Below are 41552 nucleotides of genomic sequence, written 5' to 3'. Positions count from 1 at the left end.
TGTGAAAGTAGGTCATCGTCAGGCTCTTACAGCCCCAAAAAGCCCAACCAGTCATGGTTGGGCTTTTTGCTTTTTTGAACTGCGAAGTGGCGCGCCGGTGCGCAAGCCGCGCTTGTGGAATTGTGGCATTCCGATGCGCAGTATTTGTCGGTGCTGCACTCGCGCTCAACAGGGCCGGCAAGCCGGCCAAGATGTTTCAAGCGGTCGCGTTGGGGCGCAATTGCCGCCGCAAGATCTTTCCGACGTTTGTCTTCGGCAGGCTGTCTCTGAACTCGATGTGCTTGGGCCGCTTGTAACCGGTCAACTGATCATTGCAGTAACGCATTACCGCATCCTCCGTCAGCGTGGGATCCCTGCGCACTACAAAGACCTTGATCGCCTCGCCCTGCTTCTCGTCCGGCACCCCGATTGCCGCGCATTCGACCACGCCTGGGCACAAGGAGATGACGTTCTCGAGTTCGTTCGGGAACACGTTGAAACCGCTCACCAAGATCATGTCCTTCTTGCGGTCGACGATCCGGCTGTACCCATCCTCCTGCATGACCGCGATGTCGCCGGTGCGCATGAAGCCATCGGCGGTGAACGCTGCTGCGGTCTCCGCTGGTTGGTTGTAATAGCCGACCATCACATTCGGCCCCTTGATGCAGAGCTCGCCCGCCTCGCCGGGTGGCAAGGAGCGCCCTTCGTCGTCCTTGATTGCGATCTCGATGCTCGGTAGGGGCAAGCCGATGGTGCCGGTGAAGGTGGTGTTGGAAACCGGATTGTTCGTGCCGATCGCGCAGGTCTCGCTCATGCCCCATCCCTCGATCATCGGGCAGCCCGTGGCCTCGAACCATTTGCGTGCGGTCCCTTCTGATGCTGCCATGCCGCCCGCCTGGGACACGAAAAGCGTGGAGAAGTCGACGGTCTTGAATTCCGGATGCACCAACAGCGCGTTGAACAGGGTGTTGACCGCCGGCAGCATGTGAAAGGGCCGCTTCTTGAGCACGGCAATGAACTTGTCGAAGTCGCGCGGATTGGGAATCAGCGTGAGATGTGAACCCTGTCGAATTGCGAGCAGGCACAGCGTTAGCGCGAAAATGTGATAGAGCGGGAGCGCCGCGATGCTGTTGACCTTCGACAGGTCGCCCGCCCGCTCCAGCGCCGGCGTGAACCATGCCTCGGCCTGCAGCGTTGCCGCGACGATGTTGCGGTGCGTCAGCACGGCCCCCTTCGAGAGTCCGGTGGTGCCGCCGGTGTACTGCAGGAAGGCGATCGAATCCAGCGTGCTGGTGTCGGGCCCGAGAGTGCGCCCCTTGCCTTCATCGATCGCCTTGGTAAAGGGCGTCACGGTCCGGCCCTTGTCGAGCGGCAGCTTGTAGGCCGGCACCATCTTCGCCAGGTGCCGCACCGCCAAGGTGATCCAGGTACCGTAGAGTCCGCCCAGCAGGTCGCCCATCGACGCGACCACCACATGCTTGATCGGCGTCTGCTCGATGACCTGTTGGAGCGTGGCTGCGAAGTTCTCGAGGATGATGATGGCGGTGGCGCCGGAATCCTTCAACTGGTGCTCGAGCTCGCGCGCCGTGTACAGCGGATTGACATTGACACACGTGTACCCCGCGCGCAGTACCCCTGCCATGGTGACGGCGAACTGCGGCACGTTGGGCAGCATGATGGCCACACGCGCGCCGGGCTCCAGGCCTCGCGACTGCAGCCAGGCACCGAGAGCCCCGGAGAGCTCGTCGAGCTCCGCGTAGCTCATCCACCGTTCCATGCAGACCGAGAACGGCCGACTCGCATAGCGCCGGAAGGACTCCTCGAACATGTGGCGCAGCGAACGGTATTGCTCCGGGTGCACCTCGTGCGGCACACCGGGCGGATAGCTCTTCAACACGGCTGATTGCATGCGATCTCCTTGGCGCGGATTGTCGAAGCGAGCTTGGCGATGCCACCAGCGGGCTTGTCCTAGGGTCGCGATCGATCCTGTCGCGCATGCGATAGTCCGCCGCATGGTCGCGCGTCTACAGCAATGCATCGTGCTGGTCTGGCTACTGGCCGCCATCGTGTGGACCAGCGTCTGGTGGCCGCATTCGCCCCTCGTGGCAGCGGGTGGGCTGTTGGTCCTGGGCCTGGGCCATGCGGTCTTTCTGGCGCTGGAGCTCATGGCCAGCTACCACGTCAGCGGCCGGGATCCCTTGAGCCGCGCCACGGTCATGCAGTGCGTCCGGGCCTGGCTCGCCGAAAGCCGCACGGCCCTGCAGGTGTTCTGTTGGCAGCAGCCATTCCGCTCGGGCGCCGTGCCCGATCACCTGCCGGAGAGCAGCCGCCATCGCGGCGCGGTGCTGATTCACGGCTTCCTCTGCAACCGTGGCTTCTGGAACCCGTGGTTACGTGCATTGCGTGCGAGGAATCGTGCCTTCGTGGCCGTCAATCTGGAGCCGGTCCTCGGCCCGATCGAGCACTATGTGCAGACCATCGACGAAGCGATCTCGCGTGTGACCGCGGCCACGGGGCAGGCCCCCTTGCTGATCTGCCACAGCATGGGCGGCCTGGCGGCTCGCGCCTGGCTGCGCGGTGCCGATGCGAAGCGCGTGCATCGTATCGTGACCATCGGCACGCCGCACCGGGGAACGTGGCTGGCTCGCTTCGGCCGTACGGCCAGCGGGCGCCAGATGCGAATCGACGGCGAATGGATGCGGCAGATGGAGAGCGAATGCGTCAGCACGCGCCAAGTTCCGTTCACTTGCTGGTACTCGAACTGCGACAACGTCGTGTTCCCCACCTCGACGGCCACGCTTCCCAATGCCGACAACCGGCTCGTGCCGGGTCGTGGGCATGTGGAGCTGGCCTTCGTCCCAGGCCTGCGAGAGCAGACCCTCGCCTTGCTCGAAGACTGAGGAAGCGCAGCTCAGAGAGAGGATTCGCCCGGCAGCAACACGCCGGGCTCGATGTCCGGCTTCGCGGCGAGCGCCTCGTAGAGCGGCGTGAAGTCCGGTGCAGTCATCTCGAACAATTGAGCAAAGCTGTCGATCACGAAGTAATTGGCTTGGTAGGTGTCGATCTTGTAGCGCGTGCGCATGGCGCGCAGCAGATCGAGCGGCAAGCGCAGTGGCTCCTCGCTGCGCACCGCGTGTCGCAGCTCGCCGACCGAACTCAGGATGCCTGCGCCGTATGCGCGCACGCCCTCGGCCTGACGGATGAGCCCGAACTCGACCGTGTACCAGTAAAGCCGCGCGAGCTTTTCACCAGCGCCGAGGTCATGCGCCTTGATGCCACCCTGGCCGTAGCGCTGCACGTAGTCGGCAAAGGTCGGGTCGAACAGCATGGGCACATGGCCGAAGAGATCGTGGAACACGTCGGGCTCGACGATGTAGTCGAACTCCTCGGGCTTGCGGATCCAGTCCGTGACCGGGAACTTGCGGTTTGCCAGAAGCGTGAAGAAGGGCAGCTCCGGGATCAGCCCGGGCACGGCGACGATCTCCCAGCGTGTCGCCTTGTAAAGCCGCTCGTTGATCTCGTCGAAGCGCGGAATGCGGTCCTTGATGCCGAGCAAAGGCAGCGATGCGATGAAAGCATCGCAGGCCAGCCCGGTCAACTGCGCGGCCTGCCGCTCGTAGAGGCGCCGATAAGTGTCATGGTCGGCCGGCGTGTAGCTGCCCCAGTCCTGCGGGCAGGTGTAGTCGGCCAAGACCGCGCCGCCCCGCGAATAGTCGCCGCGCGGCGGCCGGTCCGACTGGCCGTAGACGGCGGGCATGACCGCACCTGATGGCGTCTCCATGGAAAGCTCCGAATAGTTTGTTTACTTGAGCCAGCGGTCCATCACGCGCTGGAACTCGCCACCGGCCTGCGCCAGGTGCAGCCACTGGTCGACATAGGCCTTGAAGGCGATGTCGTCGCGCGGCAGCATCCAGGCCATCTCGCCATACTGAAGCGGCTCGTCGGGGTTGACGGCGCACAGGCCCGGCTTGAGCTTCTGCTGCGTGATCGCCTCGGCCGCCTCGGTCACGAAAACATCGGCGCGATTCGCGAGAATTTCGTCGAAGATCGTCACGTTCTCGCCGTGCATCGTGAGCTTGGCGCGCTTGAAGTTGGCGCGCGCGAAGCGTTCGTTGCTGCCGCCGGGGTTGAAGATCACCCGGACCTCCGGTTTGTCGATGGCGGTCACGCTCTGATACTTGCCGACATCGGCGCAGCGCGCGATCGGCGTCTTGCCGTTGACCATGTAAGGCGCGCTGAAGAAGGCGCGCTTCTGCCGCTCGGTGGTTACCGAGACGCCGCCCACCGCGAGGTCGCACTTGCCCGCGGCGAGGTCGGTCAGCAGGTTGGCCCACGTCGTCCTTATCCACTCCGGCTTCGCATTGAGGCTGCCGCTGAAGCTCGTCATCAAGTCGACGTCGATGCCTTCGTAGCTCGCATCGGCCTTCTGGAAACTGAAGGGCTTGTAGTCGCCGGGCGTGCAGATGCGCAGCACGCCCGCCTTCTGCACTGCATCGAGATGCGATGCAGCCATGCTTTGCGGCCGCTGCTGCGCATTCATCGCGCAGCCGACCAGAGCGAGGACCGCAGCCGCGATCGATGACGAGCGAATCCAAGAACCGAGACGACGCATTCCTTACTCCTGTATGTGATGGAGCAACTATTGTGCGGCGCTCAAGACCCCGCGGCGAATCTGGTCGAGCTCGATGCTTTCGAACAGCGCCTTGAAGTTGCCGTTGCCGAAGCCGTCGTCGCCCTTGCGCTGGATGAACTCGAAGAAGATCGGGCCCAACTGGTTTTCGCTGAAGATCTGCAGCAGCAGCGCGCCCTTCTTGCCGTCGATCAGGATCTTGCGCTTTTGCAGTTCGGTGATGCTTTCGCCGTGGCCAGGGATGCGCTTGTCCACCAGCTCGTAGTAGGTGTCGATGGTGTCGAGCAGCTTCACGCCGCTGGCGCGCAGTGCATCGACCGTCTTGTAGAGGTTGTCCGAGCCCATCGCGATGTGCTGGATGCCTTCTCCGCGATAGAGGTCCAGGTACTCCTGGATCTGGCCGGCCTGTTCCTTGCCTTCCTCGTTGATCGGGATGCGGATCTTTCCGCAGGGGCTGGTCATCGCCTTGCTCTTCACGCCGGTCACCTGGCCTTCGATGTCGAAGTACTTGATCTCGCGGAAGTTGAAGAGGCGCTCGTAGAAGTCCGCCCATTCGTTCATGCGGCCGCGGTGCACGTTGTGCGTCAAATGGTCGATGTAGGTGAGGCCATTGCCTTCCGGCGCCAGCGCTTGCTGCGCAGTCAAGCCGGGCAGCGCCTCGAAGTCCACGTCGTAGAAGCCGATGTTGCCGATGTCGCCGGGCTGCGCTCCGTTCTTGCCGCGCCAGCGGTCGACCAGGTAGATCAGGCTGTCGCCGATGCCCTTGATGGCGGGGATGTTCAGTTCACCGGGCCCGGCCTTGTCGGCAAAGCCCCAGGCACCGAGGGAGGTGGCGCGCTCGTAGGCGGCCTTGGCGTCCTGCACTCGGAAGGCGATGGCGCAGACGCTGGGGCCGTGCTGGCGCGCGAAACGCTGCGCGAAGGAATCCGGCTCGGCATTGACGATGAAGTTGATGGTGCCCTGACGGTACAGCAGCACGTTCTTGTGGCGGTGCTTGGCCACCGCCTTGAAGCCCATGCGCTCGAAGACCTTGCCCATGGCGGCCGGATCGGGCGCGGCGTATTCGATGAATTCGAAGCCGTCGGTGCCCATGGGGTTGTCCCAAGGGGTGAAGGCGGGGGCGTCGGCGGTGCTCATGGGTGTCTCCAAGGGGATGGGCGGGGATGTTCAGTGTGGCGCTCGGGTTGTGCCTGGCACGTGTGGAACTGTAAGAGCGGAGCTCCTCATGATTTCAGCGTTATCAGGCCTAGATGAGCAAGGAAACGCATGAAAGCTGTAAAAATGGAGGAATGAACGCACTCGACAAGCTGGATAGATTGATTTTGCGCACGCTGCAAAGCGACGGTCGCGCCACCTATGATCAACTCGCCGAAGAGGTCAGCCTTTCGCCCAGCGCGGTGCTGCGGCGCGTCCGGCGGCTGGAGGAAAGCGGGGTCATCGACCGCTACGTCGCCTTGGTCAAGCCCGAGGCGGTCGGCTTGGGCCTCACGGCCTATCTCAACGTCCGACTCGAAAAGCACACCGAGACCCATAAGCGCAACCCCATGGACCTGTTCCGCGCCAGTGTTCAGACCTGGCCGGAGGTTGTGGAATGTGCCGCGCTCACTGGAGAAATGGACTACCTGTTGCGCGTCGTTGTGGCCGATATGGCGCACTACAGCCGCTTCATCATGGACACGCTGCTCAAGCATCCCAGCGTGGAAGACTGCAAGACCAGCTTCGTGCTGGACCGAGTCAAAGCGACCACGGCCGTGCCGATATAGCCGGTAGCGACTATTATTTGGGCCATGCAACGGGTAAAACGTGTTCTTATGGATTACTTCTTAGACCTTGCCCTACATGTTGATTAAGGGAAAACCCTTAATATAGGAGCCATGCACACCGCCAAGGCCCTCCTCCAAGCCTCGTTCGGCATAGGCTCCTTCCTGAAAGCACCCATGGTCAAGGCCCAGCCACGCGCGCCCGCTCCCGCCCCGGTGATGGTGCCGATCCGCTCCATCGGCCCCCGCGAGCGGGAGCGCATCGCCCAGCACCTGCTCGCCCTCGAGCCCCGCGACCGCTATCTGCGTTTCGGCTATGCCGCCTCCGACGAGCAGATCCGGCGCTACGTGGACGGCCTCGATTTCGGCCGCGACGAACTCTTCGGCATCTACAACCGCCGTCTCGATCTGATCGCCATGGCCCATCTGGCCTTTGCCCCTGACGACCAGCTCAAGGACTGCGCCGAATTCGGCGTCTCGGTGGCCGAGCACGCCCGCGGGCGTGGCTATGGCGCCCGCCTGTTCGAGCGCGCGGCGGTGATCGCGCGCAACGAGGGCGTGGGGATGCTCTTCATCCATGCGCTGAGCGAGAACACGGCCATGCTCAAGATCGCGCGCAATGCCGGCGCCACCGTGGTGCGCAGCGGCTCCGAATCCGAAGCCCACCTGCAGCTGCCCGATGCCACCCTCGACAGCCGCATGAGCGAGATCGCGCTGGAGCACTACGCCGAGGTCGATTTCCAGCTCAAGACGCGCGCCAAGCAGTTCTGGGCCTTCCTGGCCACCGTGCAGGAGATCCGCAGCGGCGTGCGCGCCGCCCGCGAGCAGTCCTCGCCCTGAGCTCCCGCGGAGGCGACCGGCGGGCGCACGCGCCGCCGGCGGGTTCCGGTATCCTTGTGATCCCCCAACTCCGCCCTCCCGCAGTGGCTGACCCTCACCCCGAACGCGTGCCCGCTGAACGCGAAGACAAGCGCAGTTTTCTGCAGAAGCTCGCCGAGTTCATCCATCCCGGACCGGACTCGCGCGACGAGCTGATCGAAACCCTCGCCGATGCCGAGGACAACGACGTGATCGGCGCCGAGTCCCGCGTCATGCTCGAAGGCGTGCTGCGCATGGCCGACATGAGCGCCGGCGACGTGATGGTGGCCGCGCCGCGCATGGACCTGATCAACATCGACGCGCCCTTCGAGTCCCTGTTGAACCTGGTGATCGACACCGCGCACTCGCGCTTTCCGGTCTACGAGGGCGAGAAGGAAAACATCATCGGCATCCTGATGGCGAAGGACCTGCTCAAGCTGCAGCGGGCCCCGGGGCTGAACATCCGCGCGCTGCTGCGTCCCGCCGCCTTCGTGCCCGAGAGCAAGGGCCTGAACGACCTGCTGCGCGAGTTCCGCGGCAACCGCAACCACCTCGCGATCGTGATCGACGAGTTCGGCCGCGTGGCCGGGCTCATCACCATCGAGGACGTGCTGGAGCAGATCGTCGGCGAGATCGAGGACGAATTCGACATCGCCGAGGACGAGGGCGACATCTTCGGCCTGGCCGACCGCACCTACCGCGTCTCCGGCGACACGCCGATCGAGCGCGTCGCGGAGGCCTTCGGCATCGTCTTCGACGAGGAGATGCTGAGCGAGGACTTCGACACCATCGGCGGCCTGATCGCGCACGAAATGGGCCACGTGCCCAAACGCGGCGAGCACTATGCGCTGGGTGCCTTCGACTTCGTCGTGCTCCATACGAAGGGCGGCGCGGTGCGCTGGTTCAAGGTCTCGCCGGCGCGCGGCGACGACGCGGCCGATTGAAAACCCTGGCGCGCTCGCTGGGCTTCGGACTCGCGGGGCTTGCGCAGGCCGCTTCGATCGCGGCCCCCTGGAACGGCCGGCCGCTGTGGTGGCTGCAGCTGATCTCGCTGGCGCTGCTGGCCTGGCAACTCGATGCGCTGCGGGGTCGTGCGCAAGCGCGGCCCGCGTGGCGAAGCGCGGCGCTCTACGGCTGGCTGTTTTCGACCGCCTGGCTGTGCGGCACCTTCTGGTGGCTCTTCGTCTCCATGCACACCTACGGCGGGCTCGCCGCCCCGCTTGCCGCGGTCGCGGTGCTGGCACTGGCGGCCGCCCTGGCGCTGTACTACGCCGCTGCCGCAGCCTTCTATGTGGCCTTCGCGCCCGTGCGTCGGGCCGGCGCGGTCCTCCTGTTCGCCGCTGCCTGGACGCTGGCCGAGCTGCTGCGAAACAGCCTGTTCACCGGCTTTCCCTGGGGCGCGGGCGGCTATGCCCACGTGGATGGCCCGCTCTCGTTCTATGCGCCGTGGGTCGGCGTGTACGGCGTGGGCGCGGTCGCGGCAGCCATCGCGGCGCTCGTTGCAGCTGTGGTCCACGACCAAGGGCGCGGGAAGCGCGTGATGGCGCTTGCGCTGGCGCTGGTCCTCCTCGGTGCGCCCGCGCTCGTGGCCGCCGTCCGCAGCGCACCCGACGAGGCGACGCTTTCGCGGGGTCGGCTGGAGCTTGCGTTGCTGCAGGGCAATATCCCGCAAGACGAAAAGTTCATCCCCGGCGGGGGCGTCGCCACCGCGCTGCAGTGGTACGGGGAGCAGCTGCTGCGCGCCACCGCACCGCTGGTGATCACGCCCGAGACCGCGCTGCCCCTGCTGGGCTCGCAGCTGCCGCCTGGTTACCTCGACGCCATCGCGGCGCGCTATGCGAACAGTGCGCAGACCGCCATCGTGGGTCTGCCGCTGGGCGATGGCCGCGTCTACACGAACACCGTGCTGGGCTTCGGGCCCGGGCGCAGCACGCCCTACCGCTACGACAAGCACCACCTCGTGCCCTTCGGCGAATTCGTGCCGGGCTTGTTCCGCTGGTTCACGGACATGATGAACATCCCCCTGGGCGACTTTCAAAGCGGTGGCCTCGCGCAGCGGCCGCTGGCTTGGCAGGGCCAGCGCATCGCGCCCAACATCTGCTACGAGGATCTGTTCGGCGACGAAATCGGCGCCAACTTCCGCGACCAGTCGCAGGCGCCCACCGTGCTTCTCAACGTGAGCAACATCGCCTGGTTCGGCGACACGATCGCCATCGACCAGCACCTGGCCATCTCGCGCATGCGCGCGCTGGAGTTCCAGCGGCCGATGGTGCGCGCCACCAACACCGGCGCCACGGCGGTGATCGACCATCGGGGCCGCGTCACGCACGCCCTGCCGCGCCTCACACGCGGCGTGCTGGTGGCGAGCGTCGAGGGGCGCGCCGGGCTCACGCCCTATGCGTTCTGGGTCTCGCGCTTCGGATTGTGGCCGCTGTGGGGCCTGGCCCTGGCGATCATGGCGGCCGTGCCACTTTTCTTGCGGCGGGCCAGCCGGACTGCCGGCTGACGCCGGATCGAAGCGCGTCGGCGGAACGCGGGCGTGCGGCCGCCGGCATCGCGGCATGCGCAGGAAGCATTTCAGGCCTGTGACGGCGGCCAGGGCTTCCGGTATCGTCCCTGCGCTTCGTGAAATTCCTCACGCCAACAGGAGCCTCCATGTTCTTTGCCCCCCGCTTCCGTGCCTTCGCGGCCGTCGCGGCGCTGACTGCCGCCGCAGCCATCGCCCATGCCCAGCAGGCCTTGCCCAACGTCGTGATCCTGGCCACCGGCGGCACCATCGCCGGCGCCGGCGCCTCGGCCGCCAACAGCGCCACCTACGCCGCCGCCAAGGTGCCGGTCGACAAGCTCATCGCCGGCCTGCCCGAGATCTCCAAGGTGGCCAACGTGCGCGGCGAGCAGGTGTTCCAGATCGCCTCCGAGAGCTTCACCAACGACAACCTCATGGTGCTGGCCAAGCGCGTGTCGGCCCTGTCCAAGCAGGCCGACGTGGACGGCATCGTCGTCACCCACGGCACCGACACGCTGGAAGAGACCGCCTATTTCCTGAACCTGGTGGTGCGCACCTCCAAGCCGATCGTCGTGGTCGGCTCGATGCGCCCGGGCACCGCCCTGTCGGCCGACGGTGCGCTCAATCTGTACGACGCCGTGAACGTCGCCGCCAGCAAGGACGCGTCCGGCAAGGGCGTGCTGGTGACCATGAACGACGAGATCCAGAGCGGCCGCGACGTCAGCAAGGTGGTCAACATCAAGACCGAAGCCTTCAAGAGCCAGTGGGGCCCGCTGGGCATGATCGTGGAGGGCAAGAACTACTGGTTCCGCGCCCCGGTCAAGCGCCACACCACGCAGTCCGAGTTCAACATCGACGAGATCGCGGCACTGCCGGCGGTCGACATCGCGTACGGCTACGGAAGCGTGCCCGCCACCGCGATCGACGCCTTCGGCAAGAGCGGCGTGAAGGCGCTGGTCTATGCCGGCACCGGCAATGGTTCGGTGGCCGACCGCATCGTGCCGCTGCTGCAGAAGCTGCGCGGCGATGGCGTGCAGATCATCCGCAGCTCGCGCGTGTCCGACGGCTTCGTGATCCGCAACGCCGAGCAGCCCGACGACAAGTACGATTGGGTGGCGGCGCATGACCTCAAGCCGCAGAAGGCGCGGATTCTGGCGATGGTCGCTCTCACGAAGACCAACGACCCGAAGCAATTGCAGCGGATCTTCTGGGAATACTGAGCCCCCGAGGCTTCCCGCTTCCTTCCACGGCCGCAGCGGCGCAAGCCCTGCGGCCGTTGTCATGTCCGCGCGCTCTTAAAATGCCCGGTTCGCCGCGTCGAGGCTCGGCCGGCCACCAATCCCACCCATGCTCACCTTCCAACAAATCATTCTCAAGCTGCAGTCCTACTGGGACGCCCAGGGCTGCGCGCTGCTGCAACCCTACGACATGGAGGTGGGGGCGGGCACCTCGCATACCGCGACCTTCCTGCGTGCGCTCGGCCCCGAGCCCTGGAAGGCCGCCTACGTGCAGCCCAGCCGCCGACCCAAGGACGGCCGCTATGGCGAGAACCCGAACCGCCTGCAGCACTACTACCAATACCAGGTCGTGCTAAAGCCGGCGCCCGCCAACATCCTCGAGCTCTATCTGGGCTCGCTCGAGGCGCTGGGCTTCGATCTCAAGAAGAACGACATCCGCTTCGTCGAGGACGATTGGGAAAACCCCACGCTCGGCGCCTGGGGACTGGGCTGGGAAGTCTGGCTCAACGGCATGGAGGTGACGCAGTTCACCTACTTCCAGCAGGTGGGCGGCATCGACTGCCGGCCCATCACGGGCGAGATCACCTACGGCCTGGAGCGGCTGGCGATGTACATCCAGGGCAAGGAAAGCATCTTCGACCTGGAATGGGCGCCCGGCATCAGTTATGGCGACGTGTACCACCAGAACGAGGTCGAGCAGTCGACCTACAACTTCGAGCACAGCGACGCCGATTTCCTCTTTACCGCCTTTGCCGCGCACGAGAAGCAGGCCAGGCACCTCATGGAGCAGAAGCTCGCGCTGCCCGCCTACGAGCAGGTGCTCAAGGCGGCCCACAGCTTCAACCTGCTGGATGCGCGCGGCGCGATCAGCGTGACCGAGCGCGCCGCCTACATCGGACGCATCCGCAACCTCGCGCGCAGCGTCGCGCAGAGCTACTACGAAAGCCGGGAGCGCCTGGGCTTCCCGATGGCGCCACGCGAATGGGTGGCCGAGATGACGAAGAAGGCGGCCTGAGCGATGAGTACCCATACCAACCTTCTGGTCGAGCTCTTCGTCGAGGAACTGCCCCCCAAGGCGCTCAAGAAGCTCGGCGATGCTTTTGCCGGCGTGCTGCGCGACCAGCTGGTGGCCCACGGCCTGGCCGATGCGGGCTCCGTGCTGACCGCTTATGCGTCGCCGCGCCGCCTGGCGGCGCACCTCACCCGTGTCGGCACGCAGGCCGCCGACCGCGCAGTCTCGCAGAAGCTGATGCCGGTGTCCGTCGGGCTCGATGCGGCCGGCCAGGCGACGCCGGCGCTGCTCAAGAAGCTGGCTTCGCTGGGCGCCGACGCCGCCGCCGTGCCCGGCTTGCGCCGTGCGATGGACGGCAAGGCGGAGGCCTTGTTCTTCGACAGCAGCGCCAAGGGCGCGACGCTGGCCGAGGGCCTGCAGAAAGCGCTGGCCGAAGCCATCGCGAAGCTGCCCATTCCCAAGGTCATGAGCTACCAGCTCGAATCCGGCTGCGCGCTGCCCGGCTGGACCAGCGTGAGCTTCGTGCGCCCGGCGCACGGGCTGGTCGCGCTGCATGGCGATGTCGTGGTGCCGGTCGAAGCCCTGGGCCTGCAGGCCGGGCGCGAAACCCACGGCCACCGCTTCGAAGCCCAGCGCGATCCGATCGTGCTGCGCGATGCCAACAGCTATGCGGTGCAACTGGAAGAAGAGGGCGCGGTGATCGCCGGCTTCGAGGCGCGACGCTTCGAGATTGCCCGCCAGCTGGCCGAGGCGGCGCTGTCCGTCGGTGCCGGCGCGCAGCCGATCGACGACGACGCACTGCTCGACGAAGTCACCGCGCTGGTCGAGCGCCCGAACGTGCTGGTTTGCGAGTTCGAACGCGAGTTTCTCGGCGTGCCGCAGGAGTGCCTCATCCTCACGATGAAGGCCAATCAGAAGTACTTTCCGTTGCTCGACGCCGCCGGCCGGCTCACGAACAAGTTCTTGGTGGTCAGCAACATCCGCCCCGGCGATGCCAGCGCGGTGATCGGCGGCAACGAGCGCGTGGTGCGCCCGCGCCTGGCCGATGCCAAGTTCTTCTTCGACCAGGACCGCAAGAAGTCGCTGGCCTCGCGCGTCGAGGCGCTGGGCAAGGTGGTCTATCACAACAAGCTCGGCACGCAGGGCGAACGCGTGGAGCGCGTGATGCGCATTGCGCACGCCATCGGCGAGCAGCTGGGCTCGGCGTCGGGCGATGCCACGCTGGCTCCGCATGCCGTGCAGGCGGCGCAGCTCGCCAAGGCCGACCTGGTGACCGACATGGTCGGCGAGTTCCCCGAGCTGCAGGGCATCATGGGCCGCTACTACGCGCTGCACGACGGCCTCGACCACGCGGTGGCCGACGCCATCGAGGACCATTACAAGCCCCGCTTCGCCGGCGACGCGCTGCCGCGCGGCCCGGTGGGCATCGTGGTCGCCCTGGCCGACAAGCTGGAAACCCTGGTGGGCATGTTCGGCATCGGCAATCTGCCGACCGGCGACCGCGATCCATTCGCGCTGCGCCGCCATGCCCTGGGCGTGATCCGCATGCTGACCGAGCGCCACCTGCCGCTGGATCTGCGCGCCCTGATCGGACAAGCCCACGCCGCCTTCGGCGCGCCCAAGGCCGGCGACCACCCGCTGGCCGACCCGACCGATGCGCTGGAGGCCTTCATCTTCGACCGCCTGGCCGGCAGCCTGCGCGAGCAGGGCGCCAGCGCCCAGGAGGTCGAGGCGGTGCTCGCGCCCGCGCCGCAGCGCCTGGGCGAGGTGCCCAAGCTCCTGGCAGCGGTGCGCGCCTTCGCTGTCCTGCCCGAGGCGCCGGCGCTGGCCGCGGCCAACAAGCGCATCGGCAACATCCTCAAGAAATCGCCCGAGGCCGACGCCCATGTCAGCGAGTTGCTGCTGCAGGAGCCGGCCGAGAAGGCGCTGCACGCCGCGATGCAGAAGGTCGTGCCCACGGCCAATGCGCAGTTCGAAGCCGGCGACTACACCGCCTCGTTGCAGACCCTGGCTGCGCTGCGTGAGCCGGTCGATGCCTTCTTCGACGACGTGATGGTCAATGCCGAGCAGTCCGATTTGCGGCTCAACCGCCTGGGGCTGCTGATGCTGCTGCATCGGGCCATGAATCGGGTGGCGCAGCTCGAGCGGCTGGCGGCTTGACCGGCGGCCCCGGGTCCAACACCATCGTCCCATGCCGACCCAGCAGCAGATCGATCGCTTCACGCTGGCCTTTCACCAGGAGGCCATCGCTCGCCTGCGCGCCGACGGCCGCCTGGTCGAGCAGGCGCGTCGCACCTTGGAGCGCTGGCGTCAGCAGCGCGGTCAGACGCGCTCGGACGCCTACCTGGATCGATGGACCGAACTGCTCGACAGCGGCGTCGACAGCGTGGAGCGTACCGTCTGCAAGGACGACGAGCTCGCTGCCACCTTGCGTAACGCGTCGCCGCTCGGCTTCGTTCTCTCGCCGGCCGAACGCGATGCGTTGCGGCATGCTTCGGGACTTTGAGCCATGCAATTGCCAGAGGTCGAGCATGTTCTGCGCGCGGCTGCGGACATCACGAAGGAGAAATCCTTCGTGCTGGTCGGGAGTCAGGCGATCCTTCTGATGGTCGAGAACGTGCCCCCGGAGCTGTTGGTGTCGACCGAGCTCGACCTCTATCCGGCCATGCATCCGGAAAAGTCCGACATGATCGATGGCGCCATCGGCGCGCTGTCGACCTTCCATGACACTCACGGCTTCCATGCAGACGGTGTCAGCCCGGAGACGGCCGTCATGCCTCCGGACTGGCAGGATCGCCAGACGCTCCACTACCTTGGCGAGCTCACCGCGATCTGCCCGGAGCTGCATGACCTTGCGGTGTCCAAGTGCGTCGCCGGGCGCGACAAGGATGCCCAGTACATTCGCGCACTGTTCACCCACGACATGATCGATCTGAAGACTCTGATCGAGCGGATCGCTACGCTCGACGCCGCTCGCTATCCGATTGCGCATGTGATCGCCTGGGCCGAGCGCCGCGCGCGGGAAGCCCAGAAGGGCGCCACCCCATGAAAATCGTCATCCTCGACCGCAACGGCACGCTCAACGTGCACCGCGAGGACTTCGTCAAGAGCGACATCGAGTGGACGCCGCTGCCCGGTGCGCTGGAGGCGGTGGCGCGGCTCAACCATGCGGGCTGGCATGTGGTGATCGCCTCCAACCAGTCCGGCCTGGGGCGCGGGCTGTTCGACATGGCTTCGCTCAATGCCATGCACGCCAAGATGCACAAGATGCTGGCAGCCGTCGGCGGACGCGTGGACGCGGTGTTCTACTGCCCGCACAGCCCCGACGAAAACTGCGCATGCCGCAAGCCCAAGCCGGGGCTGTTCCTGCAGATCGCCGAACGCTACGGCGTCGATCTCGCTCAGGTTCCGACGGCCGGCGACAGCCTGCGCGACATGCAGGCCGGCGCTGCCGCCGGCTGCGAGCCGCACTTGCTGCTGACCGGCATGGGCGCGGCTTGCCGCGGCATCCCGCTGCCGCCCGAATACCCACCCAACACGCGCGTGCACGAAGACCTGGCGGCCTTCGTCGACTTCCTGCTGGAACGCGAAGAGCGCAACGCCCTGAACCTGGCCGTCTGATGTCACTCCTCCGATCCATCGTCCATGCGCTGTGGATGCTCGTCACCGTGGTGCCATGGGGCCTGATCATGGTGGTCAGCTCGCTGTGGAAGCGCGGCGTGCCGCTGTACTGGATGGCCGCGCGCTGGCTCGGCTGGGCGATCGGCGGCGCCCGGGTGCTGCTGGGCATCGAGACGCGCGTCACCGGCATGGAAAACCTGCCTCAGGACAAGCTCGCCGGCTGCGTCCTGCTGGTGAAGCACCAGTCGACCTTCGAGACCTTCCTGATGCCCACGCTGATGCCGCATCCGCTGGCCTACGTGTTCAAGAAGGAACTGATCTACGTGCCCTTCTTCGGCTGGGCCATGGCGCGGCTGGACATGATCCACATCGACCGCAGCCAGCGCACCCAGGCCTTCAACAAGGTGGTGGCGCAAGGCCGTGCCCTGCTGGCCCAGGGCATCTGGATCATCATGTTCCCCGAGGGCACGCGCATCCCGCGCGGGCAGCAGGGCATCTACAAGACCGGCGGCACCCGGCTGGCCTGCGAGACCGGCGTGCCGGTGATCCCGATCGCCGTGACCTCGGCCAAGGTCTGGCCGCGCAAGGCCTTCGTCAAGCATCCCGGCGTGGTGGATGTTTCGATCGGCCCGGCGATCTCCAGCGTGGGACGCAAGCCCGACGAGCTGATGCGCGAGGTCGAAGCCTGGATCGAGGCCGAGATGCGCCGGCTCGACCCCGAGGCCTACGTTTCGGCGGAGACGGTGTCGGCCTGAGGCTCGAACACCATGCGCAATCTGCTGCAGTTCACGCTCGACCTCTTCGATGGGCCGGTGCCGCCGCCGGCGCCGCCCGTGCCCGCGCCTGCAGACAGCGCCGCGCCGCCCGCGATTCCTCTGGCCGACGCGATGAGCCCGGCCAGCTTCGTCCATCCGCGCGCCACGCGCGAGCTCACGCTGGGCAACGCGCGCGTGGCCTACGAGTTCAATCGCGGCAAGCGGCGCACCATCGGCTTCATCGTCGGCGCCGAGGGGCTGACGGTGCGCGCGCCGCGCTGGGTGCCACTGCGCGACGTCGATGAGGCGGTGAAGGAAAAGGCCGACTGGATCCTGCGCAAGCTCGCCGAAACGCAGCAGCGCCATGCCAAGCTGGAGGCGGCACGCATCGAGTGGCGTGACGGGGTGAGCTTTCCCTTCCTGGGTGAGCCGGTGGTGGTGCAGCTCGATCCGCGTCACGGCTTCGAGAGCGTTGGCGCCATGCTCGACGTCGGCGCGGCCGGGAAGACGTGCGTGCTGCGCCTCGCGCTCGCGAACAACGCGGGCGCGACCCAGATCCGCGATGCCGCCCAGGCCTGGCTGATGCGGCAGGCGCGGCGCATCTTCACCGAGCGCCTGGACCACTTCGCGCCGCGCCTGGGCGTCAGCTGGCACAAGCTGACCCTGTCGAACGCCTCGACGCGCTGGGGCAGCGCCAGTGTCGACGGCGCGATCCGCCTGCACTGGCGCCTGGTGCATTTCCGTATGCCGGTGATCGACTACGTGGTCGCCCACGAACTGGCCCACCTGCGCGTGATGGACCACAGCCCGCGCTTCTGGGAAACGGTGGAGAGCGTGGTGCCGGACTATGGGGATTTGCGGCAGCAGCTCAAGGACCAGCCGGTGCCCAAATGGTGAGAGAGCGCTATCGCGCGTGCGTCACGCCTCCATCGACCACCAGCGTCGACCCCATCACATAGTCCCCCGCCCGCGAGGCCAGGTAGATCGCCGCGGCCGCCATGTCCTCCGGCTCGCCGATCCGGCCGGCCGGAATGCGGCCCTTGATCTCCTCCCCGTGGTCGCGGGCGTCCTTGTTCATGTCGGAGGCGAAGGCCCCCGGCGCGATGGCGCTGACGACGATGCGCTCCTGCGCCAGGCGCAGCGCCATGCGGCGCGTGAGCTGGATCAGGCCGGCCTTGCTCGCCGCATACGAATAGGTTTCCTGCGGATTGACCGAGATGCCGTCGATCGAGGCAATGTTGATCACTTTCGCGAGGTGGTCGGTGGCAGCCTTCTTGAGCATCGGCGTCAGCGCCTGTGTCAGGAAGAAGGGTGTCTTGAGGTTGAGGTCGACCACCTTGTCCCAGCCGCTCTCGGGGAACTCGTCGTAGGGCGCGCCCCAGGCGGCGCCGGCGTTGTTGACGAGGATGTCCAGGGTGCCTTCGTGCTTGGCATAGGCGGCGACCAGGGCCTTGGCGCCCTCGACCGTCGACACGTCGGCCGGCAGCGAGACGCAAGGGCCGAAGGCCGAGAGCTCCTTCGCCGTCCGGTCGCAGGCCTCGGCCTTGCGCGCCGAGATGTAGACGCGCGCGCCCTGCGCCAGGAAGCCTTCGGCGATCATGCGGCCGATGCCGCGCGAGCCGCCGGTGATCAGGGCCGTGCGGCCCGCGAGAGAGAAGAGTCGGGTGGTGTCCATGCGGGTTGTCTCCTGAGGTGCGAGACAAGCTTAGTGCGCATGGGCACCGTCGAGCGTCACTTAGGCGCCACTGCGTCCGACGCTTCTTCGTCCAGCGCCAGCACCACCTCCTGCAGCGTGCGCGCGAGCTTGTCGCCGTCCAGCGGCTTGTGCAGGATGCGCGCCGCCACGGTCGAGAACTCGCGGAAGCGCGTGGGCGCGGTCTCGCCGGTCACGATCACCGCCGGCAGCAACGGGCGGCGCCAGCGTACGCGCTCGATCACGTCCAGCCCGGTTTCCTCGCGCAGGCGGTAGTCCACCACCATGACGTCGGGCTCGAAGCCCTCGGCCAGCGCCTGTTCCGCCTTGGCGCCGCTCGCCACGCCCTTGACCGACCAGCCCAGCTGGTGCAGGTAGGTGCACATCGCGGACAGCACCTCGGGCTCGTCGTCCACCAGCAGCACCGCCAGGCGCGTGCCGTCGAAGGAGCGCGCCAGGGCGGTCGCGACTTCGGGATGGCTTTCGTCCATCGGGGCGGCCGGGGGGATGTGCAGGGTGAAGGTGGTGCCGCGGCCCGGCTCGCTGTCCAGTCCGATCTCGATCTTCAGCAGCTCGGCCGTGCGCCGCACGATCGCCAGGCCGAGGCCCAGGCCCTGGCTGCGGTCGCGCGAGGGATTGCCGATCTGGTAGAACTCCTCGAACACGCGCTCGCGCTCGCTCTCCGGGATGCCTGGGCCGGTGTCGCTCACCCGCACCAGCACCCGGCCGTCGGCGGCGGTTTCGGCCGACAGCGTCACGCCGCCGCGGGTGGTGAACTTGATGGCGTTGTTCACCAGGTTGCCGACGATGCGGATCAGCTGGTCGGCGTCCGTCAGTCCCCAGAGCGGCGTTTCCGGCGCCGCGACCTCGAGGAACAGCCCCTGCTGCGCCGCCAGGGCGGCGTACTCGTCGCGCGAGGCGCGCAGCACGGCGCCGATGTCGTGCGGCGCGAACCTGGCCTCGATCGTGTGAGCGTCGAGGCGCGAGATGTCCAGCAGGCCGTCGAGCAGGCCGCTGCTCTGGCGCAACGCGCTTCCAATGCCGCGGCTCACCTCCTTGAGTAGCGGATCGGGCGAGCGGCGCGCCAGGATGTCCAGCGTGGTCGCGTTGATCGACAGCGCGTGCAGCGGCTGGCGCAGGTCGTGGCTGGCGGCTGCGAAGAAGCGGGTCTTGGCCTCGCTCGCGGCGGTGGCGCGGTCGCGCTCCTGACGCACGACCTCGGACAGCAGGGCGTTGTCGTCGAGCACGTTCATGAGCTTGTGCAGCATGCGGCCCTGGTCCCGGACGGTGGCAAGGAGCATGAAATACACGAGCACGATGCCCGCCGCGAACATGTAGCCTACGGCGCCGCCGCGCCAGGCCCAGCCCCCGGCGAGGCAGCAGAAGGTGAGGGTGCAGAAGCCGACGAAGGCGCGCTGCGAGCCGGCGACCGAGGCCGCGCCGATGGTGCAGCCGGCCATCAGCACGGCAGCCACGGCCATCGGCGCGAAGTCGCCGGGCGCATGGAAGGCGAAGGGAACGATGCTGGCGGTCGACACGCCGTTGAAGTCGAAGCCGCGCAGCAGCCGCGGGAGGTACTGCAGCTGGGCCTCGGGCTCGACGCGCTCCACCGCCAGGCCCAGGCGCCAGCGATACACCATGACGGCGCCGGTCAGCACCAGCCAGAGCCACGGCCAGAGCGCCACGCCCTGGCGCCAGACGATGAAGGCCACCAGGATGTAGCCGAGGTAGTTGAGCGGCAGGCGACGCGAGTACTGCAGGATCAGCTGCAGCCGGCGCTCCAGGATGCGCCGCCCGATCCGCGCCTCGCGCGAGGCCCCGGCCAGCGGCATCGGCGCCGATGCGACGGTCTCAGTCAATGCGCACGCCCTCGCGCGAGGCCTGGTAGGCGGCTTCGGTCCTGTTGCGCACGCCCAGGGCCGTGTAGACGGCGGTGAGGTGGGCCTTGACGGTGGATTCGGCGATGTCGAGCTGGCGCGCGATCAGCTTGTTGGGAAGGCCGCGCGCGGCCGCGCGGTACACGTCCATCTGGCGCGGGGTGAGGCCGGCGAGCCGCGGGTCGTGGCCCGCCGCCGCGGTGCTTTCCACCGCCGGCGGGGGCGCCGCATTGAGCGTCTCCAGCGGCAGGAAGATGCGGCCGGCCAGCACCTGCTCCAGCGCCGCAACCATCATTTCCGAGCTGTATTTCTTGGGGATGAAGCCGGCCGCGCCCAGGTCCACGGTGTTGCGGATCATCGTGGCGTTGGTGTCGCCCGACAGCACCACGATGCGCGCCATGCAGCCGGCGTCGCGCAGGCGGCGGATCGATTCCTCGCCGTTGCAGTCGGCCAGGTGCCAGTCCAGCAGCACGAGGTCGAACTCGGCCAGTTCCACCAGCTTGATGGCATTGCTCATTTCGCCGGCGGTTTCCACGCGCAGCTCCGGCACCAGGACGCTCAGCAGGTTCTTCATGCCCTGAAGAAACATCACGTGGTCGTCGATCATCAGTACGTTCATCGGGAGCGAGTATTCATCAGAACAGCGCCGGATTGAGCGGGCTAAGACTTTGGTCGAAGCGGGTTTGTCGGGAGCGACGAGGACTCGTTCACAGGGCAAGCGAACGGGGGCTTTCGAAGGCGCGCGGCCGCCCGTCGAGCGGATCGCGAAACGCCAGCGACTTGGCCAGCAGCTGCAGCGGCCGGTCAAAGTCGTCGGCGCCCTCGGGCAGCAGCGTGGGGTAGAGGGCGTCGTCGCGGATCGGCAGGCCCAGCGCGGCGCAATGCACGCGCAGCTGGTGGCGGCGGCCGGTCACGGGCGACAGGCGCAGCCGGGCCCAGCCGTCGCGGGCCTCCAGCAGTTCGAAGCGGGTCTCGGCATTGGGCTCGCCATCCACCTCGCGCATGCGCATGAAATGCGTGTCGTCCACCAGCCGGCTGCGGCGCACGGCGGGCAGGGCCGGCGTGCCGCGCCAGGGCACGATGGCCTCGTAGTGCTTGACGACGGCGCGCTCTGCGAACAGCGCGTGGTAGGCATGGCGCGTGGCCGGCTGCACCGAGAACAGCACCACGCCGGCGGTCTCGCGGTCGATGCGGTGCAGGGGCGCGAGCTGGTCCAGGCCCAGCTTGCGCTGCAGGCGCACGAGCAGGCTCTGCTGCACGTACTTGCCGACCGGCGCCACGGTCAAAAAATGCGGCTTGTCCACCACGAGCAGGTGCTCGTCGCGAAACAGCACTGTCTCCTCGAAGGGCACGGGCCGCTCGCTGTCGAGCGAACGGTAGTAGAAGACGTGCAGCCGCGGCTGGTAGGGCCGCGTCGGCGTGACGGCGATGCCGTGCTGGTCGACCACTTCGCCTGCCCGGATGCGCGCTTCCCAGGTGGCGGGCGGGATGGCCGTGAAGCGCTGGACCAGGAATTCGGCGATGGTCGGCCAGGGGCCGGGCGGCAGCGCGACGCGGCTGGGGCCGACGCCGTCGCGGGTGGGAAGCGGCGCGGCGGCCATTGGGAGGAGGCCTCAGGCAGCGGCCAGGGCCGAGGCGATCTCGGCCAGCAGCGGGCGCCCGCCGGCGTCGGGCTGGGTGCAGCGTGCGTGGAGATCGGCCCATCGCGCCAGCGTGGCGCGCTCCGAATCGTCAGCGGGCCGGCAACGCGAGCGCAGCTCCTCCAGCAGCAGCCCGAAGGCGCGCGCCTCGATGCGCTGCAGGGCGAGCGCCTGGCCCGGTCGGTCCGGCGGCAGGAAGGAGGCCGCGCCAAAGTCGCCCAGCAGGCCGCTGCCTTCGCCGTCCCACAAGACGTTGTGGGCGTACAGATCCCCATGCAGGATGCCGTGGGCATGCAGCTGCGCGGCCGCCGAGGCGATGCCGCATGCCAGGCGCCGGGCGGTCGCCAGCGGCCAGGCGGCGTCCTCGGCATAGACGTCGCGGGTGCAGGAGTCCAGGCTGGGCGGCCCGGCCAGGTTGCGAAAGCGCGGGTCCACCAGCGCCAGCACCAGGCCGGCCATTCCTTCGGGGTGGTCCTGGACCCGGCCCTCGACGGCGATCAGGTTCGGATGCGCGCCGGCGGCGATGCAGGCAGCCATCTCGCTGTGGGGCCAGCCGTCGCTGGTCACGGCGCCTTTGAACAGCTTCACGGCCACCGGCCGAATGCTGCCGTCTTGCTGGGTCCAGTCGGCGCGGTGGATCACGCCGGAGGCGCCTTCGCCCAGTTGGTGGTGCAAGAACAGGCGCCGCCAGTCGACTGCCGCGATGGCCGCGGCTTCGACGGCGGCGGTCTCGGCCCGCTCGTCGAAGGGGTTGCCCGCGAACGCCAGCCACGCGAGGCGGGGCAGGGCGGGCAGCCAGTCGGGCAGGGCCTCGAGGCGATTGGCCGAGATGCGCAGCAGCTCCAGCGCGCGGCAGGCGGCCAGCTCGGCCGGCAGGGCCTGGAGGCGGTTGCCGGCCAGCATCAGCTTCTGCAGCCGCGTGCAGAGGCCGATGGCGGGCGGGAGCGCGTCGACCTCGTTGTCGGTCAGGATCAGCCAGCGCAGCGCAGGCGGCAGGGCTTCGGACGGGACCGTCCGGATGCGGTTGGCCTTGAAGCCGACCATGTCGAGGCTGCCGCACCGGCCCAGCGCAGCGGGCAGCTCCGTGAAGCGGTTGTTCGAGCAGAAGAGCACGCGCAAGCGGTGCAGGCGGGCGAGGTCCTCGGGCAGCGCCGACAGTGCGTTGCCGGAGAGATCGAGTTCCTCCAGCGTGTCGGCCAGCCCGAAGATTTCGGGCGGAAACTCGGTGAGGCCGCAGCGCAAGACAAGCCGCCGCGCTCCCGCCAGCTGCCCGCTGCGCAGCTGGTCCAGCGTGTTCATTGGAATACCTTCGCCTTCGCCTTCGGCTGCGGTGCAAGAGGCTTGGCAGCGGTCCGAGCTTTCATGCAAATACACCGAAGCGCCAGACGCCGTCCTCGCCTTTGCGCCGCTGCAGCTGTCCGTCGAACCACAGCAGGTGCAGGTGCGCCACGGTCTCGCCCAGGGCGAAGGTGGTCTGGTGCACGTCGAGCGCCCGCTTGAAGAGGATCGGCAGGCCCTCGGCGCCGCTCAGCGGCCGAGCGATGCCGGCCTCCAGCAGCTCGGCCAGGCGGTCGCGGTGATGGTCCTGCAGCTGCTTCACGCGCTGGTGGATGCCGGTGAAAGGCTTGCCGTGCGAAGGCAGGCCCAGCGTGTCGGCCGGCAGTGCCATGAAGCGGTCGATGCTGTCGAGGAACAGGCGCAGCGGGTTGGCCTCGGGCTCGCCCGCATGCACGCTCACGTTGGTGGAGATGCGCGGCAGCATCATGTCGCCGCCCAGCAGGGCATGGAGCTCCTCGCAATACAGCGAGATGTGCTCCGGCGCATGGCCGTAGCCGCCGATGCAGCGCCAGGCGCGCCCGCCGATGCGGATCTCGTCGCCGTCGAGCATGCGCACGAAGCGCGCCGGCACCGAGGGCACCATGTTGGCGTAGTAGTGGGTGCGCCCGCGGATGACCGCCAGCGCCTCGGCATCGGCCAGGCCGTGCGAGACGAAGAAGTCCGCCGCCGCGTCGCCGCCGGCCAGCGTGTCGCCGGTGCTGGTGAGCACGCGCGCGACGTGGTAGTCGGTCGAGCTGATCCACAGCGGCGCGTTCCAGCGCTGGCACAGCCAGTCGGCCAGGCCGATGTGGTCGGGGTGCATGTGCGTCACGATCACGCGCAGGATCGGCAGGCCCTGGAGCTCGTTCGCGAAGACCTGCTCCCATTGCGCGCGCGAGGCCTCGTGCGCGATGCAGCAGTCCACCACCGTCCAGCCCTCCACGCCGTTGATGCTGTCGCGCAGCAGCCAGAGGTTGATGTGGTCGAGCGCGAAGGGCAGTGCCATGCGAAGCCAGCGCACGCCCGGCGCCACCTCGAAGGTCCGGCCCGGGGCCGGCAACGTGTCGCCGAAGGGGTAGTGGAGTTCGCGTTCGAGCAAGTTCATGTAGGATTGACGTTAACGTAAACGTCATGGGGAAGACCCAACATTGTAGGCAGTCAGGCTCGAAGCTGCTGTCACCCGCGCATCGCGACCACACCGCATGTCCTCGCAGACCTTCACCATCGGCGAACTCGCCAGGGAATTCGACCTCACCACGCGGGCGATCCGCTTCTACGAGGACATGGGCCTGCTCGCGCCCGAGCGCGCCGGGCAGCAGCGCGTCTACACCGCGCGCGACCGGGCACGCCTGACCCTCACGCTGCGTGCCAAGCGCCTGGGCCTCAAGCTGAACGAGGCCAAGGAAATCCTCGACATGTACGACAGCCCGCGCGATACCGTGGCGCAGCTGCAGCGCTTCCTCGGCGTGCTGGGCAGCCACCGGGCCCAGCTCGAGTCGCAGCTCGAGGAACTGCAGGCGAACATCGCCGAGGTCCGTGCCCAGGAGAAGCAGGCTCGCGCAGCACTGGCGCGCGCCGGCAAGCCCAAGATCCGCTGAGCATCCACGCTTCCCATTCATCATCATCCCGGAACAACCATGGACAACACGCCCGACAACCTGGAGGATCTCTTCGCCCACAACCGCACTTGGTCGGCGCGCATGGAGCGCGATCGCCCCGGTTTCTTTACCAGCCTGGTGAAGCAGCAGACGCCCAAGTACATGTGGATCGGCTGCTCCGACAGCCGCGTGCCCGCCAACCAGATCACCGGGCTGGAGCCGGGCGAGGTGTTCGTGCATCGCAACGTCGCCAACATCGTGGTGCACTCCGACCTCAATGCGCTGTCGGCGATCCAGTTCGCGGTCGAGCGGCTCAAGGTCCAGCACATCATGGTGGTGGGTCACTACGGCTGCGCCGGTGTCAAGGCCGCGCTCGAGGGCGCGCGCATCGGCCTGGCCGACAACTGGATCCGCCACATCCAGGATGTGCGCGACCGCCATCGCGTGCTGCTCAATTCCCTGCCCGAAGACCTGCGCGCCGATGCCTTGTGCGAGCTCAACGTGACGGAGCAGGTGGTCAACGTGGCGGTCAGCACCGTCATGGAGGATGCCTGGAGCCGCGGGCAGTCGGTGGCCATCCACGGCTGGGCCTTCGGCGTTCACGACGGGCTGCTGCAGGACCTGGGCATGACGATCAACGGCATCAAGCCGGTCGAATCCTTGTACAAGGCTGCGGTGCAGCGCATCCGCTACAAGTGGAGCAAGCGGGCCGAGGAGCCCCAGACCGATGCCGACCCGGCGCCGGCCGAGCCCTGAACCCATGTTTCCGCAGCGCCTCGATTCCCCGCTCGCCTATGACATCGCCAAGGCGATGCGCGACGGCTTCGACCGCCATTACCGCCTCTTTCGTGCCGAGTCGGCGCGCGCCAAGCACCGCTTCGAGACCGCCGACTGGCACGGCCAGCAGCGGGCGCAGCGCGAGCGCATCGAGTTCTACGACCTGCGGGTGAGCGAGGCCGTGGCCCGGCTCGAAAAGGAGTTCAAGGCCGGCGAGCAACCCATGGATGTCTGGCATCAGGTCAAGCTGCACTTCATCGGCCTGTTGGTCGACCATCACCAGCCCGAGCTGGCCGAGACCTTCTTCAACTCGGTCACCACGAAGATCCTGCACCGCGCCTACTTCCAGAACGACTTCATCTTCGTGCGGCCCGCCATCAGCACCGAGTACATCGAGCCGCGCGGCGCACCCACCTACCGCGCCTACTATCCCCAGCAGCACACGCTGGCCGACACGGTGCGCCAACTTCTCGAGGACTACGCGCTGCAGGGCCGCTACGCCGACATCGGGCGCGATGCCGAGCGCGTGGCCGCCGCGATCCTCGGGCGCTTCCACCAGGTCAAGCTGCGCGCCAACTTTCAGCTGCAGGTGCTGTCGGGGCTGTTCTATCGCAACAAGGGCGCCTACGTGGTGGGCAAGATCATCAACGGCTTCCTCGAGCTGCCCTTTGCGCTGCCGATCCTGCACGACCGCGCCGGCAAGTTCTACATCGACGCGGCGCTCTTCGGCGAGGAAGACCTGCAGATGCTCTTCAGCTTCGCGCGGGCGTACTTCATGGTCGACATGGAGGTGCCATCGGCCTATGTGCAGTTCCTGCGCTCGCTGATGCCGCGCAAGCCGCGCGCCGAGATCTACAACGCCCTCGGGCTGGCCAAGCAGGGCAAGACGCTGTTCTACCGAGACTTCCTCTATCACCTGAACTACTCGACGGACCGGTTCCGCACCGCGCCCGGCATCAAGGGCATGGTGATGCTGGTGTTCGACCTGCCCTCCTTCCCCTACGTGTTCAAGCTGATCAAGGACTTTTATCCGCCGCAGAAGGACACCACGCGCGAGCAGATCAAGAGCAAGTACATGCTGGTCAAGCAGCACGACCGCGTGGGCCGCATGGCCGACACGCTGGAGTACAGCGACGTCGGCTTCCCGCTCGACCGCTTCGAGCCCGGGCTGATCGAGGAGATCAAGCAATTCGCGCCCAGCCAGCTCGAGATCGGCGACCGCGACGGCAACGGGGAGATGGAGGTGGTGCTCAAGCATGTCTACATCGAGCGCCGCATGATCCCGCTCAACATCTACCTGCAGGAGGCTTTCGACCAGCTCGAGCATCCCGAGCATGCCCACCGGGCAAGCAAGCAGCTGGAGCACGCGGTCATCGAGTACGGCAATGCCATCAAGGACATGGTTGCGGCCAACATCTTCCCCGGCGACATGCTGTGGAAGAACTTCGGCGTCACGCGCGGGGGCAAGGTGGTGTTCTACGACTACGACGAGATCGAATACCTCACCGACTGCAACTTCCGCCGCGTGCCGACGCCGGTCCACGAGGAGGACGAGTTGAGCGGCGAGGTCTGGTACTCGGTCGGTCCGAAGGACGTGTTCCCCGAAACCTTCGGTCCCTTCCTCCTCGGCAACCAGGCGGTGCGCGAAGCCTTCATGGCCCACCACGCAGACCTGCTCGACGCCGCCTTCTGGCAAAGCCACAAGGAACGCATCCAGGCCGGCCAGATGCTGGACGTCTTTCCCTACGACGAGGCGCAGCGCTTTCAGCACGATGGCCACGCGCCCTATTTTTGAACCCACTTGAAAAGGAGCATTTCATGTCCGAATCCATCGTCATCGTCGGCGCCGCCCGCACCCCCATGGGCGGCTTCCAGGGCGACTTTTCTTCCCTCGCCGCGCACGACCTGGGCGGCGTGGCCATCAAGGCGGCCGTCGAGCGCGCAGGCATCGCGCCGGACACGGTGGGCGAAGTGCTGTTCGGCAACTGCCTGATGGCCGGCCAGGGCCAGGCGCCGGCGCGCCAGGCGGCCTACAAGGGCGGCCTGCCCGACAGCGCGGGCGCGGTCACGCTCAGCAAGATGTGCGGCTCGGCCATGAAGGCCGCCATGCTCGCGCACGACCTGTTGCTGGCGGGCACGCACGAGGTGATGGTCGCCGGCGGCATGGAGAGCATGACCAACGCGCCCTACCTGATGCTCAAGGGCCGCGGCGGCTACCGCATGGGCCACGACCGCATCTTCGACCACATGATGCTCGACGGCCTGGAGGACGCCTACCAGCCCGGCCGCTCCATGGGTACCTTCGGCGAGGACTGCGCGGCCAAGTACAAGTTCACGCGCGAGCAGCAGGATGCCTTCGCGATCGCCAGCGTGGAGCGCGCCAAGGCCGCCACCACTTCGGGTGCCTTCAAGGCCGAGATCGCGCCGGTCCTGGTCAAGGGCCGCGGCGGCGACACCCTGGTCGAGATCGACGAGGGCCCGGGCAAGGTCAAGCTCGACAAGATTCCCAGCCTCAAGCCGGCTTTCAAGAAGGAAGGCGGCACCATCACCGCCGCCTCCAGCTCCTCGATCAACGACGGCGCCGCCGCACTGGTGATGATGACCGAGAGCACCGCGAAGAAGCTGGGCGCCAAGCCCATCGCGCGCATCCTCGGCCACGCCACCCACGCGCAGCAGCCCGAGTGGTTCTCGACCGCGCCGGTCGGCGCCGTGGCCAAGCTCTTCAAGAAAACCGGATGGGGCGTGAAGGACGTGGACCTGTGGGAGGTGAATGAAGCCTTCGCCGTCGTGCCGATGGCGCTGATGCACGAGCTCGACGTCTCGCACGCGGTGGTCAACGTGCACGGCGGCGCCTGTGCGCTGGGCCATCCCATCGGCGCCAGCGGCGCGCGCATCATGGTCACGCTCATCCATGCGCTTCAGCAAAAGGGCAAGAAGCGCGGCGTCGCCACCTTGTGCATCGGTGGCGGCGAGGGCACGGCGATCGCGCTCGAACTGGTCTGAAAACAGGCGGGCACGATAAGTGCAGATACGGCACCGCGAAGGCGCTGACCGTCGGCACGGGCGCCGTCGTTTCGATGCGCAACTTGCCCATGCTGGAGTCTTTTGTCTATGCCCTCACCGATCTCGCAGGCCCAGTTCAAGAAGCTTCGCCTGCTGCTCGGCCAGGGGCGCGTGGCGTCGGTCTATAGCTATCTCGCGGACCGCGGTTTCCACTATGGGTGCTGGGCTGCAGGCGATGTCGGCAGCGACACCTCCGCCCAGCCGTTCGGCGGCACGGTGCCCGGGCTGCGCCTGGAAACGGCGCAGGGCCTGAAGGCGAGCGAGCTCACGCAGATCCGGCTGGCCATGGCCTGCGGCTACCTCGACACGCTGAGCCTGCAGTTCGAGCAGGGTCCCCTGGTCACCCGCGACGTCACTGCGGAGGAAACCGCCGAATTCCATGGCGAGGTCTTTCGCCTTCATTTCCTCGGTCTCAACGACTGGTCGCTTCACATCCCCTTCGAGCAGCAGGAGAAGGCCGGTGGCCTCGAGGCGGTCGAGCGCTACTGGCAGGGCGTGCTGCGCACGTCGGCGCAGCTGAACGCAAGGGCCATTGCCCGGGCCGCCGCGGCCTTGCTGGCCGCCTGACGCAATCCCGCACGGGCTGACACTTTTTGCCGTTTTTCGGCGGCCTGTGACATTTCTTGGCCGCGCCGCATGCGGGTCGCGCAGGCCGAGCGCTCCCTAGAATGGTGGATTCCCCTACTCTTGGAGACACCCTTCATGCACTTGGCCGCTCATCGCCATGCGCTTGCCGCACTGCTCGCCGCCGCTTCCCTCAGCTCCGCAGCCTGGAGCCAAACGCGTGACGATGCGTTGTTCAGCGCCGCCACGGCCGAGCAGCCCGCGGTGGTCAAGACGCTGGAGCGGCTGGTCAACATCGAGACCGGCACCGGCGACGCCGAAGGCCTGGCCGCAGCCGGCAAGTACCTCGAGGACGAGCTCAAGGCCCTGGGCTTCACCGTCACGCGCAGCAAGTCGGCCGGCATCGTGGTCGGCGACAACATCGTCGGCAAGCTCAAGGGCAAGGGCGGCAAGAACATCCTGCTGATGGCGCACATGGACACCGTCTACCTGAAGGGCATCCTGGCCAAGGCGCCCTTCCGCGTGGAGGGCAACAAGGCCTACGGCCCCGGCATCGCCGACGACAAGGGCGGCAACGCCGTGATCCTGCATACGCTCAAGCTGCTGAAGGCGCGCGGCTTCCAGGACTTCGGCACGATCACGGTGCTCTTCAACACCGACGAGGAAAAAGGGTCCTTCGGCTCGCGCGACCTGATCCAGGAAGAGGCCAAGGCCAGCGACTACGTGCTGTCCTTCGAGCCCACCAGCGCCGAGTCCGAGAAGCTCTCGCTGGGCACTTCGGGCATTGCCTACGTGCAGGTCAACATCAAGGGCAAGGCTTCGCATGCGGGCGCGGCGCCCGAGCTCGGCGTCAACGCGCTCGTCGAGGCCTCCGACCTGGTGCTGCGCACCATGGACCTCGACGACAAGGCGAAGAACCTGCGCTTCAACTGGACCATCGCCAAGGCCGGCGCCGTCTCCAACATCATCCCCGACAGCGCCAGCCTCAACGCCGATGTGCGCTATGCGCGCAACGAAGATCTCGACGCCGCGATGAAGGCGCTGGAGGAACGCGCCCAGAAGAAGAAGCTCAAGGACGCCGAGGTCAAGGTGCTGGTCACCCGCGGGCGCCCGGCATTCAATGCGGGCGAGGGCGGCAGGAAGCTGGTCGACAAGGTCGTGGCCTATTACAAGGAGGCCGGCGGCACGCTGGGCATCGAGGAACGCACCGGCGGCGGCACCGACGCCGCCTACGCCGCGCTTTCGGGCAAGCCGGTGATCGAGAGCCTGGGCTTGCCCGGTTTCGGCTACCACAGTGATTTGGCCGAGTACGTGATGATCGACGCCATTCCGCGCCGCCTGTACATGGCCAGCAAGCTGATCATGGACCTGGGCGCTTCCAAGTAACCGCTTCAAGGAATCGCCATGCTGCTGACTCCCGACCAGGAAGCGATCCGCGATGCGGTGCGCGCCTTCGCCCAAGCCGAGCTCTGGCCGAACGCCGCGCGCTGGGACCGCGAGCACCTCTTTCCGAAGGAAGCCCACGCCGGCCTGGCGGCGCTGGGCGCCTACGGCATCTGCGTGCCGGAAGAGGACGGCGGAGCCGGCCTCGATTACCTCACGCTGGCCCTCGTGCTGGAAGAGATCGCGGCCGGCGACGGCGGCACCAGCACCGCCATCAGCGTCACCAACTGCCCGGTCAATGCGATCCTCATGCGCTACGGCAACGCACAGCAAAAGAAGAAGTGGCTGCAGCCGCTGGCGCAGGGGCAGATGCTCGGCGCCTTCTGCCTGACCGAGCCGCAGGCCGGCAGCGATGCCTCCTCGCTGCGCACCACTGCCCGCAAGGATGCGGACGGCTGGGTGATCGACGGCGTCAAGCAGTTCATCACCAGCGGCAAGAACGGCCACGTGGCGATCGTGATCGCCGTCACCGACAAGGGCGCGGGCAAGCGCGGCATGAGCGCCTTCATCGTGCCCACCGACGCGCCGGGCTACACCGTCGCGCGGCTGGAGGACAAGCTGGGCCAGCATTCCAGCGACACCGCGCAGATCAACTTCGACGCCTGCCGCATCCCGGCCGAGAACCTGATCGGCCAGGAAGGCGAGGGCTACAAGATCGCGCTCGGCGCACTGGAGGGCGGGCGCATCGGCATCGCCGCGCAGAGCGTGGGCATGGCCCGCAGCGCCTTCGATGCGGCACTGGCCTATGCCAAGGAGCGCCAGGCCTTCGGCGGCCCGATCTTCGAGCAGCAGGCCGTGGGCTTCAGACTGGCGGACTGCGCCACCCAGCTCGAGGCCGCGCGCCAGCTGATCTGGCATGCGGCCAGCCTGCGCGACGCCGGGCTGCCCTGCCTGAAGGAGGCGGCCATGGCCAAGCTGTTCGCCAGCGAGATGGCCGAGCGCGTCTGCAGCGCCGCCATCCAGACGCTCGGCGGCTACGGCTATGTCAACGACTTTCCGGTGGAGCGCATCTACCGCGACGTGCGGGTGTGCCAGATCTACGAGGGCACGTCCGACATCCAGAAGCTGCTCATCCAACGCGCGCTGGCCTGAAGCGCCGCTGCGGCTGTCATCGATACGGATGACAGACAAACGCGGCATGGCGCCGCACCATGGAGCCTTCGTTCCACCGAAGCGTCAGCCATGCTCATCGACCCCCGCGTCCCGTCCGTCCGCGCCGCAGCCCTCGCGTTGTGCGCTGCCGCCTTTGCTTCGTCCGTGAGCGCGCAGGGCGCGCCGCTGGACATCGCCACGCTGACCGCCAGCGAAGCCGCGCAGCGCCTGTGCGCCGGCTCGCTGAGCAGCGAGCAGCTGGTGACGGCCTACCTCGCCCAGGCCAAGGCCAAGCCGCAGCTCAATGCCTTCATCACACTGGACGAGGCCGGCGCCTTGAAGGCCGCGCGGGCCTCCGATGCGGCGCGCCGCCGCGGCGGCCCCTGCAAGCCGCTGGGCGGGCTGCCAGTGGCGATCAAGGACAACATCCAGGTCCAGGGCCTGCCGGCCAGCGCCGGCACGCCCGCGCTCAAGGGTTTCGTGGCGAACGCCGACGCGCCGGTGGTCGCCAAGCTGCGCGCGGCCGGCGCCGTGGTGCTGGGCAAGACCCACATGCACGAGCTGGCCTTCGGCGTCAGCGGCTACAACCCGGCCTTCCAGACCGGGCCCGACGTGGGCGTGCGCAATGCCTACGATGCGACGCGCGTCGCCGGCGGCTCCTCCTCGGGCAACGGCGCTGCGCTGGGTGCGCGCATGGCGCCCGCCGCGCTCGGCACCGACACCGGCGGCTCGGTGCGCATTCCCTGCGCCTTCAACGGCTGCGCCGCGCTGCGTCCCACCGTGGGGCGCTATTCGCAGCAGGGCATCGTGCCGATCTCGCACACGCGCGACACGGCCGGGCCGATGGCGCTCTCGGTGGCCGACCTGGCGCTGCTGGACAGCGTCATCGCCGGCGGCGCGCCGGTGGTGCCGGCCGATCTCAAGCGCGTGCGGCTGGGCGTCGCCAAGGGCTTCCACGCCAACCTCGACGAGGACACCCGCGCGGCCACCGATGCGGCGTTGGCCAAGCTGCGCAGCGCGGGCGTCACGCTGGTCGATGTGGAGATGCCGGCGCTGGCCGAGCTCAATGGTGCCGTCAGCTTCCCCGTCGCGCTCTACGAGATCCACGACGACCTCGCGGCCTACCTGCAGAAGTACCGCGCCGGGGTCGACATCCGCCAGGTGGCCGCGGGCATCGCCAGCCCCGACGTCAAGGGCACCTTCGACGGCCTGGTGCTGCCGCGCAAGCTGCCGGCGGCGCAAGGCGTGGTCGATGCCAGGCCGGCCTATGACGACGCGATGCGCAAGGCCAGGCCGGCACTGCAGAAGCTCTACCGCGACACCTTCAAGAAGCACCGGCTCGACGCGCTGGTTTTCCCCACCGTGCCGCGCGTGGCGCTGGCCGCCACGCCCGAGTCCAGCAGCATCGAGAACTTCGGCCTGCTGATCCAGAACACGGACCCCGGCAGCAACGCCGGCATCCCGGGGCTGCAACTCCCCGCCGGTCTGGGCGCCGCGAGCGGCCTGCCCGTGGGGCTGGAGCTCGACGGGCCGGCCGGCAGCGATCGCCGGCTGCTGGCGGTGGGGCTGGCGGTCGAAGGGGTGCTGGGGCGGCTGCCTGCACCGGCCAGGTAAGGCGGCGGCTCAACGCCCCGGCGCCCACGCCGCCAGCGCCGAGCGCCGCTCGATGCCCAGCTTGGCGAAGATGCGCCGCAGGTAGGTGCGCACGGTCGGCACGCCGACGCCGGTGCGCCGGGCGATTTCCTTGTCGGTCAGCCCTTCGCACACCGCGCGCGCGACCTGCTGCTCGCGCCCGCTCAGGCTGGCCCAGGCCGCCTCGCGCGCGGCGGCGGGCGAAGCCTTTCGCCGGGCGCGCTGCAGGGCGCCGACGAAGGCCGGCTCGATCAGGTCCAGCAGCGCCGTTTCATGCGCGCCGAAGTCGCCACGCTCCCGCCGCCGCCAGATCCGCAGGTCGCCCAGCGCGCGCTCGCCGTCGAAGGCATGCAGGTTCATGCCCCAGTGCAGCCCGTCGCGCGACAGGAAGTCGTTGAAGAAGGCGGTGCGCATCAGTGCGCGCTGCGGCATCACCTCGGTCACGCGGGTGGCACGGCGGCGCGATTGCAGCACGAAGGTGATGGGGTCGTGGTGCTGGTGCCACTGCGCATAGCGGTCGAGGTTGCTGACCTCCATGTTGAGCGCGACCCGCTCGCCGAAAGTGCCGCTTTCCGCGTCCCACACGAAGGAGGCGAACTGGTCCGCCCGCAGCAGGTCCAGCAATGCCCAGCCGATGCGCTCGCGGATCTCGCGCTCGCCCTGGTCCTCCCCGAGCAGCGCCAAGATGTCGCGCAGCGCCTGCTGTTCCGAAGCCTTCAAGTACATGGCCGTTCTCCTCGTCCTTGCTGGAGCCTAGGGCGCGAGCAAGCAACGCGCCATCGGGGCGATTCAGGGGTTGCACAATGCGCGCAGCTGCAGAAGCCCTCATGTCCAGACCCGCACCCGATCCCTGCCCCTGCGGCCGCCGCGACCGCCGCGGCGCCGTGCTGGCCTATGGCGGCTGCTGTGGCCGCTACCTGGACGACTTCGCGCACACGCCCGCGCCCGACGCCGAAACGCTGATGCGCTCGCGCTACACCGCCTTCGTGCGCGAGCGTGCGGACTACCTGCTGGCGACCTGGCATGCCTCGCATCGACCGGAGCGCCTGGACTTCGAGCCCGGCGCGAAATGGCTGGGCCTGGAGGTGCGCGCCCATGTCTTGACCGATGACGAGCATGCCGAAGTCGACTTCGTGGCCCGCCAGCGCGGCCGCTCGGGCGCCGCCACCCGTCTGGCGGAGCGCAGCCGCTTCGTGCGCGAGCAAGGGGAAGGCGGCCTCCTCCGTTGGTACTACCTCGACGGGGTGATGCGCTGAATCGGCGCCGCGCTTCCAATACTCGGACTGTCGGATCACGCCTGGCTTGCTTGCTACGGATTCAATAGCAAGGCGGCGCATTGTGCGCGAATCGGAGACAGTCCGATTCCTTTTGGCTACTTTATCCGCGCCGTCTCGGGCCCCACACTCCTTCCAGTCTCAGAGAAATACCGCACCGAGGGCACCATGGCGACGAAGTACAGCACGATCAACATCCCGACCGCATCCCGTTGGATCGGCGCGATGCTGGCCGCGCCCATCGCCGCCCTTGCCCTCTGGCTCGCTGCGCCGGCTGCCCACGCCGACGAACTCACGGTCACCCCTTTCTCCAGCGCCCGCGGTGCCCAGGCGCCCCAGCCCTGGCGCTTCACCAGCCTGCCCAACAAGACGCCCACCCGCTTCGAGGTGGTGCAGGAGGGCGCGCAGAAGGTGCTGAAGGTCGCGGCCGACCAGTCCTACGGCAACCTCGTGCATGCCACCCGCGTGCCGCTCAACGCCTCCACCACGCTGGCCTGGCGCTGGCGCGTCGACACCTTCGTGGAGGACGCCAACCTGCGCACACGGGCCGGCGACGATGGCGCCGCCAAGCTCTGCGTCTTCTTCGATTTTCCGGCCGAGCGCCTGTCCTTCGGCGAACGCACTCGCCTGGCGCTGGCGCGCCGCACCACCGGCGAAGAGGTTCCCAGCGAAGCGCTGTGCTACGTGTGGGACAAGAAGGAGGCCAAGGGCACCGCGCTCGTCAACGCCTTTACCCAGCGCATGCGCATGGTGGTGCTCGAGTCCGGCCCCGCGGCCGACAGGTCTGCCTTCGTGAGCGAGCGCCGCAGCCTGCTGGCCGACTACAAGCGCGCCTTCGGCGACGAGGCCGGCGACGCGCTGCCCGACGTGGTCGCGGTTGCGGTCTCGGCCGACGCGGACAACACCCAGGGCCATGGCCTGGCCTATTTCACGGACATCGACCTGCGCAGCTTCGCGACGACCCGCAGCGCCGGGTTCGGCCCACCGCCGGCGCGCGCCGGCTCGGCGGAATAGCGATGAACGATCTCGTCGCGCTCCTCTCCGCACAGGGCGCTGCCGTGGTCTTCCTGGCCACGCTGGCGACCCGCCTGGGCGCGCCGGTGCCGGCTGCGCCCTTCCTCGTCGTGGCCGGCGGGCTTGCCGTCGGTGGCCAGCTGTCCTTCGCCGCCGTGCTGCTGGCCGCCGTGCTCGGCAACATCCTCGGCGACGGCGCGTGGTTCCTGGCCGGGCGCCGCTGGGGCTACCGCGTGATGCGCTTCCTCTGCCGCATCTCGCTGTCGGCCGACACCTGCGTGCGCCGCAGCGAGTCCATCCTCGGCCGCTGGGGCGGCCTGTCGCTGATCGCGGCCAAGTTCGTGCCCGGCGTCTCGGTGGTGGCGCCGCCGATGGCCGGCGCACTGGGCATGTCGAACACGCGCTTCATGGCCTACGAGACGGTGGCGGCGCTGATCTGGGCGCTGGGTTTCCTGGCGCTCGGCGGGCTGTTTCATGGCGCCATCCAGGACGTGCTGGCGGTGATGTCCAGCGTCGGCCTGACGGCCACGCTGGTCGGCATGCTGCTGCTGGCCGCCTTCGTTGCCTGGCGCTACCGCGAACGCCGCATCGCCCGGCAGCTCGAGGACATCGAGCACGTCGAGGTCGCTGCGCTGCGCGAGGCCCTGGCGGTTGGCGCGCGCCTCATGGTGGTCGACCTGCGCTCGGCCGAAACACGCAAGATCGACGACCGGGCCGTGCCGGGCGCCGTCGGCATCACCTATGGTGAACTGGACGATCGCCTGGCCGAGCTGCAGTCCGCGCGCGAGCTGGTGGTGTTCTGCGACTGCCCGAACGACGAAACTGCCATCGCCGCCGCGCGACTGCTGGCCAAGGCCGGCCTGCCGCGCGTGCGCGTGCTGGCCGGCGGCATCGCCGCCTGGGCCGCTGCCGAAGCGCTGGATTCCGAGCCGGCCGGGCTCGACGCCGAGGTGCCGCGGGACGTTGCCGCGCATGCCGCTTGATCCTCTTTCCGGTGCGGGCCTAGAATCGGTCCCGCTCCGGGGTGCACGCGCGATGCGTGCTGAGATGGCCAAGCGGCCGAACCCGCGAACTTGATCTGGTTCATACCAGCGTAAGAAGAGCTGCGACTCCCCGGCCACGGAACCCTCCCGATTCCGCCGTGCCGATCCGGAGCGATCGCGGAGCACCCATCCAACCGAAGGAGTGCCCCGCATGAATGCCCCTGACAAGTTCGCCTCGCTGCTCACGCTGACGCGCGAGCCTTTCCCCGCTTCCACCAAAAGCGCCATCGCGAGTCCGCGACGGCCCGACATCCAGGTGCCGGTGCGCGACGTGCGCCTGACCAACGGCGAGACCGTCTCGCTCTACGACACCTCGGGCCCCTACAGCGACCCGTCGGCCGACATCGACGTGCGCCGCGGCCTGCCCAGCGTTCGCGGTGCCTGGATTGCCGAGCGCAACGACACCGAGGCTTACATCGGCCGCAGCCGCCAGATGCTCGACGACGGCGCCACCCATGCCGACCGCGATGCCCAGAAGCTCGCCGAGCTGCGCGCCGCCGCCGCGGGCCTGCAGCGCCAGCCGCGCCGCGCCTTGCCCGGCCGCAACGTGAGCCAGATGCATTACGCGCGCCGCGGCATCGTCACGCCCGAAATGGAGTACGTGGCGCTGCGCGAGAACGGCAAGCGCGAATGGATGGCCGAGTACATGGCCGATGCCGCGCGCGAGAAGCGCCTTGCCGGCAACCCGATGGGCGCGCAGATCCCCAAGCTCATCACGCCCGAGTTCGTGCGCGACGAGGTGGCGCGCGGCCGCGCCATCATCCCGGCCAGCATCAACCACCCCGAAGTGGAGCCGATGGCGATCGGGCGCAACTTCCTGGTGAAGATCAACGCCAACATCGGCAACTCGGCCGTCACCTCCAGCATCGAGGAAGAGGTGGAAAAGCTGGTGTGGGCGATCCGCTGGGGCGCCGACAACGTGATGGATCTTTCCACCGGCCGCAACATCCACACCACGCGCGACTGGATCGTGCGCAACAGCCCGGTGCCGATCGGCACGGTGCCGATCTACCAGGCGCTGGAGAAGGTCGGTGGCGTGGCGGAAGACCTCACCTGGGAGATCTACCGCGACACGCTGATCGAGCAGGCCGAGCAGGGCGTGGACTACTTCACCATCCATGCCGGGCTGCGCCTGCCCTTCATCCATCTCACCGCCGACCGCCGCACCGGCATCGTCTCGCGCGGCGGCTCGATCATGGCCAAGTGGTGCATCGCGCATCACCGGGAGAGCTTCCTCTACACGCACTTCGAGGACATCTGCGAGATCATGAAGGCCTACGACGTGAGCTTCTCGCTCGGCGACGGCCTGCGCCCCGGCTGCGCGGCCGACGCCAATGACGAGGCCCAGTTCGCCGAGCTGCGCACGCTGGGCGAGCTCACGCAGATCGCCTGGAAGCACGACGTCCAGACCATGATCGAAGGTCCCGGCCATGTGCCCATGCACATGATCCAGGCCAACATGGACGAGCAGCTCAAGCACTGCCACGAGGCGCCCTTCTACACGCTGGGTCCGCTGACCATCGACATCGCGCCGGGCTACGACCACATCGCCAGCGCGATCGGCGCCGCGATGATCGGCTGGGCCGGCACGGCGATGCTGTGCTACGTCACGCCCAAGGAGCACCTGGGCCTGCCCGACCGCGAGGACGTGAAGCAGGGGATCATCGCGTACAAGATCGCGGCCCATGCCGCCGACGTGGCCAAGGGCCATCCGGGGGCGCGGGCGCGCGACGACGCGCTGTCCAAGGCCCGCTTCGAGTTCCGGTGGCAGGACCAGTTCAACCTCGGCCTGGACCCCGACACCGCACGCGAATTCCACGACGAGACCCTGCCCAAGGACTCCAGCAAGGTGGCGCATTTCTGCTCCATGTGCGGCCCGAAGTTCTGCTCGATGAAGATCACGCAGGAAGTGCGCGAGTACGCGGCCGCGCGCGGACTGGCCGCGGAAGAGGCGGTGGTCGACGGCATGGCGGGCAAGTCGGCCGAGTTCAAGGCGGCGGGCGGGGAGATGTACATCCCGATCCAGCCGAGCTGAAGCCGGGCCGCCCCGAGGCGGCCTGCGCCCCCTGGGGGGCAGCGAGTACACGAAGTGACAGGGCACAGGGGCGTATTGCTTACGATCGCCCCATGCCTTCCATTCCCTTCGATGCCGTCCTCTTCGACTGCGACGGCGTGCTCGTCGACTCCGAACCCATCACCAACCGCGTGCTCGCCGAGATGCTCGGCGAGCTCGGCTGGCAGCTCACGCTGCAGGAGGCGATGCGCACCTTCACCGGCAAGGCCGTCAAGGACGAGACCGCGCTGATCGAGACCATGACCGGCTTCACCGTCACCCCCGACTGGCTGGCCGAGTTCCGGGAGCGGCGCAATGCGGCGCTGGACCGCGAGCTGGTCGAGATCGCCGGCGCGCCCGCCGCGGTGCGCAGCCTGCACGCGAGCACCGCCGGCCGCATCGCCTGCGCCTCGGGCGCCGACCGGTACAAGGTCCGGCTGCAGCTCGACAAGATCGGCCTGCTCGACGCCTTCGAGGACCGCATCTTCAGCGGCCACGAAACGCCGCGCTCCAAACCGGCGCCCGACGTCTACCTGGCCGCGGCCGCGGCCCTGGGCGTGGACCCGGCGCGCTGCGCGGTGGTGGAGGACACGGTGACCGGCGCCACGGCCGGCGTCGCGGCCGGCGCCACCGTGTTCGGCTACAGCCCCTCCGACCTGGGCCACAGCGGGCCCGAGGCGCTGCGCGCAGTGGGGGTGGCCCATGTGTTCAGCGACATGGCGGAGTTGCCGGCGCTGCTGGCGGCGTGGGGCGGCGCTTCGATGTGAGGCAGGAGGGACGGCGCTGCTGCTTCCTGTCCGCTCGCCAGGGGTACGTCCGCTGCCCCACCCCGATCCTTCCCCGGAGGCGAGGGCGCAAGGCGGAATTCAGTCGCGACGCTGGGTCGCGGCCTTGGCCAGCGCCGTGAGCGATTCGGTCATGGCCTGAGCGCGTGCGGACCAGAAGCGGGCGATGAGCTGGCCGGCGTTCTTTTCGACGTTCGGGTGGGTACACGAGCGCCCCGAAGTGGCGGCGAACTCGATCAGCGCCGCGTATTCGGAAGTGTCGGTGTCGGGAATGTGCATGCCTCGATCCTAGGGCGGGAAAGCGCGCCGGGCACCCTCAGAAGGAGGGACGGTCGCAGCAGCGCCGAACTTTGTCACGAATTGTCCTCGCCGGGCAAGCCGTGCGTGGCGACTGTTGCGCCTGCGCGCCGGAATGCGCCGGGCGTCACGCCCGCCCAGGCCCGGAAGGCCCGCGAAAAGCTTTTCTCATTGCGAAAGCCCACTGCCAGCGCGATCTTCTTGATCGGCCGCTCGGTGCGGCGCAATTGCTCGGCCGCCTGCTCGTGGCGCACCGCGTCCTTGAGCTGTTGCAGCGAGACGCCTTCCTCCAGCAGCTGGCGGTGCAGCGTGCGGGCCGAGACGTTCAGGACCTGCGCCAGCGACTCGGCCGTCGCAGCCTGCCGGCCCGTGGCGCGCAGCAGCTCGCGCACCCGCTGGCCCAGCAGCCGGTCGCGCCGGTACTGCAGCACCGTCAGCGGCAGGGCGCGTCGCAGCATCGTCCGCAGCGCCTGCTCGTCGCGCCGCAGCGGCAGCGCCAGGTAGCGCTCGTCGAAGCTGTAGCTGGCCGCCTCGGCACCGAAGTGCAGCTCGCCACCGAACATCAGCGGATACGCATCGCGATGCGGCGGCGCCTCGAAGGGAAAGCGGGCCGCGCGCAGCGACACCCGCGAATCGATGGCCCAGGAGGCATAGCCGTGCAGGAAGCGAAGGTTGGAAACCAGGCAGAACTCGCGCAGCGCGCCGAGCGCCACCTGCTCGCGGATCGAGACGGTGGCCACGCCGTTCGCCACCTTGAGATCGATGCCGATGTCCTCGGTCAGCAGCCGGTGGTGGCGGCACCAGCGCCGGATCGCCACGCCGAGGTCGGGCGAGCTCAGCGAGGCGCGGCACAGCATGCCGTAGGTGCCCCATGGAAGGCGGCGGCTGAACCAGCCCAGCGCCTCGTCGTCGAGCTCCTGCATCGCGTAGCCCGACAGCGTCTCGAATTGGGCCGCGGTCACGCGGGCCTGCACCTTTTCCAGGTCTTGCGGCGCAATCTGTGCCTGCGCCAGGGCCCGGGAAGGGTCCTTTCCGTAGCGCTCGTAACCCAGCACGATCGCTCGGACGAAGGCCATCGGCGTGGCGGCGCGGCCGGCGGGCTTGAGGGGCGAGGAGCTCATTGGAACGGCGCGAAGCAGATGGCGCAATATGCAACCATTGTGACGCCAATTGCAACGGAGGCGGGCGTAAGCTGCGACTGCCCGCGCGGGATTTTTTCCGGCGCACGCGTCGAACCCGCATCCAAGGAGACACCCCATGCATGATCCCGGCCTCAATTTCGACCTCGGCGAGACCATCGATTCGCTGCGCGACGCGGTGGCCGACTTCGCCGCCCACGAGATCGCGCCGCGCGCCGCCGAGATCGACCGCGAGAACCTCTTCCCCCACGACCTCTGGAAGAAGCTCGGCGAACTGGGCCTGCACGGCATGACGGTGAAGGAGGAATACGGCGGCACCGAGCTGGGCTACCTGGCCCACATCGTGGCCATGGAGGAGGTGTCGCGCGCCTCGGCCTCGGTGGGCCTGTCCTACGGGGCGCATTCCAATCTCTGCGTCAACCAGATCCACCGCAACGGCAGCGAGGCGCAGAAGAAGAAGTACCTGCCCAAGCTCGTGAGCGGCGAGCACGTCGGCGCGCTGGCCATGAGCGAACCCAACGCCGGCTCCGACGTCGTGAGCATGAAGCTGCGTGCCGAGAAGAAGGGCGACCGCTACGTGCTCAACGGCGGCAAGATGTGGATCACCAACGGCGGCGATGCCGACATCCTCGTCATCTACGCCAAGACCGAGCCCGAGATGGGCGCGCGCGGCATGACGGCCTTCATCGTCGAGAAGGGCTTCAAGGGCTTCTCGGCCGGCACCAAGCTCGACAAGCTGGGCATGCGCGGCTCCAACACCTACCCGCTCTTCTTCGACAACTGCGAGGTGCCCGAGGAGAACGTGCTGGGCGGCGAGGGCCAGGGCGCCAAGGTCCTGATGAGCGGCCTCGACTACGAGCGTGCGGTGCTCTCCGGCGGGCCGCTCGGCATC

At 68.0% G+C, this 41552-nt stretch carries 41 protein-coding genes and 1 riboswitch (1 of these 42 cut by a window edge); of the genes, 27 read left to right on the top strand and 14 right to left on the bottom strand.

Annotated features, from left to right (window positions below):
- Together AC3A6Y_RS28475 and AC3A6Y_RS28470 are read right to left on the bottom strand one after the other, a co-directional pair.
- Positions 1-181: hypothetical protein (locus tag AC3A6Y_RS28475; protein WP_487871587.1), on the bottom strand; the 181-nt coding region annotated here is incomplete at its 3' end.
- A gap of 15 nt (positions 182-196) precedes the next feature.
- Positions 197-1888 carry an AMP-binding protein gene (locus tag AC3A6Y_RS28470; protein ID WP_487871594.1) on the bottom strand — a complete coding sequence of 564 codons (1692 nt, stop codon included), beginning with the start codon at positions 1886-1888 and terminating at the stop codon, positions 197-199.
- Between the two features lie 256 nt (positions 1889-2144).
- Here AC3A6Y_RS28470 and AC3A6Y_RS28465 point away from each other — a divergent pair, with 256 nt between their 5' ends.
- The gene (locus tag AC3A6Y_RS28465; protein WP_487871586.1) at positions 2145-2879 is read left to right on the top strand and encodes an esterase/lipase family protein; all 735 of its coding nucleotides are present in this window, start codon (positions 2145-2147) and stop codon (positions 2877-2879) included.
- Between the two features lie 11 nt (positions 2880-2890).
- Here the strand turns inward: AC3A6Y_RS28465 and phhA are convergent, their stop codons facing one another.
- From phhA to hppD, 3 genes are read right to left on the bottom strand one after another with little or no spacing between them, the layout of a single operon-like run.
- Positions 2891-3760, bottom strand: a complete 870-nt coding sequence (phhA, locus tag AC3A6Y_RS28460) for a phenylalanine 4-monooxygenase (RefSeq protein WP_487871585.1) — start codon at positions 3758-3760, stop codon at positions 2891-2893.
- A 21-nt stretch (positions 3761-3781) separates the two neighbouring features.
- Positions 3782-4591 carry a transporter substrate-binding domain-containing protein gene (locus AC3A6Y_RS28455; protein WP_487871584.1) on the bottom strand — a complete coding sequence of 270 codons (810 nt, stop codon included), beginning with the start codon at positions 4589-4591 and terminating at the stop codon, positions 3782-3784.
- A 27-nt stretch (positions 4592-4618) separates the two neighbouring features.
- Complete coding sequence (gene hppD, locus AC3A6Y_RS28450; RefSeq protein ID WP_487871583.1) at positions 4619-5746, bottom strand: 4-hydroxyphenylpyruvate dioxygenase; 1128 nt, start codon at positions 5744-5746, stop codon at positions 4619-4621.
- Positions 5747-5898: 152 nt separating this feature from the next.
- Here hppD and AC3A6Y_RS28445 point away from each other — a divergent pair, with 152 nt between their 5' ends.
- From AC3A6Y_RS28445 to AC3A6Y_RS28390, 12 genes are all read left to right on the top strand, one after another.
- Entirely contained in the window at positions 5899-6372 is a 474-nt protein-coding gene (locus AC3A6Y_RS28445; RefSeq protein ID WP_487871582.1) for an Lrp/AsnC family transcriptional regulator, read from the top strand.
- Between the two features lie 111 nt (positions 6373-6483).
- Positions 6484-7209, top strand: coding sequence for an N-acetyltransferase family protein (locus tag AC3A6Y_RS28440; RefSeq protein WP_487871581.1), 726 nt, complete (start codon positions 6484-6486; stop codon positions 7207-7209).
- A gap of 83 nt (positions 7210-7292) precedes the next feature.
- Positions 7293-8171 (top strand): CorC family transporter, encoded by an 879-nt coding sequence (locus AC3A6Y_RS28435; protein ID WP_487871580.1) that lies wholly within the window; start codon positions 7293-7295, stop codon positions 8169-8171.
- Complete coding sequence (gene lnt, locus AC3A6Y_RS28430) at positions 8168-9733, top strand: apolipoprotein N-acyltransferase (RefSeq protein ID WP_487871579.1); 1566 nt, start codon at positions 8168-8170, stop codon at positions 9731-9733. The genes AC3A6Y_RS28435 and lnt overlap by 4 nt, the downstream gene beginning before the upstream one ends.
- A gap of 149 nt (positions 9734-9882) precedes the next feature.
- Positions 9883-10953: a type II asparaginase gene (locus tag AC3A6Y_RS28425; protein WP_487871578.1), complete on the top strand. Its 1071-nt coding sequence runs from the start codon at positions 9883-9885 to the stop codon at positions 10951-10953.
- 127 nt (positions 10954-11080) lie between these two features.
- Entirely contained in the window at positions 11081-11986 is a 906-nt protein-coding gene (glyQ, locus tag AC3A6Y_RS28420; RefSeq protein WP_487871577.1) for a glycine--tRNA ligase subunit alpha, read from the top strand.
- 3 nt (positions 11987-11989) lie between these two features.
- Complete coding sequence (gene glyS / locus AC3A6Y_RS28415; protein ID WP_487871576.1) at positions 11990-14143, top strand: glycine--tRNA ligase subunit beta; 2154 nt, start codon at positions 11990-11992, stop codon at positions 14141-14143.
- 31 nt (positions 14144-14174) lie between these two features.
- Positions 14175-14489, top strand: coding sequence for a hypothetical protein (locus tag AC3A6Y_RS28410; RefSeq protein WP_487871575.1), 315 nt, complete (start codon positions 14175-14177; stop codon positions 14487-14489).
- 3 nt (positions 14490-14492) lie between these two features.
- The gene (locus AC3A6Y_RS28405) at positions 14493-15032 is read left to right on the top strand and encodes a DUF6036 family nucleotidyltransferase (protein WP_487871574.1); all 540 of its coding nucleotides are present in this window, start codon (positions 14493-14495) and stop codon (positions 15030-15032) included.
- Positions 15029-15604 carry a D-glycero-beta-D-manno-heptose 1,7-bisphosphate 7-phosphatase gene (gene gmhB, locus AC3A6Y_RS28400; RefSeq protein WP_487871573.1) on the top strand — a complete coding sequence of 192 codons (576 nt, stop codon included), beginning with the start codon at positions 15029-15031 and terminating at the stop codon, positions 15602-15604. The genes AC3A6Y_RS28405 and gmhB overlap by 4 nt, the downstream gene beginning before the upstream one ends.
- On the top strand, positions 15604-16359 hold the full coding sequence (locus AC3A6Y_RS28395; RefSeq protein WP_487871572.1) for a lysophospholipid acyltransferase family protein: 756 nt from the start codon (positions 15604-15606) through the stop codon (positions 16357-16359). Before gmhB ends, AC3A6Y_RS28395 begins: the two co-directional genes overlap by 1 nt.
- Positions 16360-16371: 12 nt before the next feature.
- Complete coding sequence (locus tag AC3A6Y_RS28390; protein WP_487871571.1) at positions 16372-17256, top strand: M48 family metallopeptidase; 885 nt, start codon at positions 16372-16374, stop codon at positions 17254-17256.
- 7 nt (positions 17257-17263) lie between these two features.
- On the opposite strand, the gene AC3A6Y_RS28385 is transcribed toward AC3A6Y_RS28390, so the two are convergent.
- From AC3A6Y_RS28385 to AC3A6Y_RS28360, 6 genes are all read right to left on the bottom strand, one after another.
- Positions 17264-18034 (bottom strand): SDR family oxidoreductase, encoded by a 771-nt coding sequence (locus AC3A6Y_RS28385; protein ID WP_106557666.1) that lies wholly within the window; start codon positions 18032-18034, stop codon positions 17264-17266.
- Between the two features lie 56 nt (positions 18035-18090).
- Positions 18091-19911 (bottom strand): hybrid sensor histidine kinase/response regulator, encoded by a 1821-nt coding sequence (locus AC3A6Y_RS28380; RefSeq protein ID WP_487871570.1) that lies wholly within the window; start codon positions 19909-19911, stop codon positions 18091-18093.
- Positions 19904-20548, bottom strand: coding sequence for a response regulator (locus AC3A6Y_RS28375; RefSeq protein WP_106557668.1), 645 nt, complete (start codon positions 20546-20548; stop codon positions 19904-19906). The genes AC3A6Y_RS28380 and AC3A6Y_RS28375 overlap by 8 nt, the downstream gene beginning before the upstream one ends.
- Positions 20549-20636: 88 nt before the next feature.
- The gene (locus AC3A6Y_RS28370; protein WP_487871569.1) at positions 20637-21530 is read right to left on the bottom strand and encodes a pseudouridine synthase; all 894 of its coding nucleotides are present in this window, start codon (positions 21528-21530) and stop codon (positions 20637-20639) included.
- 12 nt (positions 21531-21542) lie between these two features.
- Complete coding sequence (locus AC3A6Y_RS28365) at positions 21543-22868, bottom strand: leucine-rich repeat-containing protein kinase family protein (protein WP_487871568.1); 1326 nt, start codon at positions 22866-22868, stop codon at positions 21543-21545.
- A 61-nt stretch (positions 22869-22929) separates the two neighbouring features.
- A complete protein-coding gene (locus tag AC3A6Y_RS28360; protein ID WP_487871567.1) occupies positions 22930-23991 on the bottom strand; it encodes an MBL fold metallo-hydrolase in 1062 nt (353 codons plus the stop codon).
- 97 nt (positions 23992-24088) lie between these two features.
- Here AC3A6Y_RS28360 and AC3A6Y_RS28355 point away from each other — a divergent pair, with 97 nt between their 5' ends.
- The 8 genes from AC3A6Y_RS28355 (at position 24089) to iaaH (ending at position 33037) form a co-directional block, all read left to right on the top strand.
- Positions 24089-24484, top strand: coding sequence for a MerR family transcriptional regulator (locus AC3A6Y_RS28355; RefSeq protein ID WP_487871566.1), 396 nt, complete (start codon positions 24089-24091; stop codon positions 24482-24484).
- 39 nt (positions 24485-24523) lie between these two features.
- Positions 24524-25240: a carbonate dehydratase gene (gene can / locus AC3A6Y_RS28350; RefSeq protein WP_487871565.1), complete on the top strand. Its 717-nt coding sequence runs from the start codon at positions 24524-24526 to the stop codon at positions 25238-25240.
- Positions 25241-25244: 4 nt separating this feature from the next.
- Complete coding sequence (gene aceK / locus AC3A6Y_RS28345) at positions 25245-27056, top strand: bifunctional isocitrate dehydrogenase kinase/phosphatase (RefSeq protein ID WP_487871564.1); 1812 nt, start codon at positions 25245-25247, stop codon at positions 27054-27056.
- A gap of 23 nt (positions 27057-27079) precedes the next feature.
- Entirely contained in the window at positions 27080-28264 is a 1185-nt protein-coding gene (locus AC3A6Y_RS28340; protein ID WP_487844361.1) for an acetyl-CoA C-acyltransferase, read from the top strand.
- A 108-nt stretch (positions 28265-28372) separates the two neighbouring features.
- Positions 28373-28891: a hypothetical protein gene (locus tag AC3A6Y_RS28335; RefSeq protein ID WP_487871563.1), complete on the top strand. Its 519-nt coding sequence runs from the start codon at positions 28373-28375 to the stop codon at positions 28889-28891.
- Positions 28892-29026: 135 nt separating this feature from the next.
- On the top strand, positions 29027-30274 hold the full coding sequence (locus tag AC3A6Y_RS28330; protein ID WP_487871562.1) for a glutamate carboxypeptidase: 1248 nt from the start codon (positions 29027-29029) through the stop codon (positions 30272-30274).
- A gap of 18 nt (positions 30275-30292) precedes the next feature.
- On the top strand, positions 30293-31423 hold the full coding sequence (locus tag AC3A6Y_RS28325; protein ID WP_487871561.1) for an acyl-CoA dehydrogenase family protein: 1131 nt from the start codon (positions 30293-30295) through the stop codon (positions 31421-31423).
- A 90-nt stretch (positions 31424-31513) separates the two neighbouring features.
- A complete protein-coding gene (gene iaaH, locus AC3A6Y_RS28320) occupies positions 31514-33037 on the top strand; it encodes an indoleacetamide hydrolase (RefSeq protein WP_487871560.1) in 1524 nt (507 codons plus the stop codon).
- A 9-nt stretch (positions 33038-33046) separates the two neighbouring features.
- Here iaaH and AC3A6Y_RS28315 read toward each other — a convergent pair whose 3' ends face one another.
- On the bottom strand, positions 33047-33781 hold the full coding sequence (locus AC3A6Y_RS28315) for a helix-turn-helix transcriptional regulator (RefSeq protein WP_487871559.1): 735 nt from the start codon (positions 33779-33781) through the stop codon (positions 33047-33049).
- A 101-nt stretch (positions 33782-33882) separates the two neighbouring features.
- Here AC3A6Y_RS28315 and AC3A6Y_RS28310 point away from each other — a divergent pair, with 101 nt between their 5' ends.
- From AC3A6Y_RS28310 to AC3A6Y_RS28290, 5 genes are all read left to right on the top strand, one after another.
- The gene (locus AC3A6Y_RS28310) at positions 33883-34311 is read left to right on the top strand and encodes a YchJ family protein (protein WP_487871558.1); all 429 of its coding nucleotides are present in this window, start codon (positions 33883-33885) and stop codon (positions 34309-34311) included.
- Positions 34312-34497: 186 nt separating this feature from the next.
- Positions 34498-35343 (top strand): DUF3047 domain-containing protein, encoded by an 846-nt coding sequence (locus tag AC3A6Y_RS28305; protein WP_487871557.1) that lies wholly within the window; start codon positions 34498-34500, stop codon positions 35341-35343.
- Positions 35344-35345: 2 nt separating this feature from the next.
- Positions 35346-36326, top strand: coding sequence for a VTT domain-containing protein (locus AC3A6Y_RS28300; protein WP_487871556.1), 981 nt, complete (start codon positions 35346-35348; stop codon positions 36324-36326).
- A gap of 27 nt (positions 36327-36353) precedes the next feature.
- A riboswitch (TPP riboswitch) is annotated at positions 36354-36460 on the top strand.
- Positions 36461-36537: 77 nt separating this feature from the next.
- Entirely contained in the window at positions 36538-38421 is a 1884-nt protein-coding gene (gene thiC / locus AC3A6Y_RS28295) for a phosphomethylpyrimidine synthase ThiC (protein ID WP_487871555.1), read from the top strand.
- Positions 38422-38513: 92 nt separating this feature from the next.
- Positions 38514-39206, top strand: a complete 693-nt coding sequence (locus AC3A6Y_RS28290) for an HAD family hydrolase (RefSeq protein ID WP_487871554.1) — start codon at positions 38514-38516, stop codon at positions 39204-39206.
- A 99-nt stretch (positions 39207-39305) separates the two neighbouring features.
- Here the strand turns inward: AC3A6Y_RS28290 and AC3A6Y_RS28285 are convergent, their stop codons facing one another.
- Entirely contained in the window at positions 39306-39503 is a 198-nt protein-coding gene (locus tag AC3A6Y_RS28285; protein ID WP_487871553.1) for a hypothetical protein, read from the bottom strand.
- 74 nt (positions 39504-39577) lie between these two features.
- Complete coding sequence (locus tag AC3A6Y_RS28280) at positions 39578-40642, bottom strand: AraC family transcriptional regulator (protein ID WP_487871552.1); 1065 nt, start codon at positions 40640-40642, stop codon at positions 39578-39580.
- Between the two features lie 136 nt (positions 40643-40778).
- On the opposite strand from AC3A6Y_RS28280, the gene AC3A6Y_RS28275 reads away from it, so the two are divergent.
- Positions 40779-41552 carry the 5' portion of an isovaleryl-CoA dehydrogenase gene (locus AC3A6Y_RS28275; RefSeq protein ID WP_487871551.1) on the top strand. The gene runs 399 nt beyond the window's last position, so only the first 774 of its 1173 coding nucleotides appear in the window; the start codon lies at positions 40779-40781; the stop codon falls past the right edge of the window.

It is taken from the genome of Variovorax sp. Soil_C_17 (assembly GCF_057657265.1).
This window is presented reverse-complemented; position numbering and strand designations above follow the sequence as displayed.

Excerpts from the sequence above, each read along its gene's own strand:
- phhA (WP_487871585.1), bottom strand. The coding sequence starts at position 3,760 with ATGGAGACGCCATCAGGTGCGGTCATGCCCGCCGTCTACGGCCAGTCG.
- AC3A6Y_RS28405 (WP_487871574.1), top strand. The coding sequence starts at position 14,493 with ATGCAATTGCCAGAGGTCGAGCATGTTCTGCGCGCGGCTGCGGACATC.
- AC3A6Y_RS28410 (WP_487871575.1), top strand. The coding sequence starts at position 14,175 with ATGCCGACCCAGCAGCAGATCGATCGCTTCACGCTGGCCTTTCACCAG.
- AC3A6Y_RS28445 (WP_487871582.1), top strand. The coding sequence starts at position 5,899 with ATGAACGCACTCGACAAGCTGGATAGATTGATTTTGCGCACGCTGCAA.
- AC3A6Y_RS28355 (WP_487871566.1), top strand. The coding sequence starts at position 24,089 with ATGTCCTCGCAGACCTTCACCATCGGCGAACTCGCCAGGGAATTCGAC.
- AC3A6Y_RS28300 (WP_487871556.1), top strand. The coding sequence starts at position 35,346 with ATGAACGATCTCGTCGCGCTCCTCTCCGCACAGGGCGCTGCCGTGGTC.
- AC3A6Y_RS28335 (WP_487871563.1), top strand. The coding sequence starts at position 28,373 with ATGCCCTCACCGATCTCGCAGGCCCAGTTCAAGAAGCTTCGCCTGCTG.
- AC3A6Y_RS28440 (WP_487871581.1), top strand. The coding sequence starts at position 6,484 with ATGCACACCGCCAAGGCCCTCCTCCAAGCCTCGTTCGGCATAGGCTCC.
- can (WP_487871565.1), top strand. The coding sequence starts at position 24,524 with ATGGACAACACGCCCGACAACCTGGAGGATCTCTTCGCCCACAACCGC.
- AC3A6Y_RS28395 (WP_487871572.1), top strand. The coding sequence starts at position 15,604 with ATGTCACTCCTCCGATCCATCGTCCATGCGCTGTGGATGCTCGTCACC.
- AC3A6Y_RS28370 (WP_487871569.1), bottom strand. The coding sequence starts at position 21,530 with ATGGCCGCCGCGCCGCTTCCCACCCGCGACGGCGTCGGCCCCAGCCGC.
- glyQ (WP_487871577.1), top strand. The coding sequence starts at position 11,081 with ATGCTCACCTTCCAACAAATCATTCTCAAGCTGCAGTCCTACTGGGAC.
- AC3A6Y_RS28325 (WP_487871561.1), top strand. The coding sequence starts at position 30,293 with ATGCTGCTGACTCCCGACCAGGAAGCGATCCGCGATGCGGTGCGCGCC.
- AC3A6Y_RS28425 (WP_487871578.1), top strand. The coding sequence starts at position 9,883 with ATGTTCTTTGCCCCCCGCTTCCGTGCCTTCGCGGCCGTCGCGGCGCTG.
- aceK (WP_487871564.1), top strand. The coding sequence starts at position 25,245 with ATGTTTCCGCAGCGCCTCGATTCCCCGCTCGCCTATGACATCGCCAAG.
- AC3A6Y_RS28360 (WP_487871567.1), bottom strand. The coding sequence starts at position 23,991 with ATGAACTTGCTCGAACGCGAACTCCACTACCCCTTCGGCGACACGTTG.
- AC3A6Y_RS28390 (WP_487871571.1), top strand. The coding sequence starts at position 16,372 with ATGCGCAATCTGCTGCAGTTCACGCTCGACCTCTTCGATGGGCCGGTG.
- AC3A6Y_RS28305 (WP_487871557.1), top strand. The coding sequence starts at position 34,498 with ATGGCGACGAAGTACAGCACGATCAACATCCCGACCGCATCCCGTTGG.
- thiC (WP_487871555.1), top strand. The coding sequence starts at position 36,538 with ATGAATGCCCCTGACAAGTTCGCCTCGCTGCTCACGCTGACGCGCGAG.
- AC3A6Y_RS28470 (WP_487871594.1), bottom strand. The coding sequence starts at position 1,888 with ATGCAATCAGCCGTGTTGAAGAGCTATCCGCCCGGTGTGCCGCACGAG.
- glyS (WP_487871576.1), top strand. The coding sequence starts at position 11,990 with ATGAGTACCCATACCAACCTTCTGGTCGAGCTCTTCGTCGAGGAACTG.
- AC3A6Y_RS28285 (WP_487871553.1), bottom strand. The coding sequence starts at position 39,503 with ATGCACATTCCCGACACCGACACTTCCGAATACGCGGCGCTGATCGAG.
- AC3A6Y_RS28365 (WP_487871568.1), bottom strand. The coding sequence starts at position 22,868 with ATGAACACGCTGGACCAGCTGCGCAGCGGGCAGCTGGCGGGAGCGCGG.
- gmhB (WP_487871573.1), top strand. The coding sequence starts at position 15,029 with ATGAAAATCGTCATCCTCGACCGCAACGGCACGCTCAACGTGCACCGC.
- AC3A6Y_RS28315 (WP_487871559.1), bottom strand. The coding sequence starts at position 33,781 with ATGTACTTGAAGGCTTCGGAACAGCAGGCGCTGCGCGACATCTTGGCG.
- iaaH (WP_487871560.1), top strand. The coding sequence starts at position 31,514 with ATGCTCATCGACCCCCGCGTCCCGTCCGTCCGCGCCGCAGCCCTCGCG.
- AC3A6Y_RS28465 (WP_487871586.1), top strand. The coding sequence starts at position 2,145 with ATGGCCAGCTACCACGTCAGCGGCCGGGATCCCTTGAGCCGCGCCACG.
- AC3A6Y_RS28280 (WP_487871552.1), bottom strand. The coding sequence starts at position 40,642 with ATGAGCTCCTCGCCCCTCAAGCCCGCCGGCCGCGCCGCCACGCCGATG.
- AC3A6Y_RS28455 (WP_487871584.1), bottom strand. The coding sequence starts at position 4,591 with ATGCGTCGTCTCGGTTCTTGGATTCGCTCGTCATCGATCGCGGCTGCG.
- AC3A6Y_RS28385 (WP_106557666.1), bottom strand. The coding sequence starts at position 18,034 with ATGGACACCACCCGACTCTTCTCTCTCGCGGGCCGCACGGCCCTGATC.
- AC3A6Y_RS28375 (WP_106557668.1), bottom strand. The coding sequence starts at position 20,548 with ATGAACGTACTGATGATCGACGACCACGTGATGTTTCTTCAGGGCATG.
- AC3A6Y_RS28340 (WP_487844361.1), top strand. The coding sequence starts at position 27,080 with ATGTCCGAATCCATCGTCATCGTCGGCGCCGCCCGCACCCCCATGGGC.
- AC3A6Y_RS28310 (WP_487871558.1), top strand. The coding sequence starts at position 33,883 with ATGTCCAGACCCGCACCCGATCCCTGCCCCTGCGGCCGCCGCGACCGC.
- AC3A6Y_RS28290 (WP_487871554.1), top strand. The coding sequence starts at position 38,514 with ATGCCTTCCATTCCCTTCGATGCCGTCCTCTTCGACTGCGACGGCGTG.
- AC3A6Y_RS28330 (WP_487871562.1), top strand. The coding sequence starts at position 29,027 with ATGCACTTGGCCGCTCATCGCCATGCGCTTGCCGCACTGCTCGCCGCC.
- hppD (WP_487871583.1), bottom strand. The coding sequence starts at position 5,746 with ATGAGCACCGCCGACGCCCCCGCCTTCACCCCTTGGGACAACCCCATG.